Source organism: Yersinia aldovae ATCC 35236, from assembly GCF_000173735.1.
Classification (GTDB): domain Bacteria; phylum Pseudomonadota; class Gammaproteobacteria; order Enterobacterales; family Enterobacteriaceae; genus Yersinia; species Yersinia aldovae.
The window spans coordinates 1-57671 of record NZ_ACCB01000017.1; the positions used below are offsets into that span (position 1 = coordinate 1).

The following is a 57671-nucleotide window of genomic DNA, read 5'->3' on the forward strand; positions in this document are numbered from 1 at the left end:
TTCAGTTAACTTATTTACACATATCCCCTTCCAACTTGAAGCAGCGATGTTGTCTGTCTACCGACAACGCCAATGACGTTGAGCAGGGTTCCTGACGGTTAATACTCTAACGTGATAATGAGTTAACGCCAATTGCCTTGGATATATTTGTACACTTCATTTTCCGTGGCCTTTCGAGGGCGGTGCCAAAGACGACGAAAGGTGTTAATAAGCGGCAGTTGCGGCGATAACCATTGGAGTGTGCTCATCAACCGGGCAGGCGGTATCTCGCCTGACTGGATTGATAACAAACGTGGCTGAGGTGTGAAGTGGTATGGGGTTATCGGAATATCCATCTGGGCCTTATGGATATTGGCGAAAGGTGGAGGGGAAATATCGCGTTGCCCGGTTAATTAGGCTATCGCGTCGTGACCTAAGGCGATCACCCGCAAGCTTCTTACACCTTGAGCACCGAAAATTAATACCCCTTCAATATCGGCGGTTGCCGAAGGGCCAGTCACTAATACGGCATATTTGGCATCAAAAAATGCGCGGTTACGATAGGCTACATGCAGATCAGGGACAATAGTGGCAATATCCAGTAACACCACCAGATGTTGAGCCAGGTACCCCAGTGAGTTCACACATAACTCCTCCTCACTGAGAAATACTGACCCCGTTTCAGCGACACCAAACCGCCCACGAACAATCGCTACATCAATATCTTTGAGTGATGAAGGTACGGTATTAATAGTAATTTCACGATTTCCCGTGATACCGGCAACCGCAGAGCAAACGCAAGCGTCTGCGGCAAACAATTCCGTAATATAGCGAGTTAAAGCGGCATCATCCGGTTGTGTATGAATAAATGTGGTATCCCATATTCCCCCCATGATTTTGAGCATTTCACCAAATTCATGAGATGAACCAAGTGTGTCTGGCGAAAATGTAGGAATAGCAGGCAGTGGCGTTGCCGGGATCATATGTTGTTTCACCGCGTTCAAGATTTCGCTGCGATCACTCATTTTTATCTCCTGGTTTCTGTCGTTCGGCGAACCAACTATGGAATGTTTTCTGTGGAGACTCGGGCACTTCACGCTCCTCCCCCCAAGCATTTAGTGGGTTATAGAGAATGAATCGAGGGATTTTAGGCAACAGAGTGTTGGCAGTATTGAGCATTTTGCGGTAAAGCACTGGATTAGCCATGACTTTACCCGCCGCTTTCATGGCACTTTTCTTGGCAAAGGGGAGCTTATTATTTGCGGCGACAATTTCACGCCATTTATAGATCTGTTCATGAATGTTAATACGAACGGGGCAAACCTGAGTACAACTGCCGTTGAGTGTCGAAGCAAAGGGCAACGTGCTGTATTTCTTCAGATCCATACTTGGATTGATGATAGCCCCTATCGGCCCGGAATAGACTGCGCCATAACTGATCCCCCCACTGCGACGATATACCGGGCAGGTATTCATGCACGCGCTACAACGGATACATTTTAGCGAGTACCAGAAATCCGTCATTGCCAGCCGCGCGCTACGGCCATTATCCACCAAAATAACGTGCATCTCACCGCCTTGACGCGGCCCACGGAAATGGGAGGTGTACTGGGTAATGGGCGAACCCAGTGCGCTACGTGACAGTAACCGTATGAAAACAGCCAAATCGTCCATCCGAGGCACCACTTTCTCAATGCCCATTGAGACAATATGCAGGTTCGGCACATTTGCGCTGAGGTCTGCATTACCTTCATTAGTGCATACCGTGATACTGCCGGTTTCAGCAACCGCAAAATTACAGCCCGTCATTCCTGCTGTTGCGCTTAAAATCAGTGGCCGGGTGGTTTCACGTTGCTGTTCGGCAAGATAGTAAGGGTCGGTATTATTCGGGTCAGTGTGCAAAGTCCGGGCAAATACTTTGGATACATCTCGCGCCAGTTTATGTACTGCCGGGATAACGATATGGCTCGGCATTTCATCATCCAGCTGCTGTATCCGTTCGCCGAGGTCAGTTTCAACCACCTCAATACCGCGCTGTTCGAGATACGGACGCATCTCACACTCTTCAGTCAGCATCGACTTGCTTTTTACCAGCGTTTTTACCTGATGTTGAGAGAGAATTTGGTGGACGATGTGATTGTGTGATGCGGCATCCTTTGCCCAGTGAACTTTCACTCCGTTAGCCAATGCGTTGCGCTCAAACATCTCAAGGTAATGATCAAGATGAGTCAGCGTATGCTCTTTTATTTCTGATGCCAATGTACGCAGGGTCTGCCATTCAGGAGTGGCTTTCATTTGGGCATCACGTTTTTTACGCAAACCCCACAGACGGTTATCAAGAAATGCCTGATGTTCAGTGGTCGCCAAAAATACGCGAGAACCTTTGACATGATCAATTGCTTTCATGGTCACTCCTCAGGCACTGTCGCCATTGAGAATCTGGGCAATATGGATAAATTTCATATTTAGCCCCATACGCTTTGCACACCCGTTTTGGTGCATAAGGCAAGACATGTCTGCTGACACAATATATTCAGCGCCGACATTGTGGTGGTCAGTCACTTTGTCATAGCCCATTTTCGCGGAGACGGGGGCTTCGGTGACACTGAAAGTTCCACCAAAACCACAGCACTCATCAGGTCTTTCTGGCATCACGAAATCAATACCGTTGACTTTGTTCAGTAGCGCCATTGGCTTGGAGAAATGCACATCGTCAACTTCAGAAATGCTGGCATGTTTGATGCCACGCAGTGCCGAGCAACTGTTATGTAACCCGACTTTGTGAGGGAAATTCGCCCAGGGAAAGTCTTGCACCTTGAGTACGTCATGTAAGAACTCAACCAACTCCCAGACATTGCGACGAACGCGGCGTGTTTCAGGGCTTTGTTCAATTGCAGTAAGGTGCTCGCGAATATGGTGTACACAACTGGCTGAAGGGCCAACAATATAATCATAATCGCTAAAATTACTGACAAATAAGGCTTCAGTACCCGCAGCATCACTGGCACAGCCACTGTTGGCCATCGGCTGTCCACAACAGGTCTGTTGCATAGGATAATCAACCTCACAGCCCAGACGCTCAAGTAATTCGAGTGTGGCAATACCCACTTTTGGGTAAAAAGCATCGATAAAACAAGGGATAAACAGGGCAACTTTCATTTCCGACCTTTCCTGTTTACCCCGCTAATTTGTTGCAATTAACGGGGTATCAAAGAGTGTGGTTTATTGGTATTGCATATAAACGACATGCGTTTGCAGATATTCTTCCAGGCCATGCCGACCATCAGCCCCACCAATACCCGATTTGCGCCATCCGGCATGAAAACCTTGCATGGCTTCAAAATTCTCACGATTAACGTAGGTCTCACCAAATTTCAGATGCTTGATCGCGCTCATGGCGACATTAATATTTTGCGTGAAGATAGAGGATGTCAGGCCATAGTCACTGTCATTTGCCATACCAATCACTTCATCCAGAGTATCGAAGGTGGTGATTGGCAATACCGGGCCGAAGATCTCCTCATGCATGATAGCCATCTCCTGGCGGACGTGGCTCAATACTGTTGGCTGAAAGAAGTAGCCTGTTCGTTGCTCTCGCTTGCCACCGAATACAACCTGAGCACCTTCACTGACGGCCTTAGCCACTTTTTCTTCGACCCGCTGAAGGGCGGCTTCAGAGATCAATGGTCCCATATCAAGCTCACGTTGCTGTGACGGATCACCAAATTTCACTTGTTTGAAAGCAACCAGCAATTTTGACATAAAAGCATCGTAGACCCCCTGTTGGACATAAACACGTTCAGCACAATTACAGACCTGCCCGGTGTTAATCACTCGCGAACTAACAATAGCTTTTACGGCCAAATCCAGATCAGCATCCGCCATCACAATAGCCGGCGCTTTACCGCCTAATTCGAGAGAGACTTTAGTGACATTTGGAGCGCTGGCAAGCAGTGTCTGGACGCCAGCGGTAAGGCTGCCGGTTAAACTGATCATGCCGACATCTTCATGCGATGCCAGGGCTTGCCCCACCACCGGGCCATAGCCAGTAACCAAATTGAAGACACCTTTTGGCAGGCCGATTTCATGTAGGATCTCGGTAAAAATAATGGCACTCAGCGGGGTTAATTCGCTAGGTTTGATCACAATGGTATTCCCGGTGATCAAGGCAGGGGCGGCTTTGCGCGCAATCAAGAAGAACGGAAAATTCCACGGCAAAATACCAACAGTGACGCCAATGGCTTTTTTAAACACAAAAATATGTTCATTTGGACGATCGCTTTGTACTATTTCACCTTCATAACGACGCGCCCATTCAGCCATGTAATCCAAATAATCGGCGGTGAAGAGCACTTCGGTTTGTGCCAATCCATGCGTTTTCCCGCCTTCTGCGATAATGGTTTGAGTAAGTTCGGCCTCACGCGCTCTGACAGCCGATGCTATTTTATGCAGCCAGACACCGCGCTCCACGGCGGGTAGTGCTTCCCAGGCCGGTTGGGCTGCTTTGGCGGCCTTAATAGCCGCTTCAGCCTCTTCTGCTGTACCTTCAGGGATCTGCGCCAAGCGCTGCTCAGTGGCCGGATTGAACACGTCAATCCATTTATCACTGTCATGGGCAATAAATTTCCCGTTGATATACATAGATTTTCTTATTATTGTCATGGAATATTTCTCCGCAGATGTTGTGGGGCACCATTTGTTAATTAATGGGTTGTATTTTGTTAATTTATATCAATGTTACGCATTTGAGCGTTTTATACCTTTCTCTCAGTGCCAGGGACGGGCTTTTTATGGCAGGAATGTCATAGTCGGTTTAACTGATTAACAATATTTATAGATGGTGATATCGACAGTTTTTTAAGCTGAGCGGCGATTAAACAATGTGTTTAAATCAGTGTGAGGAATGATTAGAAAGGAAAATATATTTGCTGATCTTGGTGTTAACCAACAAGAGGCTGTATTGCTTTATGCTGAGGTCATGCGAAATAGATAACACGTTAGCGATAGGTATTACTTAAACGTCGTATATTGGTGCTATTGACTATCTGACTTATCATTTAATCCATTCCTTTTTCTTGAAAGCATCACCGCGATACGCCTTATTTTTACAGAAAAAAAATTAACCTGAGGCGGGCTAATTTTGCACGGCAAAGCCCCGCAGGGTTATCGTCACGCCGAGGTGACAAAATCCGTTGCAGGGATTAGCCGATTGGCATTGACCAAAGCGCACGATCGTAGACACGGCAATCATGCCGCGGGCACAGTGGCTCTGGTAATAATAAGTAAGCAATGGTGAACGAGGCAGAGCATCGCAAGAGGTTCCGGGTTCTTTGGTGACCGGCAGTTCCGGCCTTGTTCAATTCACCCGGCTTAAGAGATTGGCCCTCCAAGGGAGTAATTAATCTCCCCGTCAAAGAGGTTGTCATCGAGGATTCGGCATCCACAGATACACGGGCAAGTTAAAAAGTCTTCACGACTTAAGTCTTTTCTATTTTCCCATCGTGCGGCTACGGTAACGGCCCTCGTTGCTGTCACAAATAAACGTGCAGATACTCCACCAAGCATAGAATGGCCATCGCCTGGCCATAAGGCATGGAGGTGAGGGGTATCTGGCGGTAGTAGTCTGCGTTTTTGCCCATTGCAGTACCGAACGAGACTTGCATCAGCTCACCGTCAGCATTGATCTGTTTAACCACGCCCTGTAGCGCTTTCTCCGCGACCACCAGATACTTGCCATCAATGTAGCGTTTGCGTACCGCCTTTAGGATGCCGAAAGCAAAACCGGCAGAGGAGGAGGACTCCAGATATGATTCAGGATCATCCAGCAGCGTGTGCCACAAGCCACTGTGGTGCTGGCATTGCGCCAACGCCGCCACCTGGCTCTCCAATACCTGGACCAGGAAGCGATGTGTGGCATCGTGTGCCGGTAGATCCAGCAGTTCGAGAAACTCAGGGATGACGATGGTCAGCCAACTGTTACCGCGTGCCCAACGGGCGTTGGCAAAGTTATGTTTCCCTTCGAAGCTCCATCCGTGAAACCACAAACCGCTTTCTCGTTCCATCAAGTACTGAACGTGGATCAAAAACTGATACTTAGCCTCCTCCACATACTGCGGCCGGTTCAGCAGTTTTCCTATTTTGGCCAGCGGTAACACACTCATCATCAGTGTATCGTCCCACAGTTGCTGATGGTTCTCTTCCGCCAAAGTGACGTGCTGCATCCCCCCTCGCTCTGTTCGTGGCATGTCGTACATCAGCCAATCTGCCCAATGCTCCAGATAAGGTAACCAGCGGGCATCGCCTGTTTCCTCATAACGGTAGGCGAGAGTAAGAAACGGGCAGACCGTATTGACATTTTTAGTGGGCGTACCCTCGCTAAAGCGCGCAGTGAACCAGTCGTCAATAATGGCTCGCATTTTTAGGTCGCCGGTCTGGCGGTAATACTGGTTAATGCCGTATAAGCCGATACCGTGCGTCCACTCCCAACCGCCCCAACCTTTGGTATCGATCACACGACCATCGTCAAGACGCAGCAGGAACTCACCAGTTTCATCCGTGATATTGATCAAATTATCCACCAAGCGGCCAATCAATTGATGTAACGCCTGACGGCTGATAAAACGCGCTGGCTGGCGCAGTAACGGGCTGTCTTTTACGGGATATACCAACATAGCGATGTCCTCTTGAACGTTAAGGTTAATGTGTCAGGCTGTCCGCCGTTTGTTGCTCTGGAATACCATTAGGTAATGGCAATGCAGCAGGTTTATTGCGGTTAAGGTAGCCAATATTGTTGTTCCCCCACAGCGATTCATAGGGCATTCCTGCCAACATTTCGACAGTAGCACGCGCCTGTGGCGTGATGTTGGCGGGTACGACATTACCCGCAATACGCATTTTTTCAGTTTCCTGACGCAGCACATTGTGGGTGGCCAGGTTGAGTTTGAAACGTAGCGAGACCGTGAAACCAACTGCCAAAACGGCCAGAGTACCAATGCTTAGAATCATCAAAATGGACTGGCTAACTTCGGGTGTCTGCTGGCCTTGACCGGAAACAAACCCTGACAGCTGCAAGATGATGCCAACCAGAATCACCGCACCGGCCTGCGATGCCTTACGGGTTAGAGTCATTATGCCGGCAAAGATACCTTCACGACGTTGGCCAGTGACCACTTCGTCAACATCGGCGATATAGGTATAGATGTTCCAGGGTACGTAGTTGATACCACCACGCCCTAAACCGGCAAGGCCAGAAACCAGCAACAACAAAGAGAACACATCACTGAGGTTAGCGTAATACAGCACGACGTAGGAGAGGGTTCCCATCCCGAACAGTACAACCACCATGCGGTAAGAAGGGGCGGGACCAAAGCGGATACACAGCGGGATCATGGCGATCACCGCGACGAATTGCATGATGGCCATGACCCCCATCAGGTTGGAGGCAGTGGAGGCACTTTGCATCAACACGAACACCACATAATAGGTGAATACCGCATTGAAAACGTCCTGTGCAATATAACCACCTAGATACATCCCCAAATGCTGACGAAAAATACGGATACGCAGGGTGGAAGACAGCTCAACGTACAGCCGTTTCAGGCTCTGGATCAGCGTGAGTTTCTGTTTCTCGGCCTCCAGCGCAGCGGCAGATTTTTGCTCCGCAGGCCGTTCCCAAGTGAAGAAATAGACTAGCGTCAACACAATGGCGCAGATGATCGAAAACACTAAGCTGGAGTAGAAAAATGAAACGGCATTATCTTTGCCAAAGTAACTGAGCAGAATACCCGGCAAAAACGCGGCAAGAATGGCCGATAATTGTGCCAACGCAATACGCGCACCGGAGAATTTGGTCTTCTGCTTGAAGTCATCAGTCATCTCCGGCACCAGTGTTTCATATGGCACAAGGATCATGGTGTAGACCACATCAAAGAAAAGGTAGGTCAGCAGGTAGTACCAGTAACTCATATCGCCGACCCACATCAGGCTATAGCTAAAGACCAATGGAATACCGAGCAGGATAAAAAACTTACGACGGCCGAAGCGTTTACCCAGCCAGGTAGAACCAAAGTTGTCCGTCAGATACCCCATCAACGGGCTGACAATGGCATCGAGCACCCTTGCCATCGCAAAGATAAAGGTGGCTTCGATTGGGCTTAGCCCACAGAACGTAGTATAGAAATACAGTAGCCAGGCAGCAGTAAGTGCCGTGGTACCCGCACCGAGAAAATCCCCAGAACCGTAGGCAAGATAGTTAGATAAGCCTATTTTACGTGTTTTCATTGTTGCCATCCCCATAGCCACAGACATCACGTGTTATCTTCCCCGCAATATGCTGGGAATATCTGCAACATACCGCCACGACTGAGGGAACACCTTTGTGTTTTTGCCAGTTATTGCGCACCTGTGGCAAAGATAAAAAGGATTGGCCGATCAATATCTCTAATTTTATAAAACACTGTTTTATTTTTATGCGTTAATCAACCGTTTCCGCTCAGTCTTTGACAAGATGGGATGCCATTATTGCTGCGTGGGGAGGTGGGATCGGCATACCCCTTGCCACTGAGTGGTGGTTATGTGCCAGCCAAGTGCCACGCAGCCAGATCCGATAGGAACGCGAAATACGCACTCTATTGAACCGCAATTGAACAGTTTGAACGTGCTATAAGAGAATTCAGATGTGCTGGCGCTGGCGTTGATAAGTCAGTGGCAGACAGCCTTCGGTCAACAATTGGATGGACAATTATTGCCATTCAATGATGTTATCGATTAATGATATTTCGCCAAAACTATCCCGCTATATCAAGTCCTGAAAGAAAATCGCTCTAGCCAGAGGGATATAAAAGATGACCATAGTCCAAGCCCTTTTCTCAGGATTAGACCGTTGAAAGGCTGATTCTCAGAAAAACCAAGATCCCATTGTTAATGCAATCACCCATACTCATCAATATGACTGATATTATTATCAATACAGCCTGACATCATGGCGTCTTCTACCGATTTGAATGATCCCTACACCTCAGCAAAAATGAGGTCTAAACTTATCACTATCTATTATTTACAACAGTGTCAGTTGAACTGCATAACATTATTATCGGCACATTTATTGAGCGAAAATTATATTTTTGGCATTCAGTTAACATATTGAATATTCTATTAATTTATAAATTCTCACTAACACCAATAAAAATTAGGCATAGGTTAGTGACATTAGTGAACACATTGAGCGAAATACACACCTACTCTTTATATTACCTTTACTTCGCTGAATGTTCCTTTACCCAATACAAGGCGCTCCTATGATCAATCCTACGAAAACATTTGATAAGTTCAACTCTCCGGATTACACGTCCCACTTGCGCAGTCATATCCAAGGCGCTGAAGACCATCTAAAAAATGATTCAAATGAACTACGTCAATGCTCACCAGAACAAATTCTATATGGCGAATACCAAAATGCTAATGCGCCACATGGCCCGGTTTTGTATGCTGCTAAAGGTGAGCACTGGAACGGGGTGTCACCAAAATTCCTTGAGTTTATTAATACTTTCAAATTATCACGCGAGCAAATGGGATATGCGGAATGTGGCTATGGAATCCAGAAGCACCGTAGTTTTATGCGACAACTCATTGAGCGTGAACATCATCTAACTGACCGCCTTTCACCTGGTGAATTGGACATTGATGTTGGCTGTTTTGCTACGACAACACGGCTGGCGATGTACGATCTGGCCAAGGTGGCTATACGTTATGCACGCGAGAAGTACCCCCATCTATCGCCAGTAGCGCTTGTTCCTACCCCAGGCTGGGATTATCGTGGAATTCTTAAAGATGTCGGTTTTGAAGTCGCCTACTTACCTATCGAACCCAAAAACGGGTGGCTTCCAGACCTTGAACAATGGGCGCATATCGTTAATGAACTTTGCGCCGCTGGCAAGCATATTGCTTTTGCCGTCTCAAACCCACAACACAACCCGACAGGAAAACAGTGGCCAACCACGGTTACCCAATATTTATTAAACCTGTGCTTACAAGAAGATGCCTATCTGTTGTTGGACGATGCCTACTATTGCGTACACGACCCACGCGTACCTGTTGTTAATCATCTTAAATCGATCCTCAATAGTTTTGATCAAAACAGCGGTATTAATGCGCTGGCTGAGTCGGGGATGTTCGAACGCTGGATAGCGACCAGACCGTTCGGCAAGCAATTTAGTTGTAATTCTATGGGGGTTGCCGCTATCACGACATCGCCCAAGTTGTTACGACAACTCAACCGGGAATCGTGGGTAAATCGCTACCATACCAATACCCACAACGCCGAGATTATGTGTGCCTGGCTTGAGACGCCAGATGCGGCTGATTGGACGATTGAGACTGGCTTATTTTATACGCGCCAGAAAAAGCTCGTTCAAACGTACCTGAAAGAAACCCTGGGATGGCCGGATGATGGTGTATGTGTCGGGCCATCGACCTCTTACATGTTGATCAAAATTCCGAAGATATATCAAGGATCGCTAAGCAGTATTGATAAGTTTCGAGATGACCTCTTCTACGCCACAGGTACGCTGGTTTCTGCATCCCTATTCAACCAATATCAAGCAGAGAAAATCCCGTTTGTCCGCCTGCACTTGGGCAGTCACCCCGACGTTATTGAGGAGTTTCTGAGTCGTTGGCAGAGGGCGGGGTTACATTATGATCAGGAGCAGATGCTTCCTGGAAAATCAGCCATGCAAAAGCCTCTCTCCCCGCAGAGAATGCGGACTTGCGTATAGATGAGACATATTTGTTGTAAATAATTCACAGCAAGATAATTTCTACTCAGAACCGTTAGAAAAAGTTAAATGTCGCATTTTAAGCTTCAAATCCAATGAGGCTATAAAAAGCCGGTTATCCATCAAATGCGCCGGAGAATAAACCGGTGAAGCCAGGGGCCAGCGAGCACCTTGGCAAGCAATAGCCCCCTTAGCGACGGCACACGTCGCTAAGGTGTAAAACACCACACCAGCGGCAGGCCGAATAGTAAAGCAACATCCTATAAATAAACGCATACCTTCGCTGGGCGCTTTAGCAAAGAATACAGCGATAAATTGAATTGATTACGGCAACAATCATGTCAAAACACGGAGTTTCGGTGAATGATTGAATAAAGCGAACATTAGGAAAACTGGGAATTCACTCTCTCACAGAACAAAACCAGCGGCTTAATTCCGCTCGCGGTTTTTGCCTAAAGGTGAGAGAAAAATTAAATTCAGTACACTCGCCATCGGTTCTGCCAATCAACTGGCGGTACTGCCAATCAGGATTCATTTCAGCGTTGAACGCCTTTTCTGGTCGCCCATAAACCACACTTTCAATGTGCTGATGAAGCAGTGTCCAGGCTTGACGCTGTTGCCATAACGATGAAAAACCCTGTAAGAGTGCCTGATGATATTGCAACAACCCCAGTAATGAAATGGAGAAAAATAGCGCTGCAACTAAGGCTTCAGGTAAGCTAAATCCGTATTGATGACACTGCTGGCATTTAATCCCCCTTCTCACTGGCCGTTGCTGGTTTCGAGTTGCGATGATTAATAAAGACAAAATTGTTCATCCTTGTTCGGGCAAAAATCCAGCCATCCATTAGGCACTTTAGTTAATTGATAGCTACCCTTACGCTCGATGACCGCATCCATGCTGACGCGTTGATAAAGTATTAAAGGTGAGTTCCCCGCAAAGGGGAGGCTCTCACCCCTTAGGATAAAAGAATCAGCCAGTGATGAAGGCTTAATGCAGGCGGTTAAGCCATACCCCCGATGTACCATACAATGCCATGCAGCACCCGCTGGCCAAGGTATTGTCACCGCCCAATATTGACTCACCCCCCAATTTAGTGATGAAGCAGCCTGCTGATAAGCACGTAAATACTGCTGTTCTTCCATTGTGATTTTCTGAATATTATCTAACTGACGTTGTGAAGCCGATAACACAAACAGGCCAAGAGTGAAAAGTGCCACCACCGCAGCCAATGAACTACTCCCCCGCTCATACTGCTGATTCATAAATTATTACCGCGCACGAGATGGGTAATCTGATAACGAATGGCAGGATTACCTGTCTTTTGCCCAGCCAGGCGAACGCTGAAAAACGTGCCGGTGTCTGAAGGTTGCCTGGATAGATAGTTGACTGAAAAATGCGTTACAGTCACTTCCTGCGGGTCAAATAACCGCTCCCAACCACTGCCATGACAATTCAGTTCACCTCGCTGGCCTTCCAGTGCCCGATTACGCAGGCGATAGCCAAAATATTCGGATTCTTGATGTTTCGCGCCCTCCCATCGGCCATTACGGTTGAGGTCATAAGCTACGATCACGCAAGAATCCTTCATTTCGCCCAAATAATTTCCCGTCGTCACAGCATTGCCCAAACACTCGCCGCGGCAAAACCCCGCCCTGTGTATGTCTTTTTCCAATACAGCAATCACCTGCCTCATCACCAACTCCAGACGATAGTGGTGTTGTAGCATCGATACTTGCTTGAGTAATTTGGGAAAAACCTGAGTAGCACTTAACACGATCAAACTACCAATACTTAATGCCAGCATCACTTCTGGTAGAGAAAAACCCATCGCAGGAATTCCAACTTTTCTGACTATTTTTGGCATAAACGAATTCCGCCAAGTGCTTTCCCCTCACTACACAACCTCATCCTCCCACGGGCAGAGATTACCAGACGGATTCTCCCTACTGGGTTACTCAGTATGATGCTGCCTGCTTGTGCAGTGTTACGCACACCATAAAAACCCATCTCTTTTTGCATCAAACTCGAGATAACGACATCAGGATAAGGAGGAGTAAATACGGTGTTTGTTGTTAAAGAACAGGGCAATATCGGTTTATCTCCGCTACCTAAGCACCCTTGCCCACTCTGTTGTACCCATAATAATGCAGTACGGTTACTACGATGAGCTTGTGCCTGTAAGTGCGTTAAGAAACCCAGTAATTGACGTGCGCTATCAGCTAGCCTTTCCCGTTGACGATAATGATGCCAACTTTGTGATGCCCATACCGCCATACTGCCAACCAGAGCAATAACCAACAGCAGTTCAATCAGGGTGATACCTTGTTGTTTTACAATAGAATAACCTTGTGTAAGAGGTGTTCTATTTAATCTTATGTTCGTTTTCATACCACGAGTTTACGTGGCTGGATTTTTAGGTCGATAGGCTAATAACGAGAGCTGGAAGGGTTACGCAAAATTTTATTTACAAATACATAAATGCAAAACTCTATGCGGCATGGTTCGCATATTTTATCGTGTCAAAGATTGCCGTAAGAAATAGATTGCGGTGAGAAATATATTAGCAATGAAACAGCAGGTTATTATATTCAAAAGTAAACCGGAGCCATTGTGGCTCCGGTGTAGGACTAAATTGCAATCGGCGCTTTAATACCAGGGTGAGGGTCATACCCTTCAATTTCAAAATCGTCGAAACGATAATCAAACAATGAATCGGGTTTACGTTTGATGATAAGTTTCGGCAATGCCCGTGGCTCACGGCTTAGTTGCAGATGAGTTTGCTCAATGTGGTTGCTGTATAAGTGCGTATCGCCCCCCGTCCAGACGAAATCACCAACGTCCAAATCACATTGCTGCGCCATCATATGAACCAACAAGGCATAGCTGGCAATGTTAAATGGCAAGCCGAGGAACACATCACAAGAGCGTTGATACAACTGGCAAGACAGCTTTCCATCAGCAACATAGAACTGGAAGAAGGCATGACACGGTGCCAAAGCCATTTGGTCCAGTTCGCCCACATTCCACGCCGAAACGATGATACGGCGAGAGTCTGGATCTTGCTTTAACTGTTTGACCACGTTACTCAGTTGGTCAATCTGGCGACCATCAGCAGCGCCCCAAGCGCGCCATTGCTTACCATAAACCGGGCCAAGGGAGCCGTTCTCGTCAGCCCACTCATCCCAAATCGAGACGTTATTCTCTTTCAAATAAGCAATATTGGTATCGCCATTAAGGAACCATAACAGCTCATGAATGATTGAACGCAAATGGCAACGCTTGGTGGTCACCAACGGAAAGCCGTCTTGTAAATTGAAACGCATCTGATGCCCAAAAATCGACAGCGTCCCAGTCCCGGTACGGTCTGCTTTAGGGGTGCCTTCTTCCAGCACTTTTTTCATCAAATCCAGATACTGTTTCATATTACCTCACGAAAGTTGTTGCGCAGGGCGGCGATACGCCCAAATCATCATAATAATACCGGCCAGAATCATAGGCACAGACAGGAGCTGCCCCATGCTGATCACGCCGTCGAACAAGCCGAGTTGTGCATCTGGCTGGCGGAAATACTCCACAACAATACGGAACACACCATAACCTATCAGGAACAAGCCCGAAACACTGCCCATTGGACGCGGCTTGCGGATAAATAGATTCAGGATAATAAACAGCACCACCCCTTCAAGAATCATTTCATACAGTTGTGAAGGATGACGCGGCAATACACCGTATTGATTGAATATCGCCTGCCATTTAGCCGGATCAGCCGCAACCATCGCAATATCTTCGCTACGGGAGGTTGGGAACAGCATCGCCCACGGCGTATCCGTTGTGACCCGGCCCCACAACTCACCATTAATAAAGTTACCCAAGCGCCCAGCCCCTAAGCCGAAAGGAATAAGAGGAGCAATGAAATCAGCCACCTGGAAAAAGTTACGTTTAGTGCGGCGGGCGAACCATAACATGACGCAAATGACACCGATCAAGCCACCGTGGAATGACATGCCGCCATCCCATACTTTAAACAGATAAAGTGGATTATCGAGGAACATCGGCAGGTTATAGAACAAGACATAACCGACACGGCCGCCGACAAAGACGCCAAGGAAGCCAGCATACAGCAGATTCTCGACTTCTTCTTTGGTCCAACCGCTGCCGGGTTTATTCGCCCGACGAACCGCTAACCACATCGCGAAGACAAAACCCACCAGATACATCAGGCCATACCAATGGAGTGAAACCGGGCCAATCGAGAAAATGACCGGATCGAATTTAGGAAACGCCAGATAGCTATTGATCATCTATCACCACGATGTTGATTGTTTTATGGAAATTATTGTTCCTGCCCGTTAGGGCTATAGGTTGCGCATAATAGCATAGGCTGGGGCCACTCAGGGGAGCACCCTTAGGTAAAGTTCTGTAACATTACTTCCCGCCACGGATCAAGCCGCCTAAGCCCCTACGCTCCATAAATGCTGCGGTTAAATGACGCACATCGGTGGTCATTTGCGCGGCCAAGACTCGCTCGACTAATGCCTCAGCATCGGCCAACTCTATATTACGTAATAGATATTTGATGCGTGCCACGCTGCGCCCGTTCATGCTGAGGTTACGATACCCCAGACCAACCAGCAGCAATGCGCCCATCGGATCGCCGGCCATTTCGCCACACAGACTCACCTGTAAACCCGATTGGGTTGCCTGTGTCAGAATATGTTTGAGCACTTGTAGCATTGCCGGGTGCAGGTTGTCATACAGCGAAGCGACACGGGTATTATTGCGGTCCACGGCCAATAGATATTGCGTTAAATCGTTGGTGCCGACCGAGATAAAATCGACCCGAGATTTCAGATAAGGCAGCATAAAGATCATCGCGGGCACTTCAATCATCACGCCCAATTTAGGTTGTGGCAGCTCATAACCGAGGACTTCCTGCACTTCACGACCTGCCCGGTCAATCAGGCGTTTCGCTTCATCGACCTCTTCCAGGCTGGTAATCATCGGCAATAAAATACCCAGATTACCGGTTCCCGCATTGGCACGCAGCATCGCCCTGACCTGAATCAAGAAGATCTCAGGCTGATCGAGTGTGACTCGAATCCCCCGCCATCCCAGACACGGGTTTTCTTCGCTGATAGGCATATAAGGCAGTTGCTTATCTGCGCCGATATCCAGCGTTCGCAATGTCACCGGCTTGTGGGGATATAGCTGTAACATGCCTTGATACTGCGCAACTTGCTCTTCTTCTGACGGGAAACCGCTTTGCAGCATAAACGGGATTTCGGTGCGGTAAAGACCCACACCATCAACCCGCCCACCCAACAGTTGTTCATGTTCCGGGCTAAGACCGGCGTTCAGCAACACTTGTATCCGCTCGCCACTTTTCAGTGCTGCGGGCTGTTCAACATCATCTTCAGCCAGTTTACTAAGTTCTATCTCTTCCGTGACCAGCCGTTGATACTCTTTGACCAGCACCGGTTCAGGATCAACCAGCACCTCGCCACGATAGCCATCAACAATCAATAACCGCTGATTGAGCAACGCTGGCTGAATATCCGCCCCCATCACGGTCGGAATGCCCATTGCACGCACTAAAATGGCGGCGTGCGAGTTAGCCGCACCGTCGCGTACCACCACACCGGCCAGACGATCTTGTGGTACTTCGGCCAATAGGGTGGCAGTCAGCTCATCAGCTACCAGAATAAAACGTGCGGGCCATTGGCTGGCACCGGAAGTACTGTCATCGAGGTGGAATAACAAACGCTGCCCTAAGGCCCGCAGATCACTGGCACGCTCGCGCATGTAGGTGTCTTGCAGGCTGGCAAATTGTGCAGCAAATTGCTCAACGACTTGTTTTACCGCCCATTCAGCGACCGAACCGGTGTCAATTTGTGCGAAAAGTTCACGCTTGAGGCGAGCATCATTTAACAAGTGGGAATAGAGATCGAAAATCGCCGCGCTCTCTTTTTGTGAGCTGGCAGCAAAGCGCTTACTGAAGCGGCGGAATTCGGCCGCAGCCTCTTCCAAAGCCTGGGTTAAGCGTTCACGTTCTTGGGCGGTATCAAGGGTTGAAGCCTCATAAACCAAATCGAGGGAAGGTTGCGAAGTATCCTGCCAGCCTTCAGCCACCGCAACACCAGGAGCCGCAGCCAGTGCGCGAATTCGTGTTTGACGATATTGACCAAAAATAGCATTAAGCTGAGATTGAGAAAGAATGCCTGCCAGCTGTGTTGCCAGCGTGACCATAAACGACTCTTCACTCTCATCAAACTGACGATGTTCACGTTGCTGCACCACCAGCACACCAAGCAACTGGCGGCGATAGATAATAGGCACCCCGAGAAACGCCCGGAAGCGATCCTCTTTAACTTGCGGCACATATTTAAAGCTGGGGTGGCTCTGTGCATCAGCGAGGTTTATTGGCTCGGCCAAACGCCCCACAAGCCCGACGATCCCTTCGTCAAAAGCCAATGTAATGGTGCGACCACGGGGCTTTTTCAAACCCCGTGTCGCCATCAGGTAGTAACAACGGCGGTCATTATCTGCCAGATAAATCGAGCAAACTTCCGTGTCCATCGCCAGACAGGTTTCATTGACCAATAGCTCTAACGCATCCGTTAGGCTGGTTGCCATCGCCACTTTCTCAACTATTTCTCGCAAACGCGTCAGCATGATCGGCTTAACTTAACCTCTTTTACGGCGATACGCAGGCGGCACTCGTGGCGGAGCGACCTCCTGCACAGGCATTACGGTTGCAGCAAACTCTTTCATCACACGACGATAAACATCACGTTTAAAAGAGACCACCTGACGCACCGGATACCAATAACTGACCCAGCGCCAGCCATCAAATTCCGGGGTACTGCTACGCTGCATGTTGATATCGGCTTCATTACACATTAACTGTAGTAGAAACCATCGCTGTTTTTTGGCCGATGCATACCGGCTTTGTATCCCAACGCACCAAACGCTTGGGTAATTTGTAACGCAACCAGTTACGGGTTGAAGCCAGAATTCGGACGTCCTTTTTATTCAGTCCAACTTCTTCAAAAAGTTCACGGTACATTGCCTGTTCTGGTGTTTCACCGGGGTTTATCCCCCCTTGAGGAAACTGCCAAGAGTGCTGACCGTAACGCCTCGCCCACAACACTTCTCCCTGCCGATTACAAATTACGATACCCACGTTCGGGCGGTAGCCATCATCATCGATCACCGGACTACCTCGAAAACTTAAAACTTAAAGATGCTCTGATTGTTTCACACTAGCAACAGGCGGTAAACCACTGGTTATCAGCCAGCCAGACCTGATAACTTTGGGATAACTCACAGATATTAGCAAAGTTATGAACACCCAAAGGATTACACACGCCATTTTATTCACTTTTTCTGTGGATATAGGTGTGCAGAACTCCAGGGAAAGGCAGGTACAACTCATTCTAAAGTTAAAAAACTAAAAAAATAAACGGAAAAAATAAATGATTAATTTCAACAAAATAACAGGTTTCCCACAGGTTTCCACAGAGAAAAAATGTGATCTATATCCGTTTAGGATCTGACGTTGGCTAAAGATCCAGCAATGCGGTTTTTATCCACAGATAATGCATCGAAGTTATGCAAAAAAGAGTAAAACTCGCAAAAAAAGCGGTCGTCAAGGCTGTAAATTGAACCAGTGATCGCAATTTACTGAGGTTATCCCATAAATCTGTGGATAAATAGGTGTAAGATCCTGTTCATTGTTACTGTCAGCAGGTGTACAAGATAATCAAAATAAAAAGATCTCCCCAGCCAAAGGACAGAAAACTTACGTTAAATCATGCTATTATTAGTTTCTACTGTCCTAAACAACAATACATATACCATCACTTTTAATTCAGCTCATTTTTTAACCAATTTTAACAGGTTTCGACAAATGTCTGTTTATTCACTGCCTCCAGCCCCACCCACTAATGAACATCAACTTTTTCAACGTGCTGAGGCATTATCAGGTTTTACTCTCGGCGAATTGGCAACCAGAGCGGGTTGGAACATTCCGGCGGATTTAAAACGGGTAAAAGGTTGGGTGGGTATGCTGCTGGAGTTCTATCTCGGGGCCAGCGCGGGCAGTAAACCTGAACAGGATTTTGCCGATATCGGTATTGAGCTGAAAACCATCCCTATCAGCGCTCAGGGCAAACCACTGGAAACCACTTTCGTTTGTGTCGCCCCACTAACCGGTAATAGCGGCGTGACTTGGGAAAGCAGCCATGTTCGACATAAACTGGCCAGGGTCTTATGGGTGCCGGTAGAAGGAGAGCGGCTGATTCCTTTAGCACAACGGCGGGTCGGTGCTCCCTTGCTGTGGAGCCCCAGCGCGCAAGAAGAGGAGCTGCTGCGCCGCGATTGGGAAGAGTTAATGGATCTTATCGTTTTAGGCAAAGTAGAAAGCATCACAGCCCGTCATGGCGAAGTTCTACAATTAAGGCCCAAAGCCGCTAATAGCCGCGCACTGACAGAGGCTATCGGCGAGCACGGTCAGCCGATCATGACCTTACCGCGTGGTTTTTATCTGAAGAAAACCTTTACCGGCCCGATGCTGGCTAGGCACTTTTTGCTTTAACAGACAAATCTGGTTATTCCGATTAATGAATAAACGCGTATAATCGCTTTTTATATTTCTGGGTTTCCGTAAGGTAAAAGGCGCAATGTTTGAATGGATTGCCGATCCAAATGCCTGGTTGGCGCTAGGTACACTGACTATCCTCGAGATCGTTCTTGGCATAGACAATATTATTTTCCTTTCTTTAGTGGTCGCAAAATTACCTAAAGCACAGCAAAACAAAGCCCGCCGTATTGGTTTGGCTGGTGCGATGCTGATGCGTTTGGCATTACTGGCTTCAATTGCCTGGGTTATCCGCTTGACCGAACCGCTGTTTACTGTGGCTGGTCATGGTATCTCCATGCGGGACTTAATCCTGCTGCTGGGGGGGCTATTCCTTATCTGGAAAGCCAGCAAAGAAATTCATGAGACGATTGAGGGCAGCGATACTGAACACACCAGTAATGTTAACTCGTTCTTTGCCGCCATTGTGCAAATTATGCTGCTGGATATCATCTTCAGCCTTGATTCTGTGATAACCGCGGTTGGGCTGTCAGACCATCTGTTTATTATGATGGCGGCGGTGATTATCTCAGTAGGTGTGATGATGTTTGCTGCCAGGCCGATTGGTGAGTTTGTCAATCGCCACCCGTCAGTTAAGATGCTGGCACTCTCTTTCCTGATTCTGGTCGGCTTTACGCTGATGTTAGAAAGTTTCCAGATCCACATTCCAAAAGGTTACATTTATTTCGCCATGTTCTTCTCAATGGGTGTTGAAACCCTGAACCTGATGCGCGGAAAAAAGAATAAACCTACTGATAAAAAAGCATAATGACCACCGGGTGCGGTTCACTGCACCCGTTTCTCACTTTTTCTGTACTTTTGTCAGGCACTCTTCCCCCTGCCGCAGCGCTTCGTTATAGTCGGGTAAGGCGGTTGGACTTAGCCTGACAATTTCAGACATTAAGGAAGGTCGGCAATGCAATATCATCGTATCCCCCACAGTACATTAGAAGTCAGCCTGCTGGGTCTGGGCACCATGACGTTTGGTGAACAAAACAGTGAAGCCGATGCCCATGCGCAACTGGATTATGCCGTTGCAGCCGGTATTAATCTGATCGATACCGCAGAAATGTATCCGGTTCCGCCAAAGCCAGAAACCCAGGGCTTAACCGAGCAATACATCGGTAGCTGGATCAAAGCCCGTGGTAGCCGAGATAAAATCATTTTAGCCAGCAAAGTCTCCGGGCCATCACGGGGTAACGATCAACCCATTCGCCCTAATATGGCACTAGATCGACAAAACATCCGTAAAGCGCTGGAAGACAGCCTTAAACGCCTCAATACCGACTATATCGATCTTTATCAGTTACATTGGCCGCAACGGGAAACCAACTGTTTCGGTAAGCTTAATTATCGTTACAGCGAGAATACGGTACCTGTCACCTTACTGGAAACGCTGGAAGCGCTGAACGAGCAGGTGCGCGCCGGTAAAATCCGCTATATCGGCGTATCAAATGAAACACCTTGGGGCGTGATGCGTTATCTGAAATTGGCAGATAAACATGATTTACCGCGTATCGTCTCGATTCAAAACCCCTACAGTTTGCTTAACCGCAGCTTTGAAGTGGGTCTGGCGGAAATCAGCCAGCACGAAGGGGTTGAGCTATTAGCCTATTCCAGTTTGGCGTTTGGTACTCTGAGTGGCAAATATCTCAATGGGGCACAACCCGCTAGCGCGCGTAATACTTTGTATAGCCGCTTTACTCGCTATACCGGCTCGCAAGCGCAATTAGCCGTGGCTGAATATGTTGCGCTGGCGCAACGCTACGGGCTGGATCCGGCTCAAATGGCACTGGCTTTTGTACGCCAGCAACCGTTCGTTGCCAGCACCCTGTTGGGTGCCACCTCGATGGCACAACTGAAAAGTAATATTGATAGTCAGGATGTCATTCTCAGCCAGGAAGTGCTCACTGCCTTGGAAGAGATCCACACCCGCTTTACCTTCCCTGCACCTTAATTCTGTCCCTATTTAAATAGCACAAAGGCCGCTAATGCGGCCTTCCGTTTATGTTGCTGGATCATTTAGCGACTTTACGCCGCTGTTGCCGCCACTGCCAGCCCCACAGCAAGGCAATTGCCAAAGCGAATATCACGCCAAAACCAATACCGACGGCCACCACTGGCACACCGAGTTTGACGACCACGGAGTACAACCCCAGCATCAGCAACATCGCGGTGTTTTCACCGAGATTTTGCACCGCAATGGCATTGCCCGCACCGACACTATTTTTACCGCGCTCCTGCAATAAGGCATTTAGCGGCACCACAAAGAAGCCACCCAAGATCCCGATAATGATCAATAACAAATACGCCATTGGCATACTGTGTTGCAGTGAGAAAATAGCCACAGCGACACCAATCAATACCCCTGCCGGTAAACAACGCTTCACCGTTTTGAGTGTTACAAAGCGCGCCGCAGCCCCTGCCCCCAACACAATCCCGACAGCTACCATGGCATTTAACAGGGTTGGCGTCGCGTTATCAGCAATTCCTAGCGCCACCGGCACCCATAAGACCAGCAGGAAGCGCAGTGTAACCCCCGCGCCCCAGAACAGACTGGTGCCCGCCAGTGAGAAGCGCGTTTCACCATCCCGCCAGAGGATCTGGCACGCGGAGAGGAAATTGCCTGTCATCGCGCGCGGCTGCCATGAGCGACCTGAGCGTGCGGCGCTCAGCCGAGGAATAAACAAATTAGCGACCACGGCAATGGCATAAACCAGCGCACAAACACCCAGTGCTGCCATTAAATGCCAGTCTGCCAGCACACCACCGGCCACCGAACCCAACAAAATGGCAGCAATGGTGGAGGCTTCCATCATGCCGTTAGCTTTCACTAACTGCTCGCCGGAGGTAATCTCCCCCAAAATACCGTATTTAGCCGGTGAATAGGCCGCAGCACCTATCCCCACCAGACTGTAGCCAAGAAACGGGTTCAGGCCAAAACAGATCACTAATGCCCCCGCCAATTTCAGGCCATTAGCGAACATCATCACCCGCCCTTTGGCAAAGCTGTCAGCAACTTGCCCGACAAACGGCGCAAGAATGATGTAAGTCGCGACAAAAGCCATTTGTAAAATCGGCTGGCTCCAGTCGGGATACAACTGCTGCTTAATCAGTGCCAGAGTGGCAAATAGCAGTGCATTATCGCCAAAAGCAGAAAAAAACTGGGCGCAGAGGACGGCAACCATCCCTCGGGATAACAACGGTTTGTCAGTTAATACTTGCTGATTCATACGCTCATCTCCGGATCTTCCGCCATCTTGCTTAACGTCACAAAGTCAGGTTTGCCACTGCCAAGCAACGGCAAGGTTTTCACTAACCGAATATCACGGGGAACCGCCAATTCCGGCACACCGCACTCGCGCGCCGCTTTGATTAAGCGATCGCGGGTAATATCGCTGTCGGTAGTAAACAGCACCAAAGCCTCACCTTTTGCACTGCAAGTTTTAGCCGCCGCTGCATGTTGCCCCTGCGGTGAAACTCGCAGTGCCAGTTGTTCGACACCTTCTAACGACACCATCTCACCGGCCAACTTAGCAAAACGCTTCATCCGGCCACGAATCGCACAGAATCCTTGATCGTCAAGAGTGACAATATCGCCGGTATCATACCAACCGTCTTCGCGTTCACCCTGCGCATTCTCCGCCACCGGTTGTTCCAATATCCCCGGATGCTCAACCCGCAAGTAGCCACGCATAATATTGGGGCCACGTAATTGCAAACGCCCACCCTGCTCGATGCCCGGTACTTTAATTAGCCGTGCCTCCATGCCCGGCAGAATTCGCCCAACGGTATTAACTTTCGCCGCCATAGGCACATTGATTGCCACCACCGGCGCACACTCGGTAACACCATACCCTTCGAGAATGCGAATCCCGAACTTATCCTGCCAAATCTGTTTGGTACTGTCGGCCAGTTTTTCCGCACCGGCAACCACATAACGCAAGCGGGCAAAATCATACGGATGGGCGAAGCGGGCGTAATTACCGAGGAAGGTTGAAGTACCAAACAGCACCGTACAGTTGCGGTCATACACCAGTTCAGGAACGATGCGATAATGCAGCGGGCTAGGATAAAGGAATACCCGGCTGCCGGTCATTAATGGTGTGAATAAACCGACAGTCAGGCCAAAAGCATGAAACAGCGGCAGTGACGACATAAAACGATCACGCGGTGTAAAGTCTGCAATAGTGCGAATTTGCTCAACGTTTGCCAATAAACTGGCGTGAGAATGTACCACGCCTTTCGGGTTACCTTCTGAACCGGAGGTAAACAAAATCAAAGCACTATCATTGGCTTGTTGTGGCACCATTGCCCGACGCGGGCAGCATAAATGCAGTAAAATCCATAATTTATCAACCAGCGTAACCGTATCTTTTAAATCTTCCAGATAGACCCAATTTGCCTCAGTGACTTGCTCTGGCAGATGTGTCAGCTTACCTTTTTCTAAAAACTGGCGTGATGTAACAATGGTTTTCAACGAGGCGGCGGTAATCGCACTCTTCAGCCCTTTGGCTCCAGAGGTGTAATTTAGCAACGCAGGAATACGCCCCCGCAGCGAAGCACCAAAAATCGCCGCCGCAGTGATGGTGGCATTCGGCAGTAGCATCCCTACATGCTCACCTTGCGCGGTGAAGCGTTGCAGTATTCGGCTGACACCGAGCGTTTTTTTCAGCAGCGTTTGATAACTGTCTTCTTTAAATGCGATATCTTCGATACAGGGTTTAAAGCGCCCATAGCGCGTTTGTGCGGCTAGCAATGCTTCAAATAGCGTTTCGCGTGGCACGATAGCCATGCGTGCCGCCATCATAATGGCATGTAAGCGCTCACCCGCCAGCACCCGGCGATCGCGGGCGCGTGGAGCTTGTGGCATAGGTAAGGTGGTGGCCGGTAACACATGAATACTTATTTTTGGAAACCAACGCACGTTGAGCACGTCCTTCAAGCGGCCAAAGCGCGTGAACTCTGGGCCTTCCAAGCGAATCGGCACCACGGTTGCGCCTGACTTGGCAGCAATAAATGCCGCGCCATCATAGATCTTCATCAATGATCCGGTCACGGTGATACGCCCTTCCGGAAAAACCACCACCGGCCGCCCCTGTTCTACCATCCGCACCAGATGTTTAATGGCCATCGGCTTGGTCGGGTCCAGTGTGACAAAATCGATATAAGGCCGTAACCTGCGCATATACCAACTGTCAGTAATACTGGAATAGACCGCGAATACCGGCTTAATCGGCAAAAAAAGCACCAGTAATACGCCGTCGAGAAAAGAGACATGATTAGGAGTAATTAGCAGTTTTTTATGGGAAAACTGATCAGTTACCCCCTTAATGGTGACACGAAATAACCCACGAAAAAGAGTGCGTAGCAAGCGGTAAGCCATGTCTATTTCTCTATAAGTCGATGAATATGATAAGGAGAGAATACTATAAGAGAGGCTGTTTTATCGCTAAGATCACGCTGAGAACGAGGGGAGAAAACAGAAAATAAAAAAAAACCTACGCATCTGCGTAGGTCGGTGCAAATAAAAAACTGGCTTCAAACACACAGCGTATGTTGATTATTCACCAATTAATACCTCTGGGATGATCACTTTAGCGGTTTCAGCCAAATCACAGCCAGCGTTGAATCGCAACATTTACGTGCAAAGTGTAACCAGTGGTGAACAATGTCAAAATGGCGAAATAGGTTTGTAATTCATTAGGCTATATTACCGTTATTACCGCGTAAGTTGCTCACCTAAACTTGGTAGTTGCCGGTGGGCAAACCAGGGGATGGATATAGTTTTGTCAATTTAACCGCCCCTAAAATAGTATTCACTGCACCATAAAACCAAAGCACCATGTCGACTGAATGTAACCGATTTATACTAACGCGCGTCCACAGGTGATATCCCTATTTTCCATTTCTTTGGTTTTTCTCATCAAGTTGCGATCTTCCCCCCTTGCGGGCGCAGCTCTTTTCCGCAAAACTGAGTGATGTAAGCGATTACCCTGAAAATCTTTGGAAGAAAAATGGCCACTATTAAGGATGTTGCCAAGCTGGCGGGTGTTTCCGTCGCGACGGTATCTCGTGTTATCAATAATTCCCCCAAGGCCAGTGAAGCATCACGCATGGCGGTAGGTAACGCTATGGAACAATTGCAGTATCACCCGAATGCCAATGCCCGCGCGCTGGCTCAACAATCGACAGAAACCGTCGGCATGATTGTTTCTGATGTCTCCGATCCCTTCTTTGGTTCGATGGTAAAAGCGGTTGAACAGGTGGCTTATGCCACAGGTAACTTCCTGCTAATTGGTAACGGTTACCATGACGAAGAGAAAGAGCGTCAGGCCATTGAGCAATTGATTCGCCATCGCTGCGCAGCCTTAGTGGTTCACGCCAAAAAGCTTTCCGATGAAGAACTAACCTCATTAATGCAGCAAATCCCTGGAATGGTATTGATTAACCGTACCCTGCCCGGTTTCGAAACCCGCTGTGTGGCACTGGATGACCGCTATGGTGCCTGGCTGGCAACACGGCATCTGATTCAGCAAGGGCATAAACGAATCGCAATTATTTGCTCCAATCATCAGATTTCTGATGCCATTGATCGCCTGCAAGGCTATCTGGATGCACTGAAAGAGTTTGATATCCCAGTCGATGATCGTTTAATTGCCTACGGCACACCGGATGAAATTGGCGGGGAACATGCCATGACCGACCTACTTGGTCGCGGCAAACATTTCACCGCAGTGACCTGCTATAACGACTCAATGGCAGCTGGCGCACTCTCTGTTCTCAGTGATAACAGCATTGAAGTGCCACAGGAGATCTCACTAATAGGCTTTGATGATGTATTGATCTCGCGTTATTTACGCCCACGCTTGACCACGATCCGTTATCCCGTGGTGGCGATGGCAACACAAGCAGCAAAGCTGGCATTGGCGCTTGCCAATAAAACGCCGCTGCCTGAAATTACCAATATGTTTAGCCCGACACTGGTACGCCGCCACTCGGTTGCCAGCCCACAACCCTCAACAGATGACTGAGATATATCGATAACAAAGATAACCCGGCCTGCGCTATGCTAAACTGCCGCTATATCCGGTAGTTACGACCCAGCTAAGAGGTTTACCATTGATGGTCACGATGTTGGATGTCTCTTTGCGTGCAGGTGTCTCAAAAGCCACGGTTTCCCGCGTGCTCAATGGCACCGGTCAGGTCAAAGAAAGCACCCGAAAAGCGGTGTTCAACGCGATGGATGAACTGGGTTATCGCCCGAACTTTCTCGCGCAATCGTTGGCGAATAAAAGCTCCAATAGCATTGGATTAGTGGTTTCCAATTTTGATGGTCCCTATTTTGGCCGCCTGCTGCGCCGTGCGGCAAAACTGACTGAAGCCAGTGGTAAACATCTTATCGTTACCGACGGCCATGATACGCCGGAAGGTGAGCAGCAAGCAGTAAGGCTGCTGGCTGATCGACGCTGTGACGCCATTATCCTCTACACCCGTTTTATGTCTGAAACTGATTTAATGCAGTTACTTTCCAGCCTGCCAACACCGTTGATGGTGATTAACCGCGATTTGCCACAGTTGCGCGAGCGCTGTGTGTTTTTTGAGCAACAACAAGCCGCCTTTGACGCCGTCACTTATCTTATCCAGCAAGGCCATCGTGATATTGCCTGTATCACCGGCCCTATCACCACGCCGACGGCACAGTCGCGCCTTGCCGGTTATCAGCAGGCACTGGCAGAGCAGGGAATTACATTGGATAAGGATCTCATAGCCTACGGTGATAGTAGCGTGCCAGGGGGTTATGACGGATGTCAGGTGTTATTAGCACGCAATATCCCGTTCAGCGCGCTGTTTGCCAACAATGACGATATGACCATCGGAGCAATGAAGGCGCTCAATCAGGCAGGTAAAAGATTACCGCAGGATGTGTCGTTATTTGGTTTTGATGACGAACCCAGCGCACCCTACCTACAACCCGCGCTTTCAACCGTTTACCTGCCGATTGATGCGATGATTGAAGCGGCCATTACCCAAGCGTTGAAGCTGATTGCCGGCCAAGAAGTACACCCACTGGCACCGTTTATCGGCGAGTTGAAACTGCGCGAATCCGTGGTGCCAGGGCCATATTACGGTCAAAGCTGACGGTAAAATTAAACCAATTCTAATGCAATAAGCTCTTCGATAGTTTGGCGGCGGCGGATCAAGCGCGGCACTCCTCGCTCAAACAGCACTTCCGGTAACAGCGGGCGACTGTTGTAGTTGGAAGACATGGATGCACCGTAAGCGCCAGTATCGTGAAAGACCAGATAATCGCCAATGTGGGCGTTTGGCAATTGACGCGTCTCCAGTGCGCCCCCCGCTTCCTGCGTGAACACATCACCCGATTCGCACAACGGCCCAGCAATAACCGTATCAATCAATGGATCAGAATTCAGATCACGCCCATCAGCAGGCAGCAGTGAAATATGATGGTAGCTGCCATACAACGCAGGACGCATCAAATCATTGAATCCGGCATCGACCAGCACATAGTGGCGATTGCCCATATTCTTCACCGCCCGCACCTGTGCAATTAACACCCCTGACTCTGCGACCAAAAAGCGGCCCGGTTCAATTTCAAGGCTGACTGGGTGGCCGAGATGAGCAGCAATTCTCTCTCTGGCATCATTCCACAAGCCATAGTAATGCTGGGTATCAATCTTATCTGCATCACCAAACTGGTAGGGAATCGATAACCCACCGCCCGCAGAAATCGCGCTGATATCCTGCCCAAGGGCGATCACTTGTTGCACCATCGCATCACAGACTTGTTCCAGATGTTGATAGTCCACACCAGAACCAATGTGCATATGAATACCTATCAGCGTCAAACCATATTGCTGAACCTTCTCAATGGCTTGTGGCAAGTCTTTATACCAGATACCGTGTTTACTGTTCTCACCGCCGGTATTGGTTTTCTGGCTGTGACCATGACCAAAACCCGGATTGATCCGTAACCACACCGGATGACCGCGCTTTGTTTGTCCCAATTGGTCCAGCATGTCGATTGAACCGGCATTCACCGGAATATCTAGCGCCGTCACTCGTGATAACGTCGCTTCATCCAGCAGATCGGCGGTAAACACAATCTCGGCAGGCTCCTGCCCCGGTTGGAAGCCAGCACAGATAGCTCGCTCAATCTCCCCCAGCGATACTGAATCAACTTTGACACCCTGCTCACGCATCAATCGCAGAATATGAATATTCGAGCAGGCTTTTTGCGCGAAACGGATAACATCAAATTGGCGTAATTGGTTAATACGTTCAGCAATCACATCGCCATCATAAGCCCAAACCGGGCAGCCAAAACGCGCGGGTAATGCCATCAGATTCTGAGCGGTGAGTGCAGTCGAGGTATCGTTAAGTGCGCGCGGCATGGGTATTCCCTCATAATCGAGCTATCAATATGTTTGGCGAACCAACGTGATTTCGCAGATACCGTAGTATTAGCCACCGGTGGCGGGTTATGAAAATATCTATTTACCCTGAGTCTATTCATTTATGATATGGGTTATATTTTTCAGTCGCCCACGCTGGAGTGTTGTGATGGCCGCCATTTCCCTACGACAAATCGAGATTTTTCATGGTGTCATGACCACCGGCAATCTGACAGAAGCCGCGTTACTGCTGCAAACGTCACAACCTACCGTCAGCCGCGAGTTGGCGCGGTTTGAACAATTGGTGCAACTCAGGCTGTTTGATCGGGTACGTGGCCGCCTTTATCCGACGGTGCAAGGGCTGCGGCTCTTTGAGGAGGTCCAACGCTCTTATTACGGACTTGATCGTATTAAACAGGCCGCACAGGGGATTCGCCAATTCCAACATGCACAGCTTTCTATTGCCTGCCTGCCGGTATTCTCTCAATCATTGCTGCCTGCGGTATGTAAGCCCTTTATGGACAGATACCCGGAAGTGAGCCTGAACGTGATTCCGCAGGAGTCCCCCTTATTGGAAGAGTGGCTTTCGGCCCAGCGCCATGACCTTGGCCTGACGGAAAACGCCCAGACGCCGGCGGGAACCGTGCGCCATCCCCTGATGACCCTTAATGAAGTTTGTGTATTACCCCATGACCATCCATTGCAGAGCAAATCGGTACTGACACCACAGGATTTTGCAGGGGAGAATTTTATCAGCTTGTCGGTCACCGACAGTTACCGGCAGCTACTAGATAGCCTGTTTACCGATGAAAAGATCAATCGCCGCTTAGTGATGGAAACCCACAGTGCGGCCTCAATTTGTGCCATGGTACGCGAAGGCGTTGGTGTCTCAATAGTCAACCCACTAACGGCACTGGATTACATTAGTAAAGGGGCTGGCGAAGGGGTGTGCGTGCGGCCATTCAGTATCGAAATTCCTTTTACAATCAGCTTGATTCAACCGATACACCGCCCATCCTCGGCATTAGTCGATACTTTTATCGAACACTTAAAACAGCAGGCAGTCACTTTCCAGAATCGTCTGGCGGCAGTGATTGCCCACTAGCATTTATTCCTTGCTCCCTCGAGCGCGGGAAAAGGTAAACAGGCACAGCAACAAGCCGATAACCGCCAGTGCGGCGGCCGCCAGCGGCACAGCCGTTAACCCCAACCCTTGAGCAATGACCACCCCGCCAACCCATGCGCCCAAAGCATTACCGACATTAAACGCAGCAATATTGAGCGTCGACACAAGATTGGGCGCTTTCTTGCCATAAGTAACCACGTTAATTTGCAAAGCGGGTACTGCTGAAAACGCCGCTGCTGACCATAAGAACAACGTCACTTCCGCCGCCAGCCAGGAGCTGCTGGTCCAACTGAACAGCACAGAAAAGAGAGCAATCAACAAAAATGTCATGGTCAGGCTGACGGAAAGACGCCAATCGGCTAACCGGCCACCGACGATATTACCGAGTGTCAGGCCAACACCCATCAACAACAAGGTCCAACTGACACCATGCTCTGATACATGAGTCACTTCGGTTAAAATAGGGGCGATATAGGTAAACAGAGCAAACATCGCGGCAGCAAAAAAAACCGTCATTAACAAAGAGAGCCAGATCCCACCACCACGCAGAGCGGCTATCTCCTTGCGTAACTCGGTCGGTGCTTCCTGTTGCGACGATGGCAGCTTACTGTACAGTGCGGCCAGTGAAAACAGGCCGATAACCGATACCACCCAAAATGTGGAACGCCAACCAAAAGCCTGCCCTAGCGCTGTCCCCAACGGAACACCCAGCACATTTGCCAACGTCAAACCGGTAAACATTAAAGCCACCGCAGAAGCCCGCCGGTTGGGTGCAACCAGATTCGCAGCAACCACCGCACCGATACCAAAGAAGGCTCCATGACACAAGGCGGTAATGACCCGAGCCAACATCAGGAAATCGTAGCTGTAGGCTAACGCACACATCAGGTTGCCGATGATAAAGATCACCATTAACAATAGCAGTGTCTTTTTACGCGGCAGTTTTGCCGTCAAAACCGCCATAATCGGTGCACCAATGGCAACACCCAGCGCATAACCACTGATTAACCAACCCGCCGTTGGAATTGATACCTGCAAATCACCGGCCACCTGAGGCAATAATCCCATAATGACAAATTCGGTAGTCCCAATAGCAAAGGCACACAGTGCCAACGCCAGCAGCGCAACAGGCATAATACAAGCTCCCAGGCAGATCAAAAGAATGCCAGTTACGATTAATTAACCGACATGATGCAGTTGGTAGAAAAAGAGGAAAAGATTATATCGTAGCTGGCGGATAACGCAGCAATAACCCTATATTCCGCCATACTTCAAGTGGCATAGCAGCTACAGCTTCAGATAAGCAGAGTTAAGCCAGCCGGGATTGGTTGCAAACCACTCAACCAGAAAATCTAACATTGTCCTCAATGCTGCTGGCATCTGTCGTCGCGAAGTATAGATGCCGTAAATACCCATCGCCTGCGGTTGATAATCCGGCAATAACCGAACCAAATCCCCACTCGCGATATAGGGTGCGGCAGAATAACAGGGTTGCAAACTAATACCCGCCCCTTCCAGAGCGCCATTCAGTAAAACCACCGACTCATTGGCACACAGATTGCCGCTCACTGCGACCACTGATTTCTCTCCCTGCAAATCAAAATTCCAGAGACTTTTGCCGAAATAAGAGTAAGTCAGGCAGTTGTGTACCGCCAGATCAGGGGGTGTTCGCGGAATGCCCTGCCGTGACAGGTAGGCAGGCGCAGCGCAGACCACTGAATGACAAGTCGAAAGTGGCCGGGCTATCAGGTTAGGATCTAACTCATTGGTGATGCGTAATGCGAGGTCAATACGTTCCTCTACCAGATTGATGGCACGGTTATTCATCTGCAAATCCACAGCAACTTGCGGATAAAGGCGCAAATAATCAGTGACCGCAATCACCAGCGCGCTCTGCCCGAGTGACTGAGAACAACTGATACGCAGCAAACCACTCAGCACATCATGCTCAAGCCCCTCCGCCATATCCTGAGCGAACTCAAGCATCTGGCGGCAGCGTTCCAGAGTTGCTTCACCGGCATGGGTCAGGCTCAGTTTTCGCGTTGTCCGATGCAATAACCGCGCTCCCGCCCATCGCTCCATCTCAGCCAGATAACGGGTCACCATCGCCCGTGACATCGCCAATGCATCAGCAGCGGCAATCATACTACCGCGTTCAACAATCGCGACAAACACCTCAGCAGCCGTGACTCTATCCATGATTAGCTCGATTTAAGCAACAAACAATTGCTTATTATCCGGTTTTTCTATCAATTAATGCAATCTATTATCTACCCCATACCCAATCACTCTTCAGGAAAACCGATATGTTTAACAAAACACTATTACAAATGACCTTTGCTGGCCTGGCGACATTCGCCGCCGTCTCAACCGCCAGCGCGGCTGAACCACTGAAAATGGAAGTTTATAATCCGGGCGAGAAGAGTATCTTCCCTGTCTCGTCTGAAATCATCAGTGGCAAAACTGAAGTCGCCTTAATTGACGCACAATTTCAACGCAATGACGCTGAAGCGCTGATTAAAAAAATCCAACAAAGTGGTAAAAAGCTCACCACTATTTATATTAGTCAGGCTGATCCTGATTTCTATTTTGGTTTGGATATCATCACCAAGGCATTCCCTCAAGCCAAGGTGATCGCAACACCGCAAACAATTGAAGAAATTAAAGCAACAAAAGAGGGAAAATTGGCCTATTGGGGACCGATTCTGAAAGAAAATGCACCGAGCAGTGTGATTGTTCCTGAAGCATTGCAAGGTAAGAGTTTCACCGTCGATGGGCAAAAAATTGAAGTTGAAGGCCTTGATGGGCCATCGCCTGAGAAAACGTTTGTTTGGATACCCTCATTAAAAGCGGTGGTTGGCGGTGTCGCGGTATCCGGTAATATCCACCTGTGGGTTGCTGATACCCAAACAGCAGAGTCACGCCAGCATTGGCTGACGACACTGGAAAAAATCAAAGCCTTAAAACCAGTGACAGTTGTACCAGGCCATTATCTGGATAACGCACCGCAAACATTGGCATCAGTGACATTTACCCAGAACTATTTAACTACATTAAATAAAGAAATTCCTAAAGCCAAAAATTCCGCTGAACTTATTGCTGCGATGAAAAAACATTATCCTCAGCTGAAAGACGAGTCCAGTTTGGAACTCAGCGCCAAAGTATTAAAAAACGAAATGAAATGGCCGCAGTAGTTTCACTTTAAGCACAAGAATTAAGGAACACATGATGTCCGGTATAATTTTGCACTATATTTTCGACCCGCTATGCGGTTGGTGTTATGGCGCAACACCATTGGTAAAAGCGGCACAAAACATGCCAAACCTGACGCTTAAATTACACGCAGGTGGCATGATGTCGGGGCCGAACCGCCGCCAGATCGATAGCCAGTGGCGTGGCTATGTCATGCCTCACGATAAACGTATTGCTGAACTGACCGGGCAGATTTTTGGTGACAACTATTTTAACCGTCTACTAAATGATACCTCCGCGATCATGGACTCTACACCACCGATCGCCGCGATTCTGGCGGCGGAGGCGCTTGCCGGACGCGGAGTGAGTATGCTCCATCGTATTCAAACAGCTCATTATATAGAAGGCCGCCGTATTGCTGATGTTCCTATTCTGGTCGACATTGCCACTGAGATCGGACTGGATAGCCAGACGTTTATCGAGAACTTTAATGCGGCTCTAAAAACCTCAGCAGAACATATTGCTGAAAGTCGCGCTTTGCTCGCAAAAGTGTCAGGACACGGCTTCCCGACATTTTTATTGCAGGACGCGCAAGGGAAATTAAGTGTTCTGCCAGCGAATCACTACTACGGTAACCCATCCGGGTGGAAAGAGATGCTAATGGACACATCATGTACCAACGCGTGTTAGTAAACGGGGGCTATCCACTGGGTGCCCCAAGGATTGCTGCAAAAAAAGAGTATTAGCGTTTAAACGATAAAAAATAGGATAGCTCACATCATAGGGCGTATTCAGAGAATAGTTTAAACGCTGATCATTTGCGTTGATTATCGACATAGATAACACCTTACCAACAAAAATGTTTTTCTTAATATCGACAACACTAAATAAAATATGGCGTCTTGCAACGAGTAGGTTATTACTGTCATAAACATCAGCCGATGAGTTTATGTCTCGACTCATAATACTGACCCGAGAGAAGATATGATACTTACCTTTTAATGTATTTAAAACATGCTTAATCTCCCAATACCCTTCAATATCTTTCATTGGGTGTAAATATGAATAATAGGCCCCGCTCCCCCACCCTGTTATACAACCAATGAAAGCGCACACAAAAAATCGTGCAATTATATTTTCTCGCATGCTAAAGCCCCCTCATAAACCTGACAAACAATATAATCACCATTCTCCCTCTTTTTTAACAAAACATAAGGTTCACGTTGATAAGAAGACAAAAAATTTGCATCAATAACCTTATCCAAATTTATTAAGATGGGTAAAGATTTAACATCGACCACTTTCACTTGATGATGATCATATGACAATAAAAATAAAATAATGAAGCAAGATAATAGCGTTGCCAGAGTTACCTTAAGATCAAAAAAATCAATACCACGGAGAAACGATTTGCGTCTCTCACCTGCAACATTGCCTAACACTACGTTTTTAATGACAGGAGTATCACTGGTAGAAAATTAGGTTTCACCCCAAACTATACCCTTTTGGGAATAGTAATAACTAACTCATGGTTTTTGTCATCAAGGGCATTACGCAAGTTACTGATCGTTTGGGTCAAAGTATTATCGGTCACATAACTTCCTGTCCATATCTCCTTTTCAATTACCTCGCGAGATATGGAGTCAGGATAATGGTGGCAAAGTAAAGTGAGAATTTCAGATTCTTTATTTCTTATTTTTGTATCATTCCCACTCCGACTAACCACTCTCTTTTTTGGTGTAAATAGAATATCACCAATTATTATTTCACTCATTTAACCTCTCATATATCATCGCTATATAAATTAAAGTAACAAAAAAAACACCAAAAGACACTCACTCACAAACATAAATAAATCTAGAAGTGATAGTTATTACATAAAACCAATAGCGAGATATATATGACAATGAAAATATTAGAAGTATCCATGTTAATTATCATTCTTACATCAAAGAATGCATCATCTAATGAACCCAAGATCTGTTTTTATGAAGATGATAACTATCATGGTGAACACATATGCATGAACCAAGGCGACAACATCAAAAATTTACCCATGAATTTAAATGATAAATTTTCGTCAATAAGGATTCCTTTTGGAATGGAAGCAATTGTATACAAAGATAATAAATACTCCGGAATAAAATACAAACTAACTAGAAACATGAATATAGACGAGTTGGCCAAACTTGGTCTTAATGATGAAATCAGTTCATTTAGAGTAATGCCAGCCAGCTGCTTCTATTCACTGTCTAACTTTACTGGTGACGGTATCTGTTTATCCACGGGAAGAGAATTAGATATATACAATGAAAATAAATCAAGAATGAAAAATAACACTCAAGTCCTTTCCGTTTTAAACGATAATATTGAATCAATAACAGTCCCCGAAAATAATCAAGTGATAATATATGAAAGTGATAATTTTGGTGGTAACTTCTATGAGCTTACGGAGAATATAGACTACAACATGCTGTTAAAAATAGGAATGACCGAGGAAATAAGCAGTATAAAAACGAGTGGATGGTCAGGACTAAAATGTAATTTAAACTGTATAATAATAAATGCTCAGCATCTCAGTCTTCCAGCGATATTTGGAGAGGTTTGGCATGAAGAACGACTGCCTAATAAGCAGTTAATACTTAGTTTTGACACTCAAACTAAAAATGAAGAGTTCATTGTCACCATAGGAAGCCAGTTAATAGTATCAGTGAATAAGAATGAGATAATAATAGATAACTTAGAAGGAAATAGTGAGATATCGTTCTACAGAAATAATAACACTGAAAACTTGGCAATGATATTTCAAATAAGCAGTAATCAAATACAGATCATGCACATGGAAATATTTAACGAAATGGCTATTCATGCAACACCTTTAATATCTTATAACTTTGACACTGAGAATGAAACCACAGCAACCCTTACGATTAAAAACTTAAACAATGATGAACCATTGATAATTAATAAGGCAATTGCGATGGCAGACAGCGGGCAAAGTTGGTCTAAAAGAGATGGATTTGGAAAAGTTGCTTGTTGGTCTAACCCATTTTTAAATATATATAATTACATTGTGCAGGGCCGTTGTAATCAGCTAGATGTAATTATAAATAATATATCTAAATATTTTCAGGATGATCATAAAGGAAAGTCCTTACATGTTGCGGGTGAAGCTGTGCCAATAACACCAACTGAAACAGCCAAAATACCACAGGATACACCTGCTCAACTGTCCCTCATTTATATTTATAGTAACCTTAATAAGCAATCCATCTCGCTACCAGCAACAGCCAAAGCATGTAGAGTTTCAATCTATCCACTCATATCAGCACGCCAGCTTAGACAAATTCGCCCAGCCTGTATTACATGGACATTAGAAGTACTGACTGATTTCACCTTACTTTTTGGCAGTAATCTGGATACTTGGAATGCTGATTTTTTTGGAGAGGTCATCGACTCAATAATTCAGAATGGCGATACAGGCAGTAAGGTAAAAGACAAAGAAATTGAGACTCGACTCATTCAAGGCGTTACCGCTCAAGTGGCATTACAATCTCCTCAAGAGAGCGCCACGCATTTCAAAACTGCATTTGATTATGCACAACTCAGTTATGCTAATTATCTAACCCGTAACGATAGTCCATTAGCGGCATCGCCACCACAAGCAGTAGAACAATTGCTACTTGGTATATATGAGTTAGACCTCGATAATTATACGTATCAGGAAACTATTCCACGTATTCTTGAGCAGGGCCATTGGGTTCTTCATCCTGAATTAACATTTGAAGTGGAGATTATTGAAATACCCACCCCAATAGAGCAAGAGCTTGCATCTGCGTCTGGCACAAACGTCAGCCTTGTGCAAAATGAATCTGTTTACCAACATATAAGTAGGACGGCCGCTTTATGGGCCTCATATTATGAATCAAGCCAAATGCCAACCGATCCAAGTGATAAAGAAATCGATGAATATACTAGCATTACCCATGCAGGGCGAATCGTCACCGGTATAATTCAGCGGCGCTTGAAGATCCGCAGAGGAGGTGAAGTTTATGTCGTCGTCAAGCTACGCGGAGAAATTATTACTATTGCCTTAGCCGATCGTTTTCTCAGTAGTCATGATGTCGAATTAGTTGCCACCGCAACAAACCCACACTATGTTTTAAACCCTAATGCAGATAATACTATTCGCGAAGGAGGAACTGTAGCAGCAAGACATCTGGCGCGATATTTAAAGAAAAGAGGAGCTCGCGCCCTCATAGCAGAGGTTATTTCACAGCCATCAGCACGAGTGAAACAGAAAGTTGGTTTCAATTTTAAAGAAGAATTTTAGAATAAAAAATCCAGATATAATCATCATAAAAATAAGATAGCAAAGCCTATTACCATAGCATTTTTATAACAAAATAAAATATGGCGGTATAAATAACAATACAGTGAAAGCTTATCGTTCGACGACGACACTATCCCCCCTGACAATAACAGCCATAAAATATTCTGTATATTTATGTTATACTTTCCTTATTAAATAACTGTATAAATAGCGAAAATACGTTATCACATGGTATAAATACCGAATAATAGCCTTTCTAAAATGGCATAATTAGAGATATATTTATTGGATTAACATTCAAGCAGCATAATAGTATACCATAAAAATAAACATATCTAATTACCACTCAAAACAGAGTCAATTAACAACATGATTAATATATAGTTTAATATAACAACCTACTATCACACATGGCTTTTTAACATGCTGTTATATTTAAGAGGATATCAGCCATAACATGCCCTTTCTCCCTGTCTTCATGCCAATATACATCTGCTTTATAAAGTTCTACTCCTTTGTCATATAGAATAACTTCTAGCATATCTAACAGGTCAGAGAACATTGCAGATTCAATATTTATTGATAGCTTATTTCTGGATATAAAAATAAGCTCGAATGCAATCTTATGATAACTAAGTAACTCAGATATTTTTTTCTGAATACTGTACTTTCTCTCATCATCTAAGTAGATATGGCAGATAGGTTTTAGTTTAAACTTTTCCACTCTGGTTGAGTGTCTTATTATTTCATTATTTAACAAATCATAACCTTGTAATAATTTATTATTATTGTTATCCATAAAAAAACCAACCATGAACAATAAAATAACTGTTATAATTAGAATCAAGATAAATAGTGACTTTCTATTTTTAATAACGAGATATTTAATACCTTCCTCCTTTATTTTCTAAGGATACTTAAAAATCACCCTATCTTTGCCACTTTCATTATATGATTGAGATATTTTAATCTTTTCATTTTCATTACCTGCCCATTCTGGAAAATCCATTTTCATACTCGGATCAATACGGTCAACATCGAAAAAAATCGCTTTATCTTCTTTACTAAAATGAAAGCTAACAATATCCAAGTCTTTATCATCGAAATAACCGAGTAAATAACTCAACAGATTAATAAAGTCCACTGAAGATTCGTTACGACTTAGATCTCCACTTTCATTTACAATAGGAAATTGGCTATAATAAAAATTAGAATAAACATCTAACATATCAGTTGCTTGAGCTATTTTATAACCGTCATGCCATGTATTCAAACATATAATTAACGACAATAACACTCCCCAACCCGTAACTCTGGATATATATCTATGAGTGATACCCGCCCCATCATGAAATTTATACTTACCAGTCAGTAAACTACTATTACAGCTCTGTATATCTTTAGCCATGAAATGCAGTGGATCTTTATTTCGTATAACTCGCCAATTGACATTTTTAACATCACAATCATTCATGATATTAACTAGGGTAGATGAATACCAAAATGAATATATTTTCTCAAACAGTTCATCGCTAACTAGAAAACCTGACACCTCATTATTTCTTACTATCCATTCCTCATCTAGCTTAACTGCACTCCACTCACCGTTAATAAATGGTAAAATTAAAACATCAGGTATTAAACTTTCAATAATTACACCGTTTGTTCTTAACAAATATAACCATAACTCCATCAATTCATGTTCAACAATAGCAACATACAGAAATTCCTCATCATATTTTAAGATACTAACATGAAACTTATCTATATCATCTGCGATAGACTTTTCTATGGCAAATGAAATGGACCTAATACTTCTTATAACTTTGACATTGGTTATTGTAAGTTTACGGAAAATTATTTTTCTTGAAGACACCAATACTTTTACCGAATTTTTTAAATATATATTAAGTTTATTTATTTCTGATATACTGCTCAATATACCATATTTGATTTCATCATCATTCTTTGCATCCACTCGCCAATAGACAGGATCATATTCTGTATTCCCTAACCTAATTGTAAGCAAGTCATGCCTCCTCAAGGATATAATCCTTTACTCATATAGCTTCGAGATAGAACAGTAATATCGTCTCGAGTAATGAGCAAATCACTCACCAACTGATAATGACCATAGTCATCTGCCCATAATAACAATCGTGAATAGTGCCTATCCGATAAAAATACAGATATTATAATATTCTGTAAAATTTTCATATCGTCCTTTGATATTGATGAGCTGTTATGAATAAAGTTATACAAAGATAAATTACTTTTCCAACCATCATCAGGTCTTGATGATATTAAATTTTCAATATCTTTTTCGCTAATAATATTCAACAGCATGGCCCTAACAAATTTAACGTGTCGTATGTCCAAGCTATTAATATTAATTAAAAGCTCATCATCCTTACGATGGCATAGCATAGGCACTACCTTTGAATATATATCATCATTATGTGAGGATAGATAATATATTATATTCTCCTTACTTAATTGACTTGTCTCCAACGAGAAATCATTACTTTCTTTAATTAAAGAAACACGTTCAATGATGAAAGTAATAATGTCTTTTGTTTTTTTTTCACTTACGCCACTGGCTAATAACAATTTATTAAAAACCTGCCAATGATAACTTTCGATAAGCGTCTTGTTACCCGTTAAACTCAGTGGTAAAGAGTTGGTATTAAAACAGTTGGTATCATCTACCATTTTTATTCTATACTCTTTATCATTTAACTTCATGACATCAGATAAATTAAACAACCGTAACAACCTATTATAATAATATTTTTTTGATAAATCTTTAACTGCACTCTTTAAAAAAACATGTTCAACTGCCAACAGTGGCCATTTACTTTCATGTTTACGCCTATATATTTCAGAGAAATATTTAACATCCAATAAGTAATTATGTGATATATAAACCAGTGAGTTCATTAAGAAAATGATAGAAAGAACAAAAAACAAGGCCATGCCATACTGTTTCATTTTTCTCCTTATAATTCAATGGAATAATCACCCTCCGTAATAACCCGTAATTTTTTAACTTAATTATCACCTCTACAGCCTGGGGTATAACATCGCCACCACGCCACTCATTAAGCCACTTTCCATTATAATATACTCGCATATTGAACTCATTAACGCCATCCAGTAATATTGAAACCTTCTCTTTATCTGGTTTTAACCTTTCTGATTTTACATAAACAACTCTCTCTAATGTTTTATTTTTAAATCTATAACTGATAGTTTCAGTCTGGGATTGGGATATAAAATCAATAATATTTTTTTTACGATTAAGTAGATAAACATTAACACCCTCATTTATCTTATCACTCCCTAAATAAATAGGATGACTTTCTTTGTTCTGACTCTCTGTCTTTTGATAGTATTTCGTAACATGAGTAATGTCTTGTTCAATAGTATCGATCACTTCTAATATTTTTCTTGTTTCATGTGTTTTATTTTTAATCGTAGCACTGCTTTTCGTTACAATCAAAAGGGACTGGTAGACAGTAAGACTCATCAATGTAAATATGATAATAGCCAGTAAAGCCTCTAATAGAGTAAAACCATAGGAAAAACGACTAACCATCGATAACCCTATATCCCATAAGTGAAGAACATGGCGGAACGTCCCCCTCATACTCACGAACTTCAATTATGATTATACCGATCTTTTCATTATGGGATATAGCCTCTTTCGACTGCCAATACCACTGTCGGTTAGCCATACTTTCCCGCCCTTTCAACCATTCTCCTGACTGTCTAACTCCATTAATTTTCATTTCAGTTAGAATGTTATCTGCCCCCCAATAACATATCATTTTTTTATCCAAGTTTCTGACCATTATTAATTGCTCATTAACAACATACATAATACTAATCCCGGAGACGGCGAATATAGCCAAAGCAACCATCACCTCTAACAGAGTAAATCCAGTGTATTTTCGCAAAGAAAACCTATTTATAATTAAAAGTTAATATAAATTACCAATTACCTATATCATCAGCCGTTTCCATAGTCCTATCTGGGCCTGCTGAATACAGATCAATTTGACTATGCTTGCCTGGATTAACCATTAGATAGTCATTTCCCCACGGATCTTTTGGTAAACGCCTAATATATCCATGAGGAGGATAGTCCCTTGGAACCGGTAATACTGTAGGCTTTGACACCAAAGCCTTGATTCCTTGTATCTCTAATGGGTAATGTCCATTATCTAGTTTATACATATCCAATGCATTCTCTATAGCAGCGATATCACTTAATACCTTTTGTTGATCAGCTCTATTTTTATTAGACATTAGACTAGGTATGGTCAAGCTGGCAAGAAGACCCAATATGACTATAACAACCATAATTTCTAACAAAGTAAATCCATGCTCAAGTTTAGCAGTCATAATCCCTCTAAAAATCATATAATTAAATTATTAATTTCTATTATTGGCTGAATTATTGCCAGAATAATAAAAAATATAAAGGACGCCATGAATAATATTATTACAGGTTCTAATAGGGCAATGAAAAAATTAATCCTCACAGTTAATTCATCTTCTTGAATCAGAGATACTCTTTCTAACATTGAATTCAATTTCCCACTACGCTCCCCTGAAGTAATCATATGCACGATCATAGGAGATAAAACTCTACAGCGTTCTAAAGAAAAGGAAAGACTGCATCCCTCGCAGACCAATCGGGTAGAGATAAGTAATTTTTCTTTAAGATAATAATTACTTATCAATGCACTGCTCACATTCATTGATTTTACTAAAGGCACCCCATTAGAAATAAGGATACTTAGAGTTCTTAAATAACGAGACATATTTAAAGCAAGGCTGAGCCTACCTAAAATTGGTAATTTTAAATAATATCGATGCCAAAGATAACTCACTTCACTTACTCTAAATGCACGATTAATACCAACACCAAAAGAAAAAAAAGTTATTGAGGCTGCAAGGAGATTTTCCTTCACAGTATAACTTATTAATATTAGCACTCTGGTGGACAAAGGTAATTCTTCTTCTGAAGATACGAACTGCTCGATTATATTAGGCACAACAAAAGCAAGTAGTGTTATAGAAACAATTATTGACATTAAAATTAGAATGACTGGGTAAATGAGTGCCTGAGTTACTTTCCTCTGTAATTGCTGTTTCTGCTCAATATAATCAGCTAATTGAGAAAGTGCTATGCCTAAATGGCCTGATAACTCCCCGGCTGTAATCAACGATTTGTAGATTGGGCTGAATATAGCAGGGAATTGCGACAATGCGTCTGAGAAAGCATACCCCTCAATGATTTTCTTTCTTACTTCACAAACTACTTTAGTCAATTTACTGTTAGGGTTCTGCTTTACGATGACATCCATCACTTCATCTAAAGGCATACTAGCACTGACTAATGTAGCCATTTGTCTCGTTATAAGTACCAAGCCCTCTTTGTTGACGGATTTATTAAATTTTAAAATTGAATTGTCAGAATAAAGCTTTATTTTTATAATACATAGTTTCTTTTTATAAAGTAGACATCTTGCTATTCGTATATTTTCAGCCTCAACATTACCGTTTACCTCCATACCTTTATTATCTATTGCTATATATTTAAATACTGCCATTTTCGTCCTCTAAACTAATCCTTATCACCTCTTCAATTGTCGTTAACCCAGCAATAACCTTATTTACGCCATCTTGCTGGATACTGCGTATAGATTCTTGTGCTAAATTAGCCAGTTCTATCTCGCCGCATCCTTTATAAATACCCTCTCGAAGATTTTTATTGATAATAAGGAGTTCATGTAAAGCAATTCGCCCCTGATAACCTGTTAAATTACATTTATTACAACCGGAGGCTCGGTATCCCGAAACCGTCAGACCTCCTTCTCGGATAACGTTCAAACGTTGTAGTTCATCTGACGTAAATACATATTCTTGTCGACACGCTATACATAATTTCCGCACTAACCGCTGTGATAAAACCGCCAGTAATGAACTTGATAACATAAATGGCTCTACATTCATGTCTTTGAGTCTGGTTACTGCACCTATCGCACTATTCGCATGTAGCGTTGACAATACCAGATGCCCCGTAAGTGAAGCTTGTACCGCTATTTGGGCGGTTTCTACATCCCTTATCTCTCCTATAAGCACGACATCAGGATCTTGCCGCAACATCGCTCTCAAACAGCGTGCAAATGTCATATCTATTTTTGAATTGACTTGTGTCTGAGATATACCTGCTATATCGAACTCTATGGGATCCTCTACAGTCATAATATTTCTTTCATTCGAGTCAATTCCCATTAAAGCTGCGTATAAGGTAGTACTTTTTCCCGCACCAGTAGGGCCGACAACCAGAATAATCCCGTGAGGGCGAATAACTAGCTCCTTCATGGCAGTACAATTGGCAAGAGACATACCTAAAGAGTGTAAATCCAACTTGATACTATTCTTATCTAATAAGCGCATAACAACACGCTCTCCATGATTTGACGGCAAAACTGAAACTCGCACATCTAAAGTTCTGTTGACTAAATTAAGTGTAATACGACCATCCTGCGGAATACGTTTTTCTGCAATATCTAGCTTTGCCATCACCTTAATTCGTGAAACCAATAATAGCGCCACCTGATGCTGCAACTCTAATATCTTTTTTAATACACCATCGATCCTAAACCTTATAATCATTTTTTTATCAAAAGATTCCATATGGATATCTGATGCCAGCTCTCTAATTGCTTCGATCAGTATAGTGTTAATCAACTTAATTACAGGTGCTTCATTATCTGTGCTCAGCAAGTCCTGCTGGGCAGATATCTCGCCCGCGAAAGAGTAAAGATCAATATCATCATGTATAGAATTTATAATTTGGTATGACTGCGCAGCACTCTTTTGATATAAAAAAATAAGATTATTATTAAACTCATCATCGCTAACTAATTTTAATTCAATAGGATATTGGCCAACCCTATTACCTTCAAGTATAGCATCCAGAGAAGTGGAATGGCGGCAGAGTAGTTGACATCCTCGCTCCATCGGAAGTAACACAATACCATTGTCTCTTGCCCAGTCAAATGTCAGGGGTAATGCAATATCGTTATACTTTTCATCGTTCATAATCCCATCTCGGCGTATAAAAATCAGTTATATCCTTGCTAAGTTCAGTTAGAGCATCATAGTTTACACCCATATCATAATTTAATGCCGTATTAATTAATTTCATATCATCCGCTATAGAATACTCTTTATTATTACTTACGTTATATTCCGAATATTTACCAGAGGTTACCAGACTATAGTCATCTACCTCTCTTAAAATCGTAGGCTTAATAAATAGAATAAGATTGCTTCTTTCAACTTTTTCTTTAGTTTGCCTGAAAAGACCACCAATCAAGGGAATATCGCCTAAAAATGGAACTTTATTTATTATTCTATTGGTTTTTTTATCTAATAATCCACCAACGACAACAGTTTCCCCACTTCTTACTAGCACGGCATTATTTACCACTCGTTTATTAAAAACAGAACCTAAGTTATTGGTATTGGTATCTGTGCTATCAGCAACACTTGATACCTCCTGCCTAATCTCAAGCAAGACTGAATCACCCTGATTTATCTGTGGTTTTACCTTTAGCATTACACCTACAGGTTGTCTTGATATCGAGTTATATACCTTATCTGTCGCCGTTGTTTGCGTTGATGTCAGTACCGGAACCTCTTGACCTACGTTAAATTCAGCCTCCATATTGTCAAGAGTAACAATACTCGGTGTAGCAAGAATATTATTATTTGAATTAGTTGCTAATGCGCTAAATAGGCCATCCCAGTTTCCTTTATAGAAACCTGCCGTTAATCCGGCAATCATCATTGGTATCCCCTTTTCACTGCTACTGGCTGTAGCCCCAGAATTCTTGATAAAATTGACACCACCTAAGAATTTGTTAGCCCATTGAATACCAAGATTAAGCCCTTCTCCATTTTGAGTTTCAACAATAATAGCTTCAACCAATACTTGAGCACGCCGAACATCTAACTTATCGATGACTTGGCTCAGTTCTTTCATTAGCCCTGGCGCTGCGGTAATAACCAGTGCATTCGTTTGTTCATGTGCCCTTATTGTAAATCCCCCCGCCCTCTGCTTATTTGTTAACTTGTCTCTTTTCTCGCCTTGGAATCCCTGACTAATGCCATTAAGTACATCCACTAACTTTGATGCCTGAGCATACTTCATATAGATGACGTTGGTATTTCCATAACTATTCTGCTGTTGATCAAGTTGCTTCATCAACTGAATGGCTTTTTTCCTAATATGAATATCACCACTCACCAATATTGAGTTAGTTCTTTCGTCGGCAATTGCTTTACCAAGACTATACTGTTCTTGCTTTGTAGAATGCATTGGATTGATTACTTCATTAACCAATTTAATAACATCAGTGGCGACGGCATAATTTAGTTTGTATAACTCAATATCACTATCATCTCGTTGATCAAACATCTTAATTATTGAATATAAACGGTTTACCACTGCGGCACGACCTGTTATTAATATAACATTAGAAGATTCATAATAAATAATACCACCTGGTTCTCCACTGTCATTCAATTGGCGTAAAAGTGGTGCGATCTTCTTTGATGATATATATTTAAGTTGAATAACTCTATTTATTAGCTCATCACTGCGTGGTTCGCCATCTTCTTTTGGTTTCGTGATTACTGATCCTTTCGCACGTTTTACTGGTATTACTTTCAATATATTATGTGGCATTTCAACCACTGCATAACCATAAACATCAAGTACATTGAGGAAGAACTGATAGTATTTCTCCTCATCCAATAACTCATAACTTCGAACACTAACCACCCCCTGAACATGAGGGTCTATGATAATGGTCTTATTAGTATTTTTGCTTACCGTATTAATAAAATCTTTTATATCTGCATCTCGAAATGAAACAGAGAACTCAGCACACTTTATCCCCATTGAAAAAATAAATGTTAATACAACCACGTTAAGTTTTAATAAAAACATACTATAGCCCTTATTATTGGATATTTAGTGAATAGTATGACCCATCCCTCTCTATAATAACCTGACCGGATAATATCCTAACTATTTTAGTCGTATCCTCGTCAAAAACATCGTGGGTATAATATGTTTCATGCTCTCCATTCACATCCAAAATAGCCATAGACTTGATCTCTTCACTATGACTAATTGTCCCTAATAGCCTTATTCCACCCGTGTAGTCACCTGGAGTTACTCGATTAAAATTATCATTTTTTTTAACTTGTTTTTTTAGTAAACATTCCGAATTTTTTTATTTTTTCAACAGCGAAAACTATCTCGCTCTTCTCTTCAGCACTTTCTACATTGCCATCATATAATACAGGAAGTACAAATTCATCTTTAACCAGCAATCCTTTCAACCCAGCCCCTACATTATATATGACAATAAAAATAATTAGCCATTCAATCAAATACTTTATATTAAAAATAAAGAAACGAAAGAGCGTTATGGATATATCTCTTGATAAATACAACACTCTTTCCTCTCAAAAATAGTCAGGAAAAATCAAAAAAAGCGAACAATAAAATATGGCACACTAGACATACCCTGCAAATCGCTCATTTGTATTATTTGACATTACTGTCCGCAATATTCCAGAGTCTAACCTTAGTCCGTATCTATTTATTGTTTTTATAATTCCATCTGGAATGCCTGAGTTTTTCAAATGCACCCTAAACTTATGAATTAGCTGATGATAGTTATTATCAGAGATGCTTTTATGATTTTCGTACCACACAACCTTTATGATGTCCTGCTTTCTATTTACATCATTGAATAAGCACATAACCAATCTTTTTTGCTTTTCATTAATATCGATCGTCAACTTTTGTGTATGAAAGTGAATTTTGTTCATACAGCAGTCTAAGGACATCTCTTTTTCATAATCAATAACACCCTTCCCATTGATATCAATAAATTTACTACCAGAGACAACAGAGACTGTATCAACATACATATATGAGACCTCAACAATATTCATCCGATTTATAATACTAATCACAATAAAGAAGTGATAAGGGAACAAGTGATTATTATTGTTTTTACTTAATGAATAAAACAAATTAAATTATATATTTTAATTATATTTAATGGTTAAATAGCCTTTTAATTTAAATTTTGCACTGGTGTTTCAATGAGATACCCAAAGATAATATCGATATCAAGATAACAAACTTTAAATAACCATACAAACATACAATATATTAGTGATGAAATAATACTTAAAAAAATGTTATTATAATTTATAATGCTTAAGTAAATTCTATTCATTTGAAAAACAACAAATAATCAGTTTTAATAAAGTACAATAATAACAAAAAAACTCAAGCGATAAATATTATTTAGTGGCGGAAAATATAATATTCAAACCTAATGCAAAACAATAACATTTATATGTCGTTAGCTTTACAATTAATCATATTACTCACTTATTGCTTTATCAGAGTTATATTCCAAACTACTATATTTAAGAGGTTCTTATCAGTCACCTTGGTAGTTCAATGTCCGCATTATCATGCGTTTTGACTTAAACTATCTAATCACAATTTTTAATTATCACCAACACTCAGGAACAAACAAAAAAAATAACAAGATACATAGAATAACTTCGCAACTGAAAATATCCCTACTTTCCCCCTTGAAATACATCAAGGGGGAAAGTAGGGTTTATTATATAAGGAAATCTACTTTTCCACCGTTTAAGTTATACATGCTCCCGACTATCTTAACCTTGCCTTCTTTTTCTAATTCACTGATTACTTTGCTATTTTTTCGTATATCATCAATTGTGTTTTGCACATTATTTATCGCTACGGCATCAACATACTTCCCATTTTTACTACTTTTCTCCCCTCAAATTGAGTCGCGTCGATAGCTGGTTTAATTTTATGCAGTAGGCCGGTGAGATTCCCAAGTTCAACGTTATCTATCGCGCCCTTTATCGCACCACAAGCTGTATGACCCATGACTAAAATGACTTTTGCCCCCGCTGCCGCGCAAGCAAATTCCAGGCTCCCCAATAAATCATCATTTGCGATGTTACCAGCAATCCTGGCATTAAATGTTTCACCAATCCCGGTATCCAGAACAATCTCTGCCGGCGCTCTGGAGTCAATGCAGCTCAATATTACTGCCGTAGGGAATTGCCCTTCAGCACTGGCCCGCTTTTGTGCCAGATAGTCGTGCTGTTGCATTTTTCCTGAGATAAAACGCTTATTTCCTTCTTTTAACCCTTCGATTATCTGATCTGGCGTCAATTTATCTCGTTCTTCTCGAGTCATTGCTGCTGCATAGGTTATTTGAGGTAACCCGAGTCCAACCCCTCCAATAACACCAGCTACTGTAATGCCCAGCGCCGCTTTTAGGACAGCACGACGTCCATTTGGGTGGTCGTTATTTGAACAGCAATCCGTTAATTTACTCATGCTTTCTCCAGATGTTATTAATATAGCAATTGATACTGCCTATTTAGTGAACAGCCTTTTAAAAGTAGTATAAATAACATGCCTTATCCGGATAGTGATAACGTAATTGCTAAAATTAAACATCCTGCCCCAGCCTTTTGATACAAGGTTACCCCGCACGACTGAGATCTTCGTGATGTTCTCTCATCCACAGCGCCAATGAATCGAGTGTCGCTCGTAACGTTTTGCCCAGCGCCGTAACTTCATACTCAACGCGCGGGGGCACTTCTGCATAAACCTTGCGATACACCAAACCACGCCGTTCAAACGCACGTAATTGGCGAGTTAGCTCTTTTTGAGTGATAGGGGCGATAGCACGTTGCAGCTCACCGAACCGAATGGGGGCATCTGTAACAATCAAGCGATAGAGGATTGGAATCGCCCACTTGCCAGCAATAAGCTCAACAAATTGCACCATTGGACATTTCTCTTCGGGCAATAAAGTCGCTGGTGACGATAAATTTTTAAGAAGGGAGGGCTGATGGACTGTCATTGCTTTCCTGTTGCATCATTAGTATCAAATTGGAACCTACTATACTTTAGATACTTTTGTATTAAAAATGGTCTTCCATTTCTATCAATAGGAAGGCTGGCAATGAATCGTTTGAAGAATAAATATGCATTAATTACCGGAGGAACCAGCGGTATAGGATTGGAAACTGCCCGCCAGTTTATCGCTGAAGGTGCTACCGTGGCGATTACCGGCAGAAATGCCTCGGCCTTGCAAGTTGCTCAAGACGTACTCGGGGGGCACGTTTTGCTGCTTAACAGTGACGCCAGTAATATCACCGATCAATATCAGTTAGCTGCCACACTCTCAACCCAATGGCCACGTCTGGATATCGTCTATATTAACGCAGGTGATGTTACTCACCATTCAATAGAAGACTGGGATGAAGCGAGCGTTGACCGCGTGCTGGCAACCAATCTGAGAGGCCCTTTCTTCCTCTTGCAATCATTGTTACCGCTATTAGCCAATCCCTCCTCCGTAATTCTTTGTGGCTCCGCCAGTGTCCATATCGGTTTGCCTCAAAGTAGTGTCTATGCGGCCAGCAAAGCGGGTTTACTCTCTCTTGCTCGTACCTTATCGGGGGAATGGGCTGAGAAAGGGATACGTGTGAACGGGCTAAGCCCTGGCCGACCCAAACACCTGCGCTGCAAAAACTTGGACTATCGGGTAGCGAACACGAAAAATTAGTTGAGCAAATTCGCCAACTGGTGCCGATTAAACGGATGGGAACGCCTACTGAGCTGGCACATGCAGCCGTTTTTCTAGCCTCAGATGAGTCCAGTTTTGTCGTCGGAACAGAATTGCGGGTCGATGGTGGGGTCAGTAGCTTATAAATGTATTAGCCCGCGGCTCAACATAGTGTTTTCAATATACGTTGTTTTCAATATAAATAAGGGAAAGAGGGGGAACCGCGATACACCGACGCAATAAGAGCAGCAATACTCAGTCGGTTTCCGATAGATTTATCATCTGAATCGGGTTGGCCGGAGCGAAAAACCAACCCGATTAATGCGCTAAGAGACATGTAAAAAGCGATCTAACTGCCTGCGTAACTGGTCATTCTCTTTCTTTAAGTGTTCAATCTGATCCAGTAAAGTCAGCGCCATTGCAACACCAGACCAGTCTAGGTCCAGCTCATTTTGTAGCCGCTGAGCGCGTTGCAGACAATGTAATGCATCAGCATCAAAAATCCACCATGTAGCGCCAGAGTCTAGTGGCACGATAACCCCCAGCCCGACCACCTCAACAAGCTCATCTTCTAATATCCCCGTGGACTGGCATAACTCAGTCACGGTGTAAGTGATTTCTACTTCAGCCATAATCTGTTACTCCCATCCAGTCCGTGGGTTGAATGATACTTGCTCGGACAGTTGCCCCCAGAGTTCACGCGTTTTCTCATCCGGCTTCGGCGGCATCACAATTTTAAGAATTGCGTACAGATCGCCGGTTCCTTTTTTGCTGACCAGCCCTTTGCCTTTGATGCGTAATTTCTGACCACTTTGGCTACCTGCCGGAATGGTTAAGGTGATTTTCCCGCTCAGGGTTGGCATCTCGATACTGCCCCCTAACGCCGCTTCCCACGGGGCTAACGGCACCACTAATTGCAAATTCGACCCATCAACATCAAATAGTGGGTGCGGTGCAATGCGGATAATCAAGAACAGATCGCCATTGGCTCCACCACCCAATCCCGGAGCACCCTGCCCTTTGAGCCGAATACGTTCGCCATCCCCCACTCCGGCTGGAATTTTCACTTTGAGGGTCTTGGCTGTTTCGGCCCCTGGACGGCCTGCTGCGTCGTAACTCGGTATCTTGTAAGAGATTGAACGAGTCTGCTCGGTTAGCGTTTCTTCTAAAAAGATTGGCAGTTCCATCTCAAGATCCTGCCCGCGAACACCACGAGATTGTCGAGTTGAATGATTCGCAGCCGATCCACGGTTGGCAAAGAAGGATTCAAAGAAATCTGAGAAGTCGTGAGTATCGCCACTCGCACTGTGCCACTGCTGGCCACCGGGGTTATAAGCGGCTTGTTGCTGAGAAAAACGAGGGTCGTTACGATGCAGTCTGAGCTCATCATATTCTGCACGCCGCTCGGTATCTTTCAATACTTCATAAGCCTCGGCAACTTCCTTAAACTTGTTTTCGGCATCAACTTCCGAGCTGACATCTGGGTGATATTTACGTGCCAAGCGGCGATAAGCCGTCTTGATTTCTTTCAAAGAGGCGGTTGGCTCCACGTCCATAACGGCATAGTAATCTTTAAATTCCATGCGGCAATATCCTTAATTTCAATGTGCTATAAGGTATAAGATATCCCCATTTGTCTTATATAAAACCCATTTATACCTATTTCTCTTTTTGCGCGTCGTAAGCTGCACAAACCTAACTGTAAACTATAGCGGTAACTGCCTCTTTATGAGGGACATATTCATTACTTTCGCTACTACTATTACAGTGTTACAAATCATACAATTGATCAGTCGACTTATTCGCGGCAGGCATTACTCTCTTCTGATTGATTTGTTTTACCGAGGAACGCACCACCAGCTTCCCCTGCAATAAAGTATTGCTGAATGGCGCATCAGGGCGTAATAAACGCCGCTGCAATAGCTGAATAGCTTCCGCACCTAACTCATCACGGGGAACATGCACGGCTGTCAGTGGAACATCATGAATTTCTGCCAGATTAAAACCATCCATACTCATCACTGATACCCTATCAGGTACGTTAATATTCAATTTATTCAATGCGTTTACTGCACCGACTGCCATATAATCGCCACCGGCTAAAATCGCCGTGGGTAACAGGTTTTTATCCTCGCAAGCCGTGAAGAATTGGGTGATTGCCTGTTCTGACTCTTCAGCGCCAAAGGTATTAGTGATGGCCAGATGTTGGCTATCATCAAAACTCATATTATGGCTAGCAAATGCCTCTTTAATCCCCACCACCCGCAGTTCCATAGTGTTACGACGCAGGCACTGTAAGGTCAAAATCCGCCGATGCCCTTGCTGAATCAGGTAGTTGGCAGAAAACTCACCGATCAACTGATGGTCGGGCGAAACGCTATCTAATGACATCTCATTATCACGGCAATTGATTAATACCGATGGCTTATTCACTCCAGCGGCTAACGCATGGATTCGTGGATCATCAATGCCCACAATGATCGCAGCCTCAGTTTGCGGATTAGTTATTTTTTCTAAAAACAGTGCGATATCACTGTGAGTTTCCGACAAACCGCAGTACCGAACCATCACTTCATGTTGGCTCACTGCCTGCGTAATCCCTTGTATTACCTTGTAATAAAAAATATCGGTTCGTACATCAAAAGCCCTATGGGGAGCGAACACCATAATGTTATTTAGCATCAACCGCCCGCGGGATAAGTTCTGCAAAATCCCCTGCGCCTGTGCATAAGCCATAACTTGCTGTTTGGCTTTCACGCTGGTATTCGCTTTACCCGCTAAAACGCGTGAAACAGTGCTAATTGAAAGACCGGTTTGATTGGCTATTTCTTGTATTTTTAGCTTTCCATTCATTTTGTGATCTCTCTCAAATTAGCAAATGAAAAAATTTTCATTGTTACTGAATGGCCTATTCAGACGGTTTCTGAATATAAATGATGAAATATTATCCGCCTTATGAAAATTTTTTCAAAAAAACGCGTATTAAAGCCAATTTAAGCTAGTTACCTTGTTTTGGTAAACCAATTTTAAAAACTTATCAGTCCAGTTAATGTAGATTAAAATATAAAAATTAAATAATTTCAATTAGTTGATATTTTTATAGCCGTTTTATTGTGAAGGGAGTCACATTAAAACTCAGCGTAATCTTAATAACTGAAAATAGATCATACCAAAACAATATGTTAGTCCGTTTAATTTGTTACCGACTAACACCAGGAGGCTTGGATGAGTGTTGAGATTAATCAATCGGCTAAAGTTGTCGGGCGACGCAAAATAAAATCATTACGTTGGTGGATGCTGGCGCTATTTTTACTTGGGGTGACCGTTAACTATATTACCCGCAACTCACTGGGTATTCTGGCTCCTGAGCTAAAAACCAGCCTCAACATGACCACCGAGCAATATTCATGGATTGTTGCCTCCTTTCAGCTAGCTTACACCGTGTTCCAACCCCTCTGTGGCTGGTTGATCGATGTCATTGGCTTAAAAATGGGGTTCCTGATTTGTGCCAGTATTTGGGCTGTGGTGTGCATGATGCACGCCGGAGCGGGCACCTGGTTCCAATTAGCGGTATTGCGCTTCTTTATGGGGAGCGCCGAAGCCGCCGCAACCCCCGCTAACGCCAAAGCGATTTCTGACTGGTTCCCGAAAAAAGAACGGCCAATAGCTGCTGGCTGGGCAGGGGTCGGCTTCTCTATCGGTGCCATGCTGGCCCCACCGATTATCGTACTTGCACATGTGGCCCTCGGCTGGCAAGGGGCATTTTTATTCTCCGGCGCGCTGGCGATGATTTGGGTTCTGCTGTGGTGGCGTTTTTATCACTCTCCGGATACTCACCCTAATCTGAGTAAAGAGGAGTTTGAACTAATTCATCAGGACAATGAGCCAGTATTGCCACGGCTACCGTTCCTTAAATCATTAGCTATTCTCAGTAAAAACAAGAAATTCTACGGCATTGCTATTCCTGCATTTCTGGCGGAACCCGCCTGGGCGGTGTTTAGCTTCTGGGTTCCTCTCTATTTAGCGACCGAACGCGGCATGGACTTAAAACAAATCGCCATGTTTGCCTGGTTGCCCTTCCTGGCGGCGGATATCGGCAGCGTTGCCAGTGGCTACTTAACCAAACTTTATCAAAAATGGTTTGGTTGCAGCCGCACCAACTCGGTGGTGGCCAGTTCAGTCACCGGTGCCTTTATGATGGTTTCACTCGCGTTCGTCGCCATCACCCAAAACCCTTATCTGGCTATTGCCCTTATCTCTATTGGTGGCTTCGGACATCAGGTTATCTCTTGCATGTTAAGTGCATTAGTCGTTGATTCATTTGATAAAAATCAGGTAGCAACCGTCAATGGACTACGCGGTTCCTCCGCCTGGATTGCCAGCTTCCTGTTTACTTTATTAATTGGTGCCGTGTCCGACACCATCGGCTTTAACCCGCTGTTTATCGCGATGGGCTTCTTCGATTTGATTGGTGCTGTATTCCTGATTGCCCTGTTCGCTGAACGCCGTAACAAGTCCCAACCAGCGACTTAATGCTATTAACCCGGCGACAGTACACTGGTGCTGTTGCCAGAACAAAAGATGAGCTGTGATGAAAACATTAAAAAACTGGAAGTTAATCAATAAATACCCCGACCATTTGGAACTGCTGGTCGATGACCGACATATATTTTGTCTATATGTATTAGAGCCAAACCTCTGCCGGGTATTGATTAAAAAAGAGGGTAAGCTGGCACTGAACCGCACCTGGAGCATCGCACCAGAGGGTGATGTTCCGTGGTCTGGCCGTGATCGCCTGAGTTTGGCTGGCTTCTCTGTGCCGGGTTATCAACTAGAGCAGCACGAAAGCCGGTTGATAGTGACCACTAACAGTCTGCGAGTCACCATTCACCAGCCGTTATATTTAGAATGGGAATATAAAAATCAGCAAGGCGAATGGCAACCACTGGCAGCGGATAGACCAACCAGTGCTTATCTACTCAGCCCGCAAGGAGAAGCGATTGCTCACTATCAGCGCCGTTATCCCAATGAGCAATACTATGGATTAGGTGAAAAAGCCGGCGATCTTAACCGCGCTGGCCGTCGCTTTGAAATGCGTAATTTAGATGCGATGGGCTATAACGCCGCCAGCACCGATCCACTTTACAAGCATATTCCGTTTACCATCACCCGCCGTAATGATGTCAGTTTTGGCCTGTTTTATGACAATCTCAGCAGTTGCTGGTTAGACCTGGGCAATGAGATCGATAACTACCATCTGGCCTATCGCCGCTATCAGGCCGAAGCTGGCGATCTCGATTACTATATGTTCCTCGGCCCGAAAGTGCTGGATGTCACCAAAACCTTTGTTCGCCTGACCGGAAAAACCCAATTTGGCCCCAAATGGAGCCTCGGTTACAGCGGTTCCACCATGCATTACACCGATGCTCCTGATGCGCAGGTACAACTGCAAAAGTTCATTACTTTATGCCAACAGCATGATATTCCATGTGATTCGTTCCAGCTTTCGTCTGGTTATACCTCGATCAACAATAAGCGTTATGTCTTTAACTGGAACTACGACAAGGTGCCGCAGCCGAAAGTGATGAGTCAGGCATTCCTGCAAGCCGGTATCAAGTTGGCCGCCAATATCAAACCTTGTCTATTGCAAGACCACCCTAAGTATCAAGAAGTTGCCAAGCGCGAACTCTTTATCCGCGATGGTGAAAGCGGGCTACCCGAACGCTCTTCATTCTGGGATGACGAAGGCTCTCACCTTGATTTTACCAACCCGGACACCGTGGATTGGTGGCAGGAGAATGTCACCAAACAATTGCTGGAAATGGGGATTGGTTCAACCTGGAATGACAATAACGAATATGAAGTGTGGGATGGCGAAGCGCGTTGTCATGGGTTTGGTGAATCCATTGCCATCAAACACATCAGACCGGTGATGCCTTTGCTGATGATGCGCGCCTCAATGGAAGCTCAACAGGCATTCGCACCAGAAATACGCCCATATCTGATATCTCGTTCCGGTTGTGCCGGAATGCAGCGCTACGCCCAAACCTGGAGTGGCGATAACCGCACCAGTTGGCAAACCTTGCGCTATAACATCCGCATGGGGCTGGGCATGAGCCTGTCTGGGTTATACAACTTGGGTCATGATGTCGGTGGTTTTTCCGGAGATAAACCTGAAGCCGAGCTGTTTATTCGCTGGGTACAAAACGGCGTAATGCATCCACGCTTTACCATCCACTCATGGAATGACGATAACACCGTCAATGAGCCGTGGATGTATCCGGCTGCCACTCCGATGATCCGCGATGCGATGGCGCTGCGCTATCGTCTGCTGCCCTATTTTTATACACTGCAATGGCAGGCTAGCCATGACGATGAACCGATGTTACGCCCAACATTCCTCGATCATGAGCATGATAGCAACACGTTTAAAGAAAATGATGACTTTATGTTAGGTCGTGACTTACTGGTCGCCAGTGTGGTGGAGTCTGGGCAACGTCTACGTGAGGTTTACTTACCAGATAATCACGTCGGCTGGTACTGCTTCCACACCGGGCAGTGGTACAGCGGTGGGCAGACAATCACCTTAGATGCGCCGCTGGAGCGGTTGCCTCTGCTGGTGCGCGCGGGTGCGGCACTACCACTGTCACGCCGTATCGCTTTCGTGAATGCAGAGCAAGATACCCAACGCGAACTGGCGCTTTATCCCACCAAAGGAGGCGGCCAATCCAGCGGGATGCTATTTGAAGATGATGGTGAGAGCCACCGTTGGCAGCAAGGGGGCGCATTGTGGTTGAGCTGGCAAGTGACGACCGATAATCACCGCATTGATATCACTTTTGAACGCACGGGAAGCTATCAACCCGCATGGCATGAGTTGGCGATTAACTTGCCACAACATGAACATCGCGAGTTATACATCAATGGCGTTGCCAGTGATAAATTGCAGATAAATCAAATTAGTTAATGCAATGAGCGGTGACCAAATGTAGCGTCAATAATCCAGAGCGGGTGCAATTCCTGAACCCGCTTATTTTTCACATGGTTTATTTTCACATGATAATACTGACGATTTAGCGCAAGAGTTTTAATGCGCCTGTTAATGAACGCACCCACTTCTCCGGCCCAACCAATCCCAAACCATCGAGTTGTTCATCAGCCAGGGAACGTAGCGGAAATACCGCTTCATAAGCCTGAAAACTGTGCATCGAGCGTGCAAATGCAGGGAAAGGCACAATCGCCCGCTCATGAGTGGCCGCTAAAGCTTTCAGCAATACGTCTCTCATCTGCGCAGCATTCGCCTGCAAAATAGGTACTGGTAATTTTGAGCTAACATCAATTTCATTACCCCCCGAGTCAGACAATACCGTCCCCGCTAATTGCGGAAATTTTGCTGCTAAACCAATCCCTACAGCACTGCTGGTATTGGCAATTAAGCCAACAGGAAGCTCAGGATTAACGATAATTGCAATCCGTA

Annotated in this window: 47 protein-coding genes and 4 pseudogenes (1 of these 51 running past the window's edge); 13 read left to right on the forward strand and 38 right to left on the reverse strand. The window is 44.8% G+C overall.

From position 1 onward, the window contains the following. Positions 1 to 392: 392 nt before the first annotated feature. The 6 genes from YALDO0001_RS09740 to YALDO0001_RS09765 all read right to left on the reverse strand — a co-directional run bounded on the left by YALDO0001_RS09740 (position 393) and on the right by YALDO0001_RS09765 (position 8259). A complete protein-coding gene (locus YALDO0001_RS09740; RefSeq protein WP_042839679.1) occupies positions 393 to 1004 on the reverse strand; it encodes a LutC/YkgG family protein in 612 nt (203 codons plus the stop codon). Beyond that, the gene (locus YALDO0001_RS09745) at positions 997 to 2385 is read right to left on the reverse strand and encodes a lactate utilization protein B (RefSeq protein WP_042839681.1); all 1389 of its coding nucleotides are present in this window, start codon (positions 2383 to 2385) and stop codon (positions 997 to 999) included. The genes YALDO0001_RS09740 and YALDO0001_RS09745 overlap by 8 nt, the downstream gene beginning before the upstream one ends. A 9-nt stretch (positions 2386 to 2394) precedes the next feature. Then, positions 2395 to 3138, reverse strand: a complete 744-nt coding sequence (locus tag YALDO0001_RS09750; protein WP_004702541.1) for a (Fe-S)-binding protein — start codon at positions 3136 to 3138, stop codon at positions 2395 to 2397. 63 nt (positions 3139 to 3201) lie between these two features. Further along, entirely contained in the window at positions 3202 to 4641 is a 1440-nt protein-coding gene (gene aldA / locus YALDO0001_RS09755) for an aldehyde dehydrogenase (RefSeq protein WP_042839683.1), read from the reverse strand. Positions 4642 to 5510: 869 nt separating this feature from the next. After that, positions 5511 to 6650, reverse strand: coding sequence for a beta-galactosidase BglB (gene bglB / locus YALDO0001_RS09760; protein ID WP_004702547.1), 1140 nt, complete (start codon positions 6648 to 6650; stop codon positions 5511 to 5513). Positions 6651 to 6675: 25 nt separating this feature from the next. Continuing rightward, positions 6676 to 8259, reverse strand: coding sequence for an MFS transporter (locus YALDO0001_RS09765; protein ID WP_042548547.1), 1584 nt, complete (start codon positions 8257 to 8259; stop codon positions 6676 to 6678). Between the two features lie 1016 nt (positions 8260 to 9275). Between YALDO0001_RS09765 and YALDO0001_RS09770 the strand changes: the two genes are divergently transcribed. Next, positions 9276 to 10751 carry a pyridoxal phosphate-dependent aminotransferase gene (locus YALDO0001_RS09770; RefSeq protein ID WP_049596080.1) on the forward strand — a complete coding sequence of 492 codons (1476 nt, stop codon included), beginning with the start codon at positions 9276 to 9278 and terminating at the stop codon, positions 10749 to 10751. Between the two features lie 400 nt (positions 10752 to 11151). On the opposite strand, the gene YALDO0001_RS09775 is transcribed toward YALDO0001_RS09770, so the two are convergent. The 8 genes and pseudogenes from YALDO0001_RS09775 to rppH form a co-directional block, all read right to left on the reverse strand. Then, positions 11152 to 11517 (reverse strand): prepilin-type N-terminal cleavage/methylation domain-containing protein, encoded by a 366-nt coding sequence (locus YALDO0001_RS09775; protein ID WP_004702554.1) that lies wholly within the window; start codon positions 11515 to 11517, stop codon positions 11152 to 11154. Between the two features lie 29 nt (positions 11518 to 11546). Then, positions 11547 to 12017 carry a YgdB family protein gene (locus YALDO0001_RS09780; RefSeq protein WP_042839684.1) on the reverse strand — a complete coding sequence of 157 codons (471 nt, stop codon included), beginning with the start codon at positions 12015 to 12017 and terminating at the stop codon, positions 11547 to 11549. Then, positions 12014 to 12619, reverse strand: a complete 606-nt coding sequence (locus YALDO0001_RS09785) for a prepilin peptidase-dependent protein (protein ID WP_042839686.1) — start codon at positions 12617 to 12619, stop codon at positions 12014 to 12016. The genes YALDO0001_RS09780 and YALDO0001_RS09785 overlap by 4 nt, the downstream gene beginning before the upstream one ends. Beyond that, positions 12607 to 13143 (reverse strand): prepilin peptidase-dependent protein, encoded by a 537-nt coding sequence (locus YALDO0001_RS09790; protein WP_004702558.1) that lies wholly within the window; start codon positions 13141 to 13143, stop codon positions 12607 to 12609. Before YALDO0001_RS09790 ends, YALDO0001_RS09785 begins: the two co-directional genes overlap by 13 nt. Positions 13144 to 13382: 239 nt before the next feature. Next, on the reverse strand, positions 13383 to 14177 hold the full coding sequence (gene thyA, locus YALDO0001_RS21070) for a thymidylate synthase (RefSeq protein ID WP_004702561.1): 795 nt from the start codon (positions 14175 to 14177) through the stop codon (positions 13383 to 13385). A gap of 6 nt (positions 14178 to 14183) precedes the next feature. Beyond that, entirely contained in the window at positions 14184 to 15056 is an 873-nt protein-coding gene (lgt, locus tag YALDO0001_RS21075) for a prolipoprotein diacylglyceryl transferase (protein WP_004702563.1), read from the reverse strand. A gap of 124 nt (positions 15057 to 15180) precedes the next feature. Then, entirely contained in the window at positions 15181 to 17427 is a 2247-nt protein-coding gene (gene ptsP, locus YALDO0001_RS09805; protein WP_004702565.1) for a phosphoenolpyruvate--protein phosphotransferase, read from the reverse strand. A 12-nt stretch (positions 17428 to 17439) separates the two neighbouring features. Continuing rightward, positions 17440 to 17968: pseudogene (gene rppH, locus YALDO0001_RS09810) on the reverse strand (RNA pyrophosphohydrolase). Positions 17969 to 18664: 696 nt separating this feature from the next. Between rppH and mutH the strand changes: the two are divergent. The 3 genes from mutH (at position 18665) to YALDO0001_RS09830 (ending at position 21350) form a co-directional block, all read left to right on the forward strand. After that, the gene (gene mutH, locus YALDO0001_RS09820) at positions 18665 to 19351 is read left to right on the forward strand and encodes a DNA mismatch repair endonuclease MutH (RefSeq protein WP_004702570.1); all 687 of its coding nucleotides are present in this window, start codon (positions 18665 to 18667) and stop codon (positions 19349 to 19351) included. Between the two features lie 85 nt (positions 19352 to 19436). Further along, entirely contained in the window at positions 19437 to 20162 is a 726-nt protein-coding gene (locus YALDO0001_RS09825) for a TerC family protein (protein ID WP_004702572.1), read from the forward strand. Between the two features lie 147 nt (positions 20163 to 20309). Continuing rightward, positions 20310 to 21350 (forward strand): NADP(H)-dependent aldo-keto reductase, encoded by a 1041-nt coding sequence (locus YALDO0001_RS09830; protein ID WP_004702574.1) that lies wholly within the window; start codon positions 20310 to 20312, stop codon positions 21348 to 21350. Between the two features lie 61 nt (positions 21351 to 21411). Here YALDO0001_RS09830 and lplT read toward each other — a convergent pair whose 3' ends face one another. Together lplT and aas are read right to left on the reverse strand one after the other, a co-directional pair. Then, positions 21412 to 22626 (reverse strand): lysophospholipid transporter LplT, encoded by a 1215-nt coding sequence (gene lplT / locus YALDO0001_RS09835; RefSeq protein WP_042839687.1) that lies wholly within the window; start codon positions 22624 to 22626, stop codon positions 21412 to 21414. Continuing rightward, positions 22623 to 24779 (reverse strand): bifunctional acyl-ACP--phospholipid O-acyltransferase/long-chain-fatty-acid--ACP ligase, encoded by a 2157-nt coding sequence (gene aas, locus YALDO0001_RS09840; protein ID WP_004702578.1) that lies wholly within the window; start codon positions 24777 to 24779, stop codon positions 22623 to 22625. Before aas ends, lplT begins: the two co-directional genes overlap by 4 nt. A 631-nt stretch (positions 24780 to 25410) precedes the next feature. Between aas and galR the strand changes: the two genes are divergently transcribed. Continuing rightward, complete coding sequence (gene galR, locus YALDO0001_RS09845; RefSeq protein ID WP_004702580.1) at positions 25411 to 26427, forward strand: HTH-type transcriptional regulator GalR; 1017 nt, start codon at positions 25411 to 25413, stop codon at positions 26425 to 26427. Between the two features lie 91 nt (positions 26428 to 26518). Further along, complete coding sequence (locus tag YALDO0001_RS09850) at positions 26519 to 27535, forward strand: LacI family DNA-binding transcriptional regulator (RefSeq protein WP_004702584.1); 1017 nt, start codon at positions 26519 to 26521, stop codon at positions 27533 to 27535. Between the two features lie 8 nt (positions 27536 to 27543). Here YALDO0001_RS09850 and lysA read toward each other — a convergent pair whose 3' ends face one another. Beyond that, complete coding sequence (gene lysA, locus YALDO0001_RS09855) at positions 27544 to 28809, reverse strand: diaminopimelate decarboxylase (RefSeq protein ID WP_004702587.1); 1266 nt, start codon at positions 28807 to 28809, stop codon at positions 27544 to 27546. Between the two features lie 169 nt (positions 28810 to 28978). Here lysA and YALDO0001_RS09860 point away from each other — a divergent pair, with 169 nt between their 5' ends. Beyond that, entirely contained in the window at positions 28979 to 29914 is a 936-nt protein-coding gene (locus YALDO0001_RS09860) for a LysR family transcriptional regulator (protein WP_042546767.1), read from the forward strand. A 3-nt stretch (positions 29915 to 29917) separates the two neighbouring features. On the opposite strand, the gene YALDO0001_RS09865 is transcribed toward YALDO0001_RS09860, so the two are convergent. Then, on the reverse strand, positions 29918 to 31069 hold the full coding sequence (locus YALDO0001_RS09865; RefSeq protein ID WP_004702590.1) for an MFS transporter: 1152 nt from the start codon (positions 31067 to 31069) through the stop codon (positions 29918 to 29920). Between the two features lie 153 nt (positions 31070 to 31222). Further along, the gene (locus tag YALDO0001_RS09870; protein ID WP_004702592.1) at positions 31223 to 32134 is read right to left on the reverse strand and encodes a LysR family transcriptional regulator; all 912 of its coding nucleotides are present in this window, start codon (positions 32132 to 32134) and stop codon (positions 31223 to 31225) included. Positions 32135 to 32241: 107 nt separating this feature from the next. Here YALDO0001_RS09870 and YALDO0001_RS09875 point away from each other — a divergent pair, with 107 nt between their 5' ends. Then, positions 32242 to 33129 (forward strand): MBL fold metallo-hydrolase, encoded by an 888-nt coding sequence (locus tag YALDO0001_RS09875; protein WP_004702594.1) that lies wholly within the window; start codon positions 32242 to 32244, stop codon positions 33127 to 33129. Positions 33130 to 33163: 34 nt separating this feature from the next. Then, entirely contained in the window at positions 33164 to 33817 is a 654-nt protein-coding gene (locus YALDO0001_RS09880; RefSeq protein ID WP_042839689.1) for a DsbA family protein, read from the forward strand. On the opposite strand, the gene YALDO0001_RS09885 is transcribed toward YALDO0001_RS09880, so the two are convergent. After that, complete coding sequence (locus tag YALDO0001_RS09885) at positions 33797 to 34273, reverse strand: hypothetical protein (RefSeq protein WP_042546772.1); 477 nt, start codon at positions 34271 to 34273, stop codon at positions 33797 to 33799. The two genes, YALDO0001_RS09880 and YALDO0001_RS09885, sit on opposite strands and share 21 nt — an antisense overlap. After that, a pseudogene (locus YALDO0001_RS22370) lies at positions 34258 to 34901 on the reverse strand (winged helix-turn-helix domain-containing protein). Before YALDO0001_RS22370 ends, YALDO0001_RS09885 begins: the two are co-directional and overlap by 16 nt. Before the next feature lie 126 nt (positions 34902 to 35027). Here YALDO0001_RS22370 and YALDO0001_RS09895 point away from each other — a divergent pair. Then, positions 35028 to 37460, forward strand: a complete 2433-nt coding sequence (locus YALDO0001_RS09895) for a peptidase inhibitor family I36 protein (protein ID WP_004702601.1) — start codon at positions 35028 to 35030, stop codon at positions 37458 to 37460. Between the two features lie 418 nt (positions 37461 to 37878). Here the strand turns inward: YALDO0001_RS09895 and YALDO0001_RS09900 are convergent, their stop codons facing one another. The 13 genes and pseudogenes from YALDO0001_RS09900 to YALDO0001_RS09960 form a co-directional block, all read right to left on the reverse strand. Next, positions 37879 to 38259, reverse strand: coding sequence for a hypothetical protein (locus YALDO0001_RS09900; protein ID WP_042839690.1), 381 nt, complete (start codon positions 38257 to 38259; stop codon positions 37879 to 37881). A gap of 108 nt (positions 38260 to 38367) precedes the next feature. Then, the gene (gspL, locus tag YALDO0001_RS09905; RefSeq protein WP_004702605.1) at positions 38368 to 39489 is read right to left on the reverse strand and encodes a type II secretion system protein GspL; all 1122 of its coding nucleotides are present in this window, start codon (positions 39487 to 39489) and stop codon (positions 38368 to 38370) included. An 11-nt stretch (positions 39490 to 39500) separates the two neighbouring features. Further along, positions 39501 to 40451: a type II secretion system protein GspK gene (locus YALDO0001_RS09910; protein ID WP_082168166.1), complete on the reverse strand. Its 951-nt coding sequence runs from the start codon at positions 40449 to 40451 to the stop codon at positions 39501 to 39503. Then, entirely contained in the window at positions 40372 to 41058 is a 687-nt protein-coding gene (gene gspJ, locus YALDO0001_RS09915; protein WP_042839693.1) for a type II secretion system minor pseudopilin GspJ, read from the reverse strand. The genes YALDO0001_RS09910 and gspJ overlap by 80 nt, the downstream gene beginning before the upstream one ends. Continuing rightward, positions 41051 to 41419 (reverse strand): type II secretion system minor pseudopilin GspI, encoded by a 369-nt coding sequence (gspI, locus tag YALDO0001_RS22375; RefSeq protein WP_156168286.1) that lies wholly within the window; start codon positions 41417 to 41419, stop codon positions 41051 to 41053. The genes gspJ and gspI overlap by 8 nt, the downstream gene beginning before the upstream one ends. A gap of 34 nt (positions 41420 to 41453) precedes the next feature. Next, complete coding sequence (gspG, locus tag YALDO0001_RS09925) at positions 41454 to 41867, reverse strand: type II secretion system major pseudopilin GspG (protein WP_042839723.1); 414 nt, start codon at positions 41865 to 41867, stop codon at positions 41454 to 41456. A 14-nt stretch (positions 41868 to 41881) separates the two neighbouring features. Further along, entirely contained in the window at positions 41882 to 43081 is a 1200-nt protein-coding gene (locus YALDO0001_RS09930; protein ID WP_042839695.1) for a type II secretion system F family protein, read from the reverse strand. After that, entirely contained in the window at positions 43068 to 44579 is a 1512-nt protein-coding gene (locus YALDO0001_RS09935) for a GspE/PulE family protein (RefSeq protein WP_042839697.1), read from the reverse strand. Before YALDO0001_RS09935 ends, YALDO0001_RS09930 begins: the two co-directional genes overlap by 14 nt. Continuing rightward, complete coding sequence (gene gspD, locus YALDO0001_RS09940) at positions 44569 to 46494, reverse strand: type II secretion system secretin GspD (protein ID WP_004702618.1); 1926 nt, start codon at positions 46492 to 46494, stop codon at positions 44569 to 44571. Before gspD ends, YALDO0001_RS09935 begins: the two co-directional genes overlap by 11 nt. A 254-nt stretch (positions 46495 to 46748) precedes the next feature. Further along, positions 46749 to 47006, reverse strand: a complete 258-nt coding sequence (locus tag YALDO0001_RS09945; protein WP_042839698.1) for a hypothetical protein — start codon at positions 47004 to 47006, stop codon at positions 46749 to 46751. Between the two features lie 63 nt (positions 47007 to 47069). Next, a complete protein-coding gene (locus YALDO0001_RS09950; RefSeq protein ID WP_042546782.1) occupies positions 47070 to 47489 on the reverse strand; it encodes a winged helix-turn-helix domain-containing protein in 420 nt (139 codons plus the stop codon). 713 nt (positions 47490 to 48202) lie between these two features. Next, a pseudogene (locus YALDO0001_RS09955) lies at positions 48203 to 48957 on the reverse strand (carbonic anhydrase). 148 nt (positions 48958 to 49105) lie between these two features. Continuing rightward, positions 49106 to 49489 carry a winged helix-turn-helix transcriptional regulator gene (locus YALDO0001_RS09960; protein WP_042839699.1) on the reverse strand — a complete coding sequence of 128 codons (384 nt, stop codon included), beginning with the start codon at positions 49487 to 49489 and terminating at the stop codon, positions 49106 to 49108. 102 nt (positions 49490 to 49591) lie between these two features. Between YALDO0001_RS09960 and YALDO0001_RS09965 the strand changes: the two are divergent. Beyond that, positions 49592 to 50340 (forward strand): annotated as a pseudogene (locus YALDO0001_RS09965) (SDR family oxidoreductase). Between the two features lie 180 nt (positions 50341 to 50520). Here YALDO0001_RS09965 and cbpM read toward each other — a convergent pair. The 3 genes from cbpM to YALDO0001_RS09980 form a co-directional block, all read right to left on the reverse strand. After that, the gene (gene cbpM / locus YALDO0001_RS09970; RefSeq protein ID WP_004702634.1) at positions 50521 to 50826 is read right to left on the reverse strand and encodes a chaperone modulator CbpM; all 306 of its coding nucleotides are present in this window, start codon (positions 50824 to 50826) and stop codon (positions 50521 to 50523) included. 6 nt (positions 50827 to 50832) lie between these two features. After that, positions 50833 to 51777 (reverse strand): curved DNA-binding protein, encoded by a 945-nt coding sequence (gene cbpA / locus YALDO0001_RS09975; RefSeq protein WP_004702636.1) that lies wholly within the window; start codon positions 51775 to 51777, stop codon positions 50833 to 50835. 187 nt (positions 51778 to 51964) lie between these two features. Next, on the reverse strand, positions 51965 to 53047 hold the full coding sequence (locus tag YALDO0001_RS09980; RefSeq protein ID WP_004702637.1) for a LacI family DNA-binding transcriptional regulator: 1083 nt from the start codon (positions 53045 to 53047) through the stop codon (positions 51965 to 51967). A gap of 372 nt (positions 53048 to 53419) precedes the next feature. Between YALDO0001_RS09980 and YALDO0001_RS09985 the strand changes: the two genes are divergently transcribed. Together YALDO0001_RS09985 and YALDO0001_RS09990 are read left to right on the forward strand one after the other, a co-directional pair. After that, positions 53420 to 54727 (forward strand): MFS transporter, encoded by a 1308-nt coding sequence (locus YALDO0001_RS09985; RefSeq protein WP_004702640.1) that lies wholly within the window; start codon positions 53420 to 53422, stop codon positions 54725 to 54727. Positions 54728 to 54785: 58 nt separating this feature from the next. Next, the gene (locus YALDO0001_RS09990) at positions 54786 to 57161 is read left to right on the forward strand and encodes a glycoside hydrolase family 31 protein (protein ID WP_004702642.1); all 2376 of its coding nucleotides are present in this window, start codon (positions 54786 to 54788) and stop codon (positions 57159 to 57161) included. Between the two features lie 106 nt (positions 57162 to 57267). Here YALDO0001_RS09990 and YALDO0001_RS09995 read toward each other — a convergent pair whose 3' ends face one another. Beyond that, positions 57268 to 57671 carry the 3' portion of a DUF2000 domain-containing protein gene (locus tag YALDO0001_RS09995; protein WP_004702644.1) on the reverse strand. Its footprint extends 19 nt past the window's final position, so the window shows 404 of its 423 coding nt (coding positions 20-423); the start codon falls outside the window, past its right edge; the stop codon is at positions 57268 to 57270.

Bases quoted from the DNA above. Each gene is read 5' to 3' on its own strand.
- YALDO0001_RS09740 (WP_042839679.1), bottom strand. From the start codon at position 1,004: ATGAGTGATCGCAGCGAAATCTTGAACGCGGTGAAACAACATATGATC.
- YALDO0001_RS09745 (WP_042839681.1), bottom strand. From the start codon at position 2,385: ATGAAAGCAATTGATCATGTCAAAGGTTCTCGCGTATTTTTGGCGACC.
- YALDO0001_RS09750 (WP_004702541.1), bottom strand. From the start codon at position 3,138: ATGAAAGTTGCCCTGTTTATCCCTTGTTTTATCGATGCTTTTTACCCA.
- aldA (WP_042839683.1), bottom strand. From the start codon at position 4,641: ATGACAATAATAAGAAAATCTATGTATATCAACGGGAAATTTATTGCC.
- bglB (WP_004702547.1), bottom strand. From the start codon at position 6,650: ATGTTGGTATATCCCGTAAAAGACAGCCCGTTACTGCGCCAGCCAGCG.
- YALDO0001_RS09765 (WP_042548547.1), bottom strand. From the start codon at position 8,259: ATGAAAACACGTAAAATAGGCTTATCTAACTATCTTGCCTACGGTTCT.
- YALDO0001_RS09770 (WP_049596080.1), top strand. From the start codon at position 9,276: ATGATCAATCCTACGAAAACATTTGATAAGTTCAACTCTCCGGATTAC.
- YALDO0001_RS09780 (WP_042839684.1), bottom strand. From the start codon at position 12,017: ATGAATCAGCAGTATGAGCGGGGGAGTAGTTCATTGGCTGCGGTGGTG.
- YALDO0001_RS09785 (WP_042839686.1), bottom strand. From the start codon at position 12,619: ATGCCAAAAATAGTCAGAAAAGTTGGAATTCCTGCGATGGGTTTTTCT.
- YALDO0001_RS09790 (WP_004702558.1), bottom strand. From the start codon at position 13,143: ATGAAAACGAACATAAGATTAAATAGAACACCTCTTACACAAGGTTAT.
- thyA (WP_004702561.1), bottom strand. From the start codon at position 14,177: ATGAAACAGTATCTGGATTTGATGAAAAAAGTGCTGGAAGAAGGCACC.
- lgt (WP_004702563.1), bottom strand. From the start codon at position 15,056: ATGATCAATAGCTATCTGGCGTTTCCTAAATTCGATCCGGTCATTTTC.
- ptsP (WP_004702565.1), bottom strand. From the start codon at position 17,427: ATGCTGACGCGTTTGCGAGAAATAGTTGAGAAAGTGGCGATGGCAACC.
- mutH (WP_004702570.1), top strand. From the start codon at position 18,665: ATGTCTGTTTATTCACTGCCTCCAGCCCCACCCACTAATGAACATCAA.
- YALDO0001_RS09825 (WP_004702572.1), top strand. From the start codon at position 19,437: ATGTTTGAATGGATTGCCGATCCAAATGCCTGGTTGGCGCTAGGTACA.
- YALDO0001_RS09830 (WP_004702574.1), top strand. From the start codon at position 20,310: ATGCAATATCATCGTATCCCCCACAGTACATTAGAAGTCAGCCTGCTG.
- lplT (WP_042839687.1), bottom strand. From the start codon at position 22,626: ATGAATCAGCAAGTATTAACTGACAAACCGTTGTTATCCCGAGGGATG.
- aas (WP_004702578.1), bottom strand. From the start codon at position 24,779: ATGGCTTACCGCTTGCTACGCACTCTTTTTCGTGGGTTATTTCGTGTC.
- galR (WP_004702580.1), top strand. From the start codon at position 25,411: ATGGCCACTATTAAGGATGTTGCCAAGCTGGCGGGTGTTTCCGTCGCG.
- YALDO0001_RS09850 (WP_004702584.1), top strand. From the start codon at position 26,519: ATGGTCACGATGTTGGATGTCTCTTTGCGTGCAGGTGTCTCAAAAGCC.
- lysA (WP_004702587.1), bottom strand. From the start codon at position 28,809: ATGCCGCGCGCACTTAACGATACCTCGACTGCACTCACCGCTCAGAAT.
- YALDO0001_RS09860 (WP_042546767.1), top strand. From the start codon at position 28,979: ATGGCCGCCATTTCCCTACGACAAATCGAGATTTTTCATGGTGTCATG.
- YALDO0001_RS09865 (WP_004702590.1), bottom strand. From the start codon at position 31,069: ATGCCTGTTGCGCTGCTGGCGTTGGCACTGTGTGCCTTTGCTATTGGG.
- YALDO0001_RS09870 (WP_004702592.1), bottom strand. From the start codon at position 32,134: ATGGATAGAGTCACGGCTGCTGAGGTGTTTGTCGCGATTGTTGAACGC.
- YALDO0001_RS09875 (WP_004702594.1), top strand. From the start codon at position 32,242: ATGTTTAACAAAACACTATTACAAATGACCTTTGCTGGCCTGGCGACA.
- YALDO0001_RS09880 (WP_042839689.1), top strand. From the start codon at position 33,164: ATGTCCGGTATAATTTTGCACTATATTTTCGACCCGCTATGCGGTTGG.
- YALDO0001_RS09885 (WP_042546772.1), bottom strand. From the start codon at position 34,273: ATGCGAGAAAATATAATTGCACGATTTTTTGTGTGCGCTTTCATTGGT.
- YALDO0001_RS09895 (WP_004702601.1), top strand. From the start codon at position 35,028: ATGACAATGAAAATATTAGAAGTATCCATGTTAATTATCATTCTTACA.
- YALDO0001_RS09900 (WP_042839690.1), bottom strand. From the start codon at position 38,259: ATGGATAACAATAATAATAAATTATTACAAGGTTATGATTTGTTAAAT.
- YALDO0001_RS09910 (WP_082168166.1), bottom strand. From the start codon at position 40,451: ATGAAACAGTATGGCATGGCCTTGTTTTTTGTTCTTTCTATCATTTTC.
- gspJ (WP_042839693.1), bottom strand. From the start codon at position 41,058: ATGGTTAGTCGTTTTTCCTATGGTTTTACTCTATTAGAGGCTTTACTG.
- gspG (WP_042839723.1), bottom strand. From the start codon at position 41,867: ATGACTGCTAAACTTGAGCATGGATTTACTTTGTTAGAAATTATGGTT.
- YALDO0001_RS09930 (WP_042839695.1), bottom strand. From the start codon at position 43,081: ATGGCAGTATTTAAATATATAGCAATAGATAATAAAGGTATGGAGGTA.
- YALDO0001_RS09935 (WP_042839697.1), bottom strand. From the start codon at position 44,579: ATGAACGATGAAAAGTATAACGATATTGCATTACCCCTGACATTTGAC.
- gspD (WP_004702618.1), bottom strand. From the start codon at position 46,494: ATGTTTTTATTAAAACTTAACGTGGTTGTATTAACATTTATTTTTTCA.
- YALDO0001_RS09950 (WP_042546782.1), bottom strand. From the start codon at position 47,489: ATGTATGTTGATACAGTCTCTGTTGTCTCTGGTAGTAAATTTATTGAT.
- YALDO0001_RS09960 (WP_042839699.1), bottom strand. From the start codon at position 49,489: ATGACAGTCCATCAGCCCTCCCTTCTTAAAAATTTATCGTCACCAGCG.
- cbpM (WP_004702634.1), bottom strand. From the start codon at position 50,826: ATGGCTGAAGTAGAAATCACTTACACCGTGACTGAGTTATGCCAGTCC.
- cbpA (WP_004702636.1), bottom strand. From the start codon at position 51,777: ATGGAATTTAAAGATTACTATGCCGTTATGGACGTGGAGCCAACCGCC.
- YALDO0001_RS09980 (WP_004702637.1), bottom strand. From the start codon at position 53,047: ATGAATGGAAAGCTAAAAATACAAGAAATAGCCAATCAAACCGGTCTT.
- YALDO0001_RS09985 (WP_004702640.1), top strand. From the start codon at position 53,420: ATGAGTGTTGAGATTAATCAATCGGCTAAAGTTGTCGGGCGACGCAAA.
- YALDO0001_RS09990 (WP_004702642.1), top strand. From the start codon at position 54,786: ATGAAAACATTAAAAAACTGGAAGTTAATCAATAAATACCCCGACCAT.